Here is a 56,276-nt window from a genome sequence, read left to right as displayed (position 1 = left end):
TTCTCCTCGGCGATCAATCTCGACGTGATCCCGAGCGGCGGTACGGTCCACCGCACCATCCCGATGTCGAGTCGTCGATCGAGCAGCATCAACAACGCCTCGTTCGCGAAAGCAGAACTGTCGAGCACGAATTCGATACCGGGATTGGTCTTTCTCACCAATTTCGCCCACCGCCCGACGAGCAGATGCGAAGAAGTCCCCGCGAAACCCAGGCGAACGCGACCTGTCGTTCCCTTGCCTGCCGCAGACACCGCGATCTCGGCCATCCGGCACGCGTCCAGAATCTCGCGCGCCGGAAGCAGCAGCGCTTCACCGGCAGCAGTGAGCCGCACAGTTCGAGTGCTCCGATCGAACAACGGCGAACCGAGCTGTTTCTCGAATTGCCTGATCGTTCGACTCAGCGGCGGTTGCGCAATCCGAAGCCGCTGCGCCGCACGGCCGAAATGTAGCTCCTCAGCCACCGCGAGAAATGCGTTGATCTGATGAATTTCCACCCGACATTGTTGCGCCACACCGGCCGAACATGTCAAGTTCCGAAACCGACCGAGTGCGCGAAAGAACAAGAAGAGGTACAGACGTGGACAAGACCCTCTCGATGAAAGAGGCCGTCGGCCGATACGTCGAAGACGAGATGACCGTTGCGCTGGAGGGATTTTCGCATCTCATTCCTTTTGCCGCGGCACACGAGATCATCCGGCAGGGCAGAAAGGACCTCACCCTCTGCCGGATGACGCCGGACATCGTTTCCGATCAACTCGTCGCCGCCGGCTGCGTCCGAAAGCTGGTTGCCTCGTTCTTCGCCAGTGGCTCCGCAGGTTCTCTGTACGAGTTACGCAGACGCATCGAGAACCAGGACCCGCTCCCCCTCGAAGTCGAGGAATACAGCCATTACGGCATGGTGTGCCGGTATCAGGCGGGAGCGGCCAGACTTCCCTTCTTCCCGCTGCGGTCGTACGCCGGTAGTGATCTACCCGCACTCAACCCACAACTGAGACTCGTCGAGGATCCGTACGGAGGCGGGAGCGTCTACGTTGTGCCGCCGTTGAATCCGGATGTGACGATCATCGGCGCACAGCGAGCGGACACGTCCGGGAACGCACAGATCTGGGGCATCGCCGGGGTGCAGCAAGAAGCCGTTTACGCCGCGAAGAAGGCGATCGTCGTTGTGGAAGAGCTTGTCGACGACGAGGTCATCAGGTCAGATCCGAGCCGAACTCTGATTCCCTCGCACGCCGTCGACGCGGTTGTCGTCTGCCCGCGCGGCGCGCACCCGTCGTACGCACAGGGATACTACGACCGCGATTGCGGCTTCTACCGACGCTGGACCGAGATTTCCAAAGACCCTTCGTTGCTGAGAAATTGGCTCGACGAATGGGTGTACACACTCGGCGATCACGACGAATATCTCGCCAAGCTCGGAGCCGACTACTGGTCGGATCTCGAGGTCGGATCAAAACTCTCCACACCTGTCGACTACGGGAGCAGACTGTGACCACCACGATTGTCAGCGGTAACACCACCTCCACCGAAACGATCGTCGCCGTCGCGGCACGCGAGTTGGCGGGTAAGCGCCGGGTCTTCGCCGGAGTCGGGCTCCCCACGCTCGCAGTCGATCTCGCGCGCCACACGTCGAATCCGGACGTAGAACTGATCTACGAATCCGGAGTGTGCGGCGCGCATCCGTCGGCGATGGCCGAAGGTATTGCCGACTCCGTCGTGGTCTCCGGCGCCGAATCCGTGCTCAGTATGGCCGCACTCTTCGGTTATGTCCTGCAAGGTGGCAACGTCGACGTCGGTTTTCTCGGGGCCGCTCAAATCGATCGAACGGGAAGCCTGAACACAAGTTTCATCGGTGACTGGAAGAACCCGACGGTCAGACTGCCCGGAGCAGGCGGGGCCGTCGAGATCATCGCGAACGCGGCCGAGATCTTCGTAGTGATGCGTCGCCACGACCTCAGTTCCTTTCCGGCCGCGCTCGACTTCTGCACCTCACCCAGCCCCGCCCGCGCCCACGCCAGCGGAAAGGGCATCATGCCGGCAGGTGCAGGAGTGACAAAGGTGTTCACCAACCTCGGTGTCCTGACACACCAGGGCCCCGGCGGCGAGTTGGAGCTGACCAGTGTCCACGAAGGCATCTCGGTCGATCAGGTGCGAGAGGCGACGGGATGGGATCTGGCCGTCGCCGACCACGTCACCGTCACCACCCCACCGTCCGGTACGGAGATCGATCTGCTCCGCAACACTATCGACAAAGTCAGGCTGTACCTGCGGTGACACTGTCCCGGAGCCTGCCGACGGCGTCGACCAGCACGGCTTCGGGATACGTCGCGAAACACAGTCGAGCGCTTCGACCGAGGCCAGCTTCGACCGCGAAGGCCGAACCTGGGACAAATGCCACGCCATGCTCGAGCGCGGCACCCAGGAGTTCGGTGGTGTCGACATCGTCGACGAAATCCATCCAACAGAACATCCCGCCGCGGACCTCGGAAAAGCGTGCACGCCCACTCAATTCCGTCTCGGCGGCCGTGACCAACGCCTTCGCCCTCGCGCCGTACCCCGCTCGAAGCACGTCGAGATGCGCGTCGAACCATTCGACGTCGGAGAAGAGGTCTGCGGCGATCTGCTGGGTGAGCGAAGACCCGCACAGGTCAGCGCCTTGCTTGATCAGTTCGACCGCCTCGCAGACCTTTCGGTCGCCGTGCAGCCAGCCGACGCGCAGCGCCGGTGCCAACACTTTGGAAGCACTGGACAGCCGAATCACCCTGTCCGACAACGCCGCCAGCGGTGCGGGCGATTTCTCGCCGAAGTACAGTTCGCCGTACGGGTCGTCCTCGAGCACCCAGAACCCGTATCGGTCCGCCAGTGCCGCCAAGTGCGCTCGCCGCTGCGCCGAAAGCACCGCGCCGCGCGGGTTGTGGAAATTGCTCACGGTGTGAACAACTTTGGGCCGAAGACCGGCGGCAAGTTTCGTCTCGAGCGCGTCGGTATCCATTCCGTCCTCGTCCAGCTGGACGGGAACGAGACGGGCCTGCGCCGTTCGAAAGACCTGCAGCGCACCGGTATATGCCGGTTCCTCCACGACCACGACGTCACCGGCGTCGAGGAGGACCTGCGCGAGCAAGCTCAAACCTTGCTGAGAACCGTGGGTGATCACGACTTCGGACACGTCGAGTGTCCGCCCGATCTTGGATGATTCGCGCCCGGCGATCACCTCACGGAGGCGCCGCAGGCCTGACGTCTCGCCGTATTGAACGGACGAGGGGTCACCGAGTGCGTCGTGGGCTGCCTTCGAGATTCGCTCCCGCGGAATGAAATCGGGATCGGGCAGTCCGCCGGCCAAGCTGATGACGTCGGGCCGGGCAGTCAGGGTGAGCAGATCGCGAATTGCAGAACTACGGAGTCCGTCCATACGAGCAGACAGCGCGGCGTGTGTCATATGAAGCTCCCAGGCACGCAGAATGAAGGTCAGAGGAAAAACACCCTGAGCCGTCCTGGGTCAACGGGGCGGGAGAGCGCCGAGATACCGACCCTTGATTCGGTCGGTATCTCGACTATCCCACCAATACTTCAGTATGTGAAACAGAGTTCCCACACTGTAAGAAGGCTCTGGTCGGTTGTCAGTCCAGGTCGTCGTGACGCATGAGCTGACGAGCAGCCTCGGTGATCGATCCGGTCAGCGACGGGTACACCGAGAACGTCTGCGCCAGGTCGTTGACCGTCAGGTTGTTCTGTACGGCGATCGCGATCGGCAGGATCAATTCCGAAGCAGTGGGTGCGACCACAACACCGCCGATGACCACGCCGGTAGCCGGGCGGCAGAAAATCTTCACGAATCCGCGACGCAAACCGGACATCTTGGCGCGCGGGTTGGTGTTGAGCGGCAACATGACGGTGCGCGCAGGCACCTCTCCGTTGTCGATCGCCGCCTGCGAAACACCCACCGTTGCAATTTCGGGACGTGTGAAGACGGCCGACGCGACGGTCTTCAACTTGATCGGGCTGACGCCTTCACCCAGTGCGTGGTACATCGCGATACGTCCCTGCATCGCAGCCACCGACGCGAGCGGGAGCAGTCCGGTGCAGTCACCGGCGGCGTAGATACCGGAAACCGTGGTGCGCGAGACCCGGTCGACACGCAGGTATCCACCCTTGTCCAACTCGATGCCGACCCGCTCCAGGCCGAGACCGTTGGTGTTGGGGACGGAACCGACGGTCATCAGAGCGTGGCTTCCTTCGACCGTGCGGCCGTCGGAGAGCTTGACGACGATGCCCTTCTCGGTGCGCTCGACGGCGTCCGCGCGGGCGTGCTTGACGAGGGTGACACCGCGCTCGGCGAGGGCGTCCTCGAGCACGAGCGCCGCATCGGCATCCTCGCCGGGCAGAACACGGTCGCGACTGGACACGAGCGTGACCTTGACGCCCATCTCGGTGTACGCGGAGACGAACTCGGCACCGGTGACACCGGAACCGACCACGACCAGGTGCTCGGGAAGCTCATCCAAGTCGTAGAGCTGGCGCCACGTCATGATTCGCTCACCGTCGGGCTCGGCTCCCGGGATGATGCGGGGGCTGGCGCCGGTGGCGATCAACACGACGTCTGCGTCGATGGTCTTCTGCTCGCCGCTTCCGAGCGTCGCGCGAACCTGGTGTGCTGCCATACCGAGGAGTGGATCGGTCAGTTCGGCGGTGCCGGAGAGAACCTCGACGCCTACCGTCTGCAACCGTGCGCGAATGTCCGAGGACTGGGACAACGCGAGACTCTTGACTCGGGAGTGGATCTTCGGCAGTGACACCGAAGCCTGCTCCGGATCCAGAGTGATGCCGAGGTCGGATGCACGACGCATGTCGGTGCGGATTCCGGTGGACGCGATGAACGTCTTCGACGGGACACAGTCGAACAGCACACACGCACCGCCGACGCCGTCCGAATCGACCAGGGTGACCGTGGCCCCGTGCTGCGCGGCTACCAGTGCCGCCTCGTAGCCGGCGGGTCCGCCACCGATGATCACGATCCGGGTCATGTGTCCTCCAAGTCCTCGCGTGGCCGGCAGGGGTCTCCCGTCGACCAGTGTCACGCTATTCGAGCACCACGTGTCGCGCAGTGCTTGTACCAGATTACTTGCGTCCGGTGGTCCGCTTCGCCACACCCTCGGACCACGGTTTAGGCTTGCGCCCGTGTCGATTTATGCCGCCTACGGTTCCAACATGCATCCCGAGCAGATGTTGTTGCGCTGCCCACACTCCCCCATGTCCGGGACAGGGTGGCTGCGAGGCTGGCGCCTGACCTTCAGCGGCGAGGACCTCGGCTGGGAGGGTGCTCTCGCCACCGTGGTCGAAGATCCCGATTCCAGTGTTTTCGTGGTGCTCTACGACGTCCCGGAAGAGGACGAAGTGAGTCTGGACCGCTGGGAAGGTGCCGAACTGGGTCTGCACCGCAAGATCCGCGTGCGGGTCGACACCGCCGGCGACGCGGTACTTGCGTGGCTCTACGTCATGGATGCGTACGAAGGCGGGCTGCCGTCGGCCCGCTACATCGGTGTGATGGCCGACGCTGCCGAGATTGCCGGAGCGCCGGCCGAGTACGTACGAGAGTTGCGGACGAGAAACAGCCGCAATGTCGGTCCGGGTAACGGTGTTACCGATTAGATAGCTGTCCTGCTCAAAGCAGCAGGAAATACGCGAGCACTGCCAGTGCTGCGAGCACCACCACAACCGTCACGCCGATGAGCACACGCTTGGAACCGCGCGACTCCGATTCGCCTGCGACAACTGCAGTTTCCGGCTCGGCGGTCGCCACCCCGGCAGCGGTTTCTGCCGCCACCTTCTCGCGTCCCAGGGTGTCGAACACCTCGGTCACGTCGTGTGAAGGCGGCAATCCGATCGGCACGATAGTGTGCGACGTCGAGGTGAATCCGGCAGCCAGAATTGCGGCTCCCAGCGCAGCCGACTGCTCAGGTCCGGGACCGAGTTCACATCTGACACCGAGCTTTTCGGCAATCCCGGCCGCTATGGACATCATGGCCGCTTTGTCTGTCGCCGGTTCGCCGTCACCGGTGACGACTACGGCGTCCAGGTTCTCCGGCATCCAACCGAACGCACCCAGAGCCGTCGCGAGGCGTGAACTCGGCGAACTCCCGTCGCCGGCAAAGCCGAATGCACGGCCGGCCGCGACACCAGAACGCACGAGGGTGACCGCTGCCCCGGTGTCGTCCACGTGATAGATGCCGATGAGCGTGCCGGCGAGTGCCGCGATTTCCGACTCGAACCACGCCGACACGGCCTCGGCATCCGAGACGAGTGTGACTCGTTCGAGGCCCGCGTAGACCAGCGAATCCTGCATGAGGGCCGCTGTCGACGAGTCCCAGCGTGACGGGTAGGTCGCGACGATGTCGGGCGCTCCCCCGCTTCGACCACCACGATCGGGCAGCGGCTCGCATTCCTGCAACAGACAGCGAATCGAGGTCGCCACCAAATCCTCGGCGCGGTAACGAGTATCGGCAGTTCCCGCGACGCCACTCGGGTCCCCGACGCGACCGACAAAGCCCGACCAGCTCTCGGCGAACTCACGGCCGGCACCCAGTTGCTCGGTGCCACCGAGCACCGTCGTTCCGTCCTTGCGTTGATTGAGGATCGTGTCCCGAACCAATACCACCGGATCGGCCGAACCCGGATCGTTCGACGCAACGACAGCCGTCGACACCAATGTGCCGATTCGCACTCCCACACCTATGGACATGCCCGTACCTTCACTCGAACGACACGAAAAACGGTACCCCCGACGGGAACCGGAACTATCCCAGAACCAGGCTCGTCAGAACCTTCACACCGACGCCGAGTGCTCGCTCGTCGAGATCGAAAGTGGGTTGGTGGATGTCGAGCTGATCGCCTTCACCCGACCACACGCCGAGCCGCGCCATGGCCCCCGGCACCGTTTCGAGGTACCACGAAAAGTCTTCGCCACCACCGGATTGCGGGGTGTCCGCCAAAGCATCTTGTCCGACGGTCGCGATGGCGTCCTCGAACATCCGAGTGGACACCTCGTCGTTGACGACCGGAGGCACTCCGCGACGATAGTTGAGTTGGTAGCGAACTCCGGTGGGTGCGAGCAGTCCGTGGACGATTTCTTCCACGAGCGGTTCGAGCAACTCCCAGGTGTCGTGATCGCCGGTACGTACCGTGCCCGTCATCATGCCGGTCTGCGGAATCGCGTTGGGCGCCTGACCTGCGCTGACCGCGCCCCACACCATGACGGTTCCGGTACGCGGATCGATACGACGGCTGAGCATTCCCGGCAGCCCGGTCACGACGGTGCCGAGCGCGTAGATCAGATCCGTGGTCAAATGCGGCCGCGACGTGTGCCCACCCGGAGAGTCGAGGACGACCTCGATCGTGTCTGCAGCTGAGGTGATCGCGCCCAGGCGCATTCCCACCTGGCCTGCCTCGAGTCGCGGATCGCAGTGCAGAGCAAAGATTCTGGACACACCGTCGAGCGCGCCCGCGGCGATGACGTCGAGTGCTCCGCCAGGCATGACTTCCTCGGCGGGCTGGAATATCAGCCGAACCCCGACGGGAAGTTCGGGCAGCGTGGCCAGAGCCAGTCCGGCGCCGAGCAAGATGGTGGTGTGGGCGTCGTGGCCGCACGCATGGGACACACCGGGGACCGTGGACGAGTACGTCGCTCCGGTCGCCTCCTGCATCGGCAAAGCGTCCATGTCGGCGCGCAGTGCGATTCGTGGACCCTCCGGTCCGATATCGCACGTGAGACCGGTGCCACCGGGAAGGATCTTCGGCGACAATCCAGCGGCAGTGAGGCGGGTGGCGACGAATTCGGTGGTCGCGTATTCGCGGCGAGCCAACTCCGGGTTGGCATGGATGTGTCGACGCCACGCGACGAGGTCGTCGGTGTGCGCGTGAATCCACGTGTCGATTGCCGCGTTCACCGGCGATCTACCCCTTCCAACAGACGGGCGCGTTGTTCTGGATCGGACGCTACCCGGACAGCAGTGCGGGCCAACGCAATTGCACCGTCGACTACCGCTCGATCTGCGGAGGTGGTGATACACGCAGCCGCGAACTCCGGCTGATGTGTCACTGCCCCCGATGAATCCAAGCCTATGACCGGGTGAATTCCCGGAATCACATTGGTCACATTACCCATATCCGTACTACCCAGTGGACGGGAGCGCTCCCATTCCGCTGCCAGTGGCACCCGTCCGAGATCGACGATCTGTTCACGGTACGCCGCCGCCAGCCACGGATCGGGGGTCAGCTCGGTGTAAGTAGGCGATACCGTGCGGATTTCGTGGGTGCACCCGGTGCCGAGTGCTCCCGAGGCGAAGCAGGCCTCGGCACGCTCGGACAGATTGGCCAACGACGCGGCTGTTTCGGCACGCAGGTAGTAGAGCAATTCGGACCGAGCCGGAACGATGTTGGGAGCCGTGCCGCCGTCACTGACGATTCCGTGAATCTGCTGACCTGGCTGCAGGTGCTGACGCAAGAGTCCGACCGCCACCTGCGCGAGCGTCGCTGCGTCGGCGGCGTTACGACCGAATTCCGGCGCAGCAGACGCATGCGCCTCGCGACCGTGATAACTCACGGCGATGTCCGCCAAGGCCAGCGAGGTCGCACCGATGATGTCGATCGGCCCTGGATGAACCATCATGGCCGCGCCGACGCCGTCGAAGGCACCACGCTCGAGCATCAGGACCTTGCCGCCACCGGTTTCCTCCGCCGGAGTACCGATCACTCGGACGGTGATCCCCAGTTCGTCGGCCACGGTAGCCAACGCGATGCCGGCCCCGACCGCTGCGGCGGCAATGATGTTGTGCCCACAGGCATGACCGATCTCGGGCAGCGCGTCGTACTCGGCGCAGATCGCGATGACCAACTCTCCGCTGCCGTAGGTGGCATCGAAAGCCGTCGGCAGATCGACGATCCCGTGAGTGACCGCGAAACCGTGCTGCGCCAGCAGGTCCGACACTTTGGCAGCGCTGCGGAACTCCTCGAAGGCGAGTTCCGGGTCGCTGTGAATCGAATGCGACAGCGCAATCAGATCGGCCTCTACGGACCTGACTGCGCTGTCGACATTCTGGTTCACGCGATCATTGTCTCACCCGAAGGAGAAGTTGCTCTTGTCAGTCACCTGAGCGAGGTCTGCAAGAGCATCGCGGTGGATGCCTGCCTTGATTCCCGCCAAGTTCTTGCCGTGAGTCGACGTCAGTGCCGACGCCTTGGCCACAGCAGCGGCGAGCACTCCGTCGCCGTCGACCGTTTCCTGCACGATGCCGGCAGCGAGTGCGTCGGCGCCGCCGAAGCGACGCCCCGTCGTCATGGCATCGACTGCCGTCTGCTTGGGCAGACGACTGTTCAGCAGTGCAGACATCCCGACAGTGAACGGCATGTTCAGTCCCACCTCGGGCAGGCAGTAGAAGCCGCGGTCCGCGCGCATGATCTGGAAATCGTGCGAGGACGCGAGCATGGCGCCGGCGCCGAACGCGTGCCCCTGCACGGCCGCGACCGTGGCCATCGGGAAGGTCAGCAAACGGCTGTAGATGGTGTGGACCTTGTCCAGGTAGCCGGGGAGACCGTCGAGATTGCCGAAGATCCACGTCGTGTCCAGGCCGTTCGTGTAGAACTTGCCCGTCGCCGTCGTCACCAGGGCTGCGGGCCCCTCGTGCGCTTCGACCTCGTCCAACTTGCTGTGAACAGCGTCGATCCACTCAGGGCCGAAGCGGTTCTCGTTGTCCGTTTCGCCCTCGTTGCCGAGGTACAGGATGAATACGTCGCCGTCGCGTTCGAGATAAGGCATGGATGGGAGAGTAACGCCCGCCAACTCACCCGGCGAACCGACCCGACTCCTCAGTAGGGTTGCTCACATGGGAACGATCGCCGAGGCCGCCGCCGCTGCTCTGTCCGCCATGACTGGCTCTTCGTCACCGTCAGTCGCCATCGTGCTCGGGTCGGGGTGGACCGATGCCGCAGACGTGTTCGGCGACGCCGGTGCGGACGTGACAGCCGAAGTCTCGATGGCGGATCTTCCTGGCTTCGCCCCACCGTCCGCCCTCGGCCATGCGGGCACCATTCGTTCGGTGCGCGTCGGAAACACCGAAGTCCTGCTGCTGCTCGGGCGCGCGCACGCATACGAGGGCCACGATCTCGGTACCGTCGTCCACCCGGTCCGGACAGCCATTGCTGCCGGCGCCGACACCGTCATCCTCACCAATGCGGCCGGCGGTATCCGCGAGGACTACGCAGTGGGACAACCAGTGCTGATCAGTGACCACCTGAACCTGACGGCCCGCTCTCCCCTCGTCGGCGCAGAGTTCGTCGACCTGGTCGACGCCTACTCGCCGGAACTGCGTGCGCTGGCTCGCTCGATCGACCCGGACCTTGCCGAGGGTGTTTACGCCGGGCTTCCCGGTCCGCATTACGAGACTCCGGCCGAGATTCGAATGCTTCGTACACTCGGCGCCGATCTGGTCGGCATGTCGACGGTTCACGAGACCATCGCGGCCCGCGCGCTCGGCGCCCGCGTTCTCGGCATCTCCATGGTCACCAATCTGGCCGCCGGAATCACGGGCGCCCCACTGGACCATCAGGAGGTGCTGGCGGCAGGCAAAGCCTCGGCGGCCCGGATGGGAGTGCTGCTGCGTCAACTGGTCGAGCAGCTGTGACACCACTGAACGTCACCGAGTGGATCGACGCCGATCCGGACCCAGTTACCCGCGCAGAGTTAGCAGCCCTTTCGGAACATGAACTGACCGAACGCTTTTCCGCACCACTGACGTTCGGCACTGCTGGGCTTCGCGGGCCGGTGCGCGGCGGACCCAACGGAATGAACCTCGCGGTCGTCATCCGGACCACGGCCGGTCTGGCGGCCTGGCTGACAGCTCGCTGCCAGGGCGGGTCCCGCGTTGTGGTCGGCCGCGACGCCCGGCTCGGTTCAGAGGCATTTGCTCTGGCCGCCGCCGAGGTCATGGCAGCCGCCGGGTTCGAAGTGACCCTGCTCCCCCGCCCACTGCCGACACCGCTGGTGGCGTTCGCGGTGCGCAGGCTCGGGGCAGCGGCAGGGATCCAGATCACCGCCTCCCACAATCCTGCCGCCGACAACGGTTACAAGGTGTATCTCTCGGGCGGAGCGCAACTCGTCTCCCCCGCCGATCGTGAAATCGAGAGCGAGATCGCTCGCATCGGTAGTGCCGCCGACGTCGCGCGGGCATCGGTGATTCCGGCCGACAACTCTCTGGTCGAGGAGTACATCGCCCGCATCGCGACCCTCCCGCACGGCGACGCACGCTCGATCCGGATTGCGCTCACGGCAATGCACGGCGTCGGCGGCGAGACTGCGGCCGCGACTCTGCGAGCAGCAGGATTCGAGGACCTGCACGTCGTGGCGGAGCAGTTCGATCCCGACCCCACGTTTCCGACCGTCGAGTTCCCCAATCCCGAAGAGCCCGGCGCCGCAGACCGCCTGCTCGCCCTTGCCCGAAGTGTCGACGCGGATCTGGCGATCGCACTCGACCCGGATGCCGACCGCTGCGCCGTCGGAATTCGCGACGGTGATCAGTGGCGCATGTTGCGCGGCGACGAAACCGGGGTGCTCCTGGCCGACCACGTACTGAGCACGGCGCCCGAAGATTCGTTGGTGGCGACGACGATCGTCTCCTCGACCCTGCTCTCGAAGTTGGCGAAAGCCCGCGGAGCCAGGTTTGCGCAGACACTCACCGGATTCAAGTGGCTCACGCGCGCCGGCGACGGACTCGTCTACGCCTACGAGGAAGCGATCGGGCACTGCGTCGATCCGGATGTGGTGCGGGACAAGGACGGAATCTCAGCTGCCGTTCTGGTGGCCGACTTGGCTGCCACCCTCGCGGGCAGCAACAGAACCCTGTTGGACGTTCTAGGCGACTATGCCGTCGAATTCGGACTGCATTGCGGGGACCAAGTATCCCGCCGCGTCGAGGACTCGAGTGACATCGCGGAAATGATGAAACGGCTACGCGCCGATCCGCCTGGCCAACTCGCGGGTGAGCCGGTCACGACCGAGGACTTGTCCCTGGTTCGCGGTGGTATGCGCACCGACGCAGTGATATTCGACGGGCCGTCGATCCGCGTGGTTGTTCGACCGTCCGGAACCGAGCCCAAGCTCAAGTGCTATCTCGAAGTTGTCGTCCCGGTGGCGAACCGCGCCGACCTCGCGAACGCAGTAGAGCAGGCGAAGGCCCGGCTGGCCGAACTCCGAACCTTCGCCTTTTCGCTCTAGCGGGGTCCGAACTGCCGATCGCCGGCGTCACCGAGACCGGGGACGATGAAAGCGTTCTCGTCGAGTCCGTCGTCGATGCTCGCGATGACCAGACGAACCGGGTGGCCGGACGCCGCCAGCGCGTCGACGCCGGCCGGAGCGGCCACGACGCACACTGCCGTGACATCCGTCGCGCCACGCGCAACCAGCAAGTCGATGGTGTGCACCATCGAACCACCGGTGGCGAGCATCGGATCGAGCACGAACACCGGGATCCCGGACAGATCCGCCGGCAGGGATTCGAGGTACGGAACCGGCTGATGTGTCTCTTCGTCACGTGCCATTCCGACAAAGCCGACGCCGGCCGACGGAATCAGCGCACTCGCCTGTTCGACCATGCCCAGACCGGCCCGCAGCACCGGTACCAACAACGGCGGCTTCGCGAGCCGGATGCCCGTCGTCGCTGCTACCGGGGTGTCGACCGGGAACTCCTCGACCTCCGCGTCACGCATGGCCTCGTAGACCAGCATGTGCGTGAGCCTGCGAAGTGCGGAACGAAAAGTCGCGTTCTCACTGCGTGCGTCACGCATTGTCGTCAAGAGGGCCGCCGCGAGCGGATGGTCGACTACGTGCGTTTGCATGACCATCAGAATAGTTCCTCGGGAACCGGAGCACCCCGCGCGGCGTCCAAGAAGGAGTAAGCGCAACGGGGGGAAGACAAGTTGACAAATCTGGATCTGGACACTGAAAGCATCGCGGAGTTCGCCAGGCGGTTGGGCACTGTTGCCGACAACGTCGCGCAAGCTCGACAGGACGCAGCGGGTGGCGATCACATGGCTCTGTCCGCTGTGCTCGGGCTGATCGGCGGCGACTTCGTCGGCGTCGCGGGCCGGGCACAACAAGCGCACATCGACGACATCGATCGACTGTCCACTGTAATTTCCAGTGTCCGGTCGGCCGCCCTCGACGCTCATGCCGTCTATCTCGACTCCGAGGAATCGGTACGAAGGACTCTCGCTGAAGCCGCACGCTCATGATCGACGTCGACGCACTCGCACGACCGATCATCGATCTGGTCGACACTGTCGGGACTGGTGCCCCCAGCGCAAGTGGACCCGACGTCGGCATCCGAATCGCCACGGACGCCCTCGAGATCGCATACCAATTGGGAAGCGCTGTTCTGAGCGAACTGGCGTCCTCTCAGAGCTCGTCCACGGCACTCACCGCTGCGGTGACCAAAACCGAGCAGACGCAGACGTCGACGCGAAACCTCGCCGATCGTGGGACCGACATCGCCGGCGTCGTGGACGAAGCGACAACGTCCGTGTACGCGGGAATGACCGAACTCGGTGAGATTCTCCAGTCCTTTCTGACACTCGCGATCAAGGCCGGGCCGACGCTGATGACACCGACGGGCCAATTGATGTTGTTGTCGGCCGCGTTGGAGCACCTCGGAAGCGCGGTATCGGTTATCGAGCGGGTACGCGGTGAGTTGGCCGGGTCGACCGACAAGATGTCCGCACTCGTCCCGTCCGTCCCGATACCCGATCCCGCACCTGGAGTCTCCGGTTCGGCGGGTGGTTCCGGCGATTCTGTCGATTCACTCCTCGCGATACCGCGCTCCGGAGCAACCGGCGCCAGCAGTTCAGGTGGCGTTGAGGTCGAACTTCCCGACGGCTCGATTGCCACCGCACCGAACGCCGAGGCCGCTGCTGCCGTACGCAACGCGCTCACTCAACAGGGTGTCCCGTACGCCTGGGGAGGCACTACGCCGGGAGTCGGTCTGGACTGCAGCGGGCTGACTCAATGGGCGTACGGCCAGGCCGGAGTCGACATTCCGAGGTTGGCTCAGGAACAGGGAATCGGGAACCAGGTCGATCAGAACAATCTGATGCCGGGCGACCTCGCGGTCTGGGACGGCCACGTCGCGATGGTGATCGGCGGCGGCCAGATGATCGAAGCCGGCGACCCAGTCGAAATCAGCGCCATCCGAACCACGAACAGCGGCATGGGCTTTCACGGCTTCTACCGTCCGACGGAATGACAGGGAATCATGCCCGAGAACAAGCGCGAATCACCGCCGATCACCACAGCCGTAGCCGTCAACCGCAACGGAACCATCGCGGTCCGCGCCACGGAGCACGCCGTGCCCGTGGACCTGAGGATCAGCCAGGACGAACTGCGGTACGGCGGGCAGCGGTTAGCGCAGCAGATACTCACGCTGTGCTCAAATGCAGCAATCGAAGCCGGCGCCCGCCATCGTGTGGAGCTCGAGGAGACCGGAGTCCCGGCAGCGATCCTCGATCGGCTCGGTCTACCGACCCGAGACGAACTGGCCGATGTCGACGCCGCCGAGGGCCAGAACCTTCCGTCGAGCTGGATGCGTTCGATATGAGCGAGATTGATCGAATCATGGAGCTGGCGAAACACCGGACCGGACTCTTGCAGGAAGCCGTCGACGGGGTCGGCGCTCTGCGGGCAGTCGTCTCGAGCGAGGGCGGGATAGTCACGGCGACTGTCGACGGGCTGGGCGCTCTGGTCGACCTACGGATTACCGACGCAATCACCGCGATGAATTCTCGCACGGTGGCCGCATTGACGGTGGCAACAATTCACCAGGCAGTTCAACAGTCCAACGACGAACGAGAGCGACTGGTCAGTGAGCTCCGAGTGGCACTGAAACAAACGTGACGAACCCCCGCTATGCCTTTCGCTCTGCGGTGGATAGGCTTCCGCCCATGGCTGGAGACATCGTCCCTATCGAAATCGGACTCACCGACGGAGACCTCGTCACTTTGTGGGCACCCCGCTGGCGCGAGGGCGACGACGAGTGGGAAGCGTTCCTCGGCCATGAGGAAGACCTGTACGGGTTCTCCTCCGTCGCGGAACTCGCGGCCTTCATCCGAACGGACTCCGACAACGACCTGGTCGAGCATCCGGCGTGGGCCGTCGTCTCCGGACTGTCGGCAGCCGAGTTGGAACCGGAAGAGAACTTCACGTTCGACTTCGTCGGCGTGCCGGAACTGGCCGCAGGTGACCCTGAGGCACTGGTGGTCTCGGAACTCGAAGACACCCTGAACATGGCTCGCAACATCGGTGAGGTGTGCGAACTCGACGCGGTCATCCGCTTCTTCAGCGGCCATCCGGTACTCGGCGCGCTTGCCACCGGCGCCGGCACCTTCGAAGGCCGCGAAGGCCTGGAGCTGTGGGACCAGGTCGGCGCTGCGATCGTCAAGGACTGGGACGCCGTTCTCGACGCCATCGACAAGGTGGTCACCTCCCCGAAGGTCGATGCAGCCGCCGTCGCGGTCGCCGAAGCTGAACTGCTCGCTGCCGCCGAGAACACCGTCGACGCCGACGATGTCGCCGAGGAGGGCGAGGACGAGGAATTCGACGAAGACGACCTCGAAGAGGACGAAGACGAGGTCGAGACCTTCTGGGGCGAGGTCGGTGTCGACCCGATCCGCATCATCACCTCGGCCGAGACGTTCTACACTCTGCGCTGCTACATGGGAGATCAGGCGATCTTCCTCGGCAAGGACGGACTGATCACCGTCTTCCGTAGCGAGCGCGCACTCGCTCGCTACCTCGCCGACAACCACGAACACGATCTCTCGCAGGTCAGTACGTACGGCGAAATTCAGAATGCGGCCGTCGACGGTTCACTCGAAATCGAGGTCACGGACGAGAACGTCTACGTTCTGCCCGGTATCGCCGACGACCTCGCCCAGGGCCCGGACGTCGTAGATGCCGAGCAGCTGGAACTCGCAGTCGAATTGTTCACCGATGCAGCAGATTTCGCCGACGACGACTCCACCGATGAGGCTCTGTCCGCGTCGACCGAGCTGGGTTGGTACGTCTCGTACCTCCTCAACCCCGATCCGTCGCGGATGGCTCCGAGTGCGCCGTTCACCAAGGAATCCGAGGCCTGGCGCGAACTCGAGCGCGAGTTCGAGGCCCGGCTTCGATCTGAATAGTCGGGCGCACGTCATCTAGCCGATGAGCACGGCGTAGCCCGGCTTGATGACGTCGTCGATCAACGCGAGGCGCTCGTCGAACGGGATGAAGGCCGACTTCATCGCGTTGATGGTGAAGCGTTCGAGATCGGTCCATCCGTAACCGAAGGTCTCGACCAACGCGGCCATTTCCCGGCTCATGGTGGTGTCGCTCATCAGCCTGTTGTCGGTGTTGACGGTCACTCGGAAGCGCAAGTCCGCCAAGAGTCCGAACGGATGGTCCGCCAGGGCGGCTACCGCTCCGGTCTGCACGTTCGAACTCGGGCACAGTTCCAGGGGAATGCGCATGTCACGGACGTAGTTCGCGAGCCGACCCAACTCTGCCCCACCTTGCACTCCTACGTCGATGTCGTCCACGATCCGCACGCCGTGGCCCAACCGATCCGCTCCGCAGAAGGCGATGGCTTCGTGGATCGACGGCAACCCGAAAGCCTCACCCGCGTGAATCGTGAAGTGGGCGTTCGCGTCACGCATGTACTCGAAAGCGTCGAGGTGCCGGCTCGGTGGGTTACCGGCCTCGGCACCGGCGATGTCGAAACCGACAACCCCGCGGTCCCGGAATCGCACAGCGAGTTCGGCGATCTCCCGCGACCGCGCGGCATGCCTCATCGCCGTGAGAAGACAGCCGATGCGGATCTCCCGTCCCGCGACCCTGGCAGCGGATTCGCCGGCCCGGAAACCTTCGAGAACGTGCTCGACGACCTCGTCCAAACTCAGGCCTTGTTCCAGGTGCTGCTCGGGCGCAAAACGGACCTCGGCATAGACGACGTTGTCGTCGGCCAGATCCTCGGCACACTCACGTGCCACCCGTGCGAGCCCTTCGGGGGTCTGCATCACGGCGACTGTGTGCGCGAACGTTTCGAGGTAGAGCTCGAGCGATCCACTGTCAGCGGCAGTTCGGAACCATTGCGCCAGTTCGGATGCCGTATTCGCCGGCAGCTCGTCGTAGCCACATTGCTCGGCCAGTTCGAGAACGGTCTCGGGTCGGAGTCCTCCGTCGAGATGATCGTGGAGAAGAACTTTGGGTGCGCTGCGGATCGTGGTCAACTCCGGTGCGTTCATTCGCCAACGCTAACGCGAATCACCCACAATTCGCTCGATGAGCAACGGTCGCGAAACGGTGTCGGAATCGGCCCCGATCGACCATCCACCGCCGAGGCTTCGTCGCGCTGCATCAAATCTCTCGGGAGTGTCGGTGTGCAGTGTCATCAGCGTCTGCCCGGCACGGACCACGTCGCCAGGCTTTGCATGCATCTCGATGCCGGCACCGGCCTGGACGGCTTCGCCCTGCCGTTCGCGTCCGGCTCCCAGTTTCCAGGCCGCGATGCCCACCGCCATGGCGTCGAGTCGGGTCAGTACGCCGTCTCGGTCCGCGGTGACGACGTCGCTGTGCCGTGCCACCGGCAGCGTCGCGTGTGGGTCCCCGCCTTGGGCGGCGATCATCGCGCGCCACCGGTCCATGGCTGTGCCGTCGGACAGTTTGTCTGCGGGGTCGATACCGTCGATCCCAGCCGCGGACAGCATCTCCCGAGCCAGGACCAGGGTCAGCTCGACGACGTCCGACGGCCCGCCTCCTGCCAGCACCTCGACGGATTCACGTACCTCGAGGGCGTTGCCCGCCGTCAATCCGAGCGGGGTGTCCATCCCGGTGATGAGAGCGCTAGTACGCACGCCGGCGTCGTTGCCAAGCTCGACCATCGTGCGTGCCAACTCTCGCGCGTCGCCGAGGTCCTTCATGAACGCTCCGGAACCGACTTTGACGTCGAGCACCAGGGCGCCGGTTCCCTCGGCAATCTTCTTGCTCATGATCGAACTTGCGATCAGCGGAATGGATTCCACCGTTCCGGTCACGTCGCGCAGCGCGTAGAGCTTCTTGTCCGCGGGGGCCAGATTCGCTCCGGCAGCGCAGATCACCGCGCCGATTTTCGGATCCGAGAGAATGTCGACCATCTCCGTCGCCGTGAGCTCGGCTCGCCAACCTGGAATGGCCTCGAGCTTGTCGAGAGTTCCACCGGTGTGGCCGAGTCCGCGGCCCGACAACTGCGGGACTGCAAGACCACAGGCAGCGACGAGGGGTGCAAGCGGAAGGGTGATCTTGTCCCCCACTCCACCGGTCGAATGCTTGTCGACGGTGGGCAGCGGCAAGTCCGAAAAGTCCATCCTCCCGCCGGATTCGATCATCGCCTCGGTCCATCGGCCGGTCTCTGCTCGTGACATTCCTCGGAAATAGATCGCCATCGCGAGCGCCGACATCTGCTCGTCGCCGACGATCCCCTGTGTGAACGCCTGAACTATCCAGTCGATCTCGGTTCCCGACAACTCGCGGCCGTCACGCTTGGCGCCGATGATGGAAACTGCGTCAAACATGGCGGAGCCCCTCTGCTTGTTCCGGCCCGAAAGCATCAGGCAACAGCTCGCTCAGCGGCTTGAACCCACTGCTCGTGTCGACAAGCATCTCACCCCCGCCGTGCTCGAGAAGAAGCTGTCTGCACCTGCCGCATGGCATCAGAATCGAGCCCTTCGCGTCGCAGCACGTGAAGGCAACCAGCCGCCCGCCCCCGGTGGCGGCTAAGTTACCGACGAGTCCGCATTCGGCACACAGGCTCAAACCGTATGAGACATTTTCCACATTGCATCCTGAGACGATCCGACCATCGTCTACCAGGGCAGCTGCACCCACTGCATAGCCCGAGTACGGTGCATAAGCCTGCCGCATCACCACTTGCGCGTTGTGCCGCAACAACTTCCAGTCGATGTCACCCATGGTTCGTTATCCAATCACGCCGACTGAATGGATGCAGAAACCACGCCGAAACCGGCTAGGTGAGATTGGAAAGGCAAACCTTACAAAGAGTTTGGTACGCGTACGAATCCCGCATCTGATTAGTTCCCGGTTTCACATAGGTTTAGAGTCTGAGTCAAGTCGGTTCAGGATCCCGTCGAGCCCGGGCTGAGGTACATCGAAGCTCTCTGCAGGCTCGACGCGTCCACCAATGACGTTGGAGGCACAGCACTCGATGAGTACTACGACTGAAGCCGCTCCTCAGAAGGAGCGCACGAGGTCGCTTTACCGGGGCGACCCCGGAATGTGGTCCTGGGTTCTACACCGGATCACAGGCGTCGCTACTTTCTTCTTCCTATTCGTACACGTTCTCGATACGGCACTCGTTCGGGTCAATCCCGATACGTACGACGCCGTCATCGATACGTACAAGAACCCCCTCGTCGGCCTCATGGAGATCGGCCTCGTCGGCGTAGTCCTCTACCACGCCCTCAACGGCGTGCGCGTGATGTTGGTGGACTTCTGGTCGAAGGGCCCGAAGTACCAGCGCGTCATGCTCTGGACCATTCTGACGATCTGGTTCCTGGTGATGATCCCAGGCGCCGGACGCATCCTCATCAACATGTTTGCGGAGCACTGACATGGCGACTACTCACGGACCCGAAGCCAAGAGCCTGGGCACCTCATACGACCGTCCCGCAAGCCTGGACAACCCGCGGTCCCCGCGCGCGAAGGCTCGGAACAACTTCGAGTTGTACGCATGGCTCTTCATGCGCTTCTCCGGCGTCGCCCTGATCGTTCTGGTCCTGGGCCACATGTTCATCATGCTGATGCTCGACGGTGGCGTTCACCGTTTGAACTTCGCGTTCGTCGCAGGTCGCTGGTCCAGCCCGTTCTGGCAGTTCTGGGATCTGACGATGTTGTGGCTGGCACAGCTGCACGGCGGTAACGGTCTGCGCACGGTCATCGCGGACTACTCCCGCAAGGACTCCACGCGCTTCTGGCTGACCACGATCCTCGTTCTCTCGATGATCCTGATCATGGGCCTGGGCACGTACGTCATCTTCACCTTCGACCCCAATATCTCGGCGAGCTAGGGGAGCACAGACTTCATGCAGGAACATCGTTATGACGTGGTCATCGTCGGCGCCGGTGGCGCAGGCATGCGTGCGGCAATCGAAGCTGGCCCCCGTGCCCGCACGGCCGTACTGACCAAGCTCTACCCCACCCGCAGCCACACCGGCGCGGCCCAGGGCGGCATGTGTGCCGCACTGGCGAACGTGGAGGAAGACAACTGGGAGTGGCACACCTTCGACACCGTCAAGGGCGGCGACTACCTCGCCGACCAGGACGCCGTCGAGATCATGGCCAAGGAGGCCATCGACGCGGTGCTCGACCTCGAGAAGATGGGTCTGCCGTTCAACCGCACGCCCGAAGGCAAGATCGACCAGCGTCGATTCGGTGGCCACACACGCGACCACGGCAAGGCACCCGTCCGCCGTGCGTGTTACGCCGCCGACCGCACCGGTCACATGATCCTGCAGACGCTCTACCAGAACTGCGTCAAGCACGACGTCGAGTTCTTCAACGAGTTCTACGCGCTCGACATCGCCATCACCGAGACCGAGGACGGCCCGGTCGCCACCGGTGTCATCTGCTACGAGCTCTCGACCGGCGAGCTGCACATCTTCCACGCCAAGTCGATCGTCTTCGCGACCGGCGGCTCGGGACGCATGTACAAGACGACGTCCAACGCGCACACCCTCACCGGTGACGGCATGGGCATCATCTTCCGCAAGGGCCTGCCCCTCGAGGACATGGAGTTCCACCAGTTCCACCCGACAGGACTCGCCGGTCTCGGCATCCTGATCTCGGAAGCCGTCCGCGGTGAAGGTGGCATTCTCCGTAATGCCGACGGTGAACGCTTCATGGAGCGTTACGCACCCACCATCAAGGACCTCGCTCCTCGTGACATCGTGGCGCGTTCGATGGTCCTCGAGGTTCTCGAAGGCCGCGGCGCCGGCCCGAACAAGGACTACGTCTACATCGACGTGACGCACATCCCCGAGGAAGTTCTCGACGAGAAGCTCCCCGACATCATGGAGTTCTCGCGCACCTACCTCGGCGTGGACCCCGTCAAGGAGCCCGTGCCCGTCTACCCGACGTGCCACTACGTCATGGGCGGTATCCCCACCAAGATCAACGGTGAGGTGCTGCGCAACAACGACGAGATCGTCAAGGGTCTGTACGCGGCCGGCGAATGCGCCTGTGTCTCCGTACACGGTGCAAACCGTCTCGGTACCAACTCGCTCCTCGACATCAACGTGTTCGGCCGTCGCGCCGGCATCGCTGCCGCCGAGTACGCGAACTCCACCGAGTTCGTCGACATGCCGGAAACCCCGGCCGCGATGGTCGAAGACTGGGTCGGCGTCATCCTGTCCGATCACGGCCACGAGCGCGTTGCGGACATCCGCACCGAGCTGCAGCAGTCGATGGACAACAACGCCTCCGTCTTCCGCACCGAAGAGCGCCTCACCCAGGCTCTCAAGGATGTGCGTGCTCTCAAGGAGCGCTACAACCACATCACGGTCCAGGACAAGGGCAAGCGCTACAACAGCGACCTGCTCGAGGCCATCGAGCTGGGCTTCCTCCTCGAAATGGCAGAGGTCACCGTCGTCGGCGCCCTCAACCGCAAGGAATCGCGCGGCGGCCACGCTCGCGAGGACTTCCCGGACCGCAACGACGCCGAGTACATGAAGCACACGATGGCGTACAAGGAGGGTGACGGCCTGCTCTCCGACATCCGTCTGGACTACAAGCCGGTGATCCAGACCCGCTACGAGCCGATGGAGCGTAAGTACTGATGTCTGCGCCTGCTGTAGATGCACCCAAACTCCCCGCTGTTCCCGAGGGGGCCGTCATGGTCACTCTCAAGATCGCGCGGATGAATCCCGAATCGGGCGAGGGCCAGCACTGGGACAGTTTCCAGGTCCCGGCACTGCCCACCGACCGTCTGCTCAACCTGCTGCTGTACGTGAAGGGTTACCTCGACGGCACCCTCACGTTCCGTCGCAGCTGCGCACACGGTGTCTGTGGATCGGACGCCATGCGGATCAACGGTGTGAACCGTCTGGCCTGCAAGCTGCTGATGAAGGACATGCTGCCCAAGGACGGCAAGCCGGTCACCATCACGGTCGAGCCCATCAAGGGCCTGCCCGTCGAGAAGGACCTGGTTGTCGACATGGAGCCCTTCTTCGACGCATTCCGCGCCGTGAAGCCGTTCCTCATCACCAGTGGCAACGAGCCCACTCGTGAGCGCATCCAGAGCCAGCACGACCGTGCTCGTTTCGACGACACCACCAAGTGCATCCTCTGCGCATGCTGCACCACGTCGTGCCCCGTGTACTGGAGCGACGGCAGCTACTTCGGTCCCGCTGCCATCGTCAACGCACACCGGTTCATCTTCGACAGCCGTGACGAGGCCGCTTCCGAGCGTCTCGACATCCTGAACGACAAGGACGGCGTGTGGCGTTGCCGCACCACGTTCAACTGCACCGACGCATGCCCCCGCGGCATCCAGGTGACAAAGGCAATTCAGGAAGTCAAGCGAGCTCTGCTCTTCGCTCGATAGTCAGGCCTTCGGCCCTGTGCGCGGTTAGGGAGTCTCCGGACTCCTTGACCGCGCACAGCTATGTCGGGGGCATGTTGAGCGGTGTCACGACTTGAACCGGTGACGTCGTAAAGCCGAAGTGAGCGCCCATGGCGCCGTGTTCTTTCATGACCACCTGACAGGCAGTGCGAACATCCGCCCGCAGATCGTGGTGGAGCACCGCTGATATTCGCCTCTCCCCCAGCAACTTTCGATTGTCACCGTCGAGATCGTGAGCGATGAAGACACTGCACTCCCGGTTCAGTTCTTCGAACGCGTCGACAGTGGCCAGGTTGCCACCACCGATCGAATACACGGCACGGATCTGCGGATCGGATTCGAGTGCCGCTCGCACCAATTTCCTACTCGTCTGATCCAGACCGTCACTGTTCGGAATGTCGATCAAACGGCGATGCGGAGCCGAGACGCGCATAGCGGAGCGAAATCCCATCTCCCGTTCTTCCTCCCCACGGAAGAAGCCGCTACTCATGCTGACCAGCACGTTGCCGTCCCGATCCCCCAGCCACTGATCTATCAAGTACGCGGCGGTGGCTCCGGCGGCTCGGTTGTCGATGCCGATGTAGGCGGCTCGCCTGCTACCGGGAACATCGGTCACCAACGTGACGACCGGAATCTTGGCCGCCACCAACCGGTCGATCGCCGCCACGACTTCCGGAGTGTCGGGAGCCTTGACGATGACTCCGTGGGATCCGCGTCGGCGAATCTTGTCGAGCGTCGACGTCATCGCTTCGACCGAACCGGTTTCACGAAAGTGGAACCGAGAACGAACAACAGCAGGCGCAAGGGTCGGCAGTTCGGCCTCGAGCGCGTCACGGACTGCGTCGGAAAACCTTGCGGGAGTTTGCAACACGACGTCGACGATGAACGTGCGCCCGACCAGTTTCAGTTGCGAGCGTTGACGTTCCAGGTCCGTGATCGCCTGGCGAACCTCCGATCGTGTGCCCTCCCGAACTCCAGGACGGTCGTTGAGCACCCGGTCGACGGTGGCCTCACTCAGGCCCGACTGCTGAGCGATCTCCCGTACTTTGAATCGATGCGCCACAACTACCTCACGATGATGGATATTTGATGGTTTTTCGCTGTTGCTCGAGGTCTTCGTCACAGCCAGACTAAACCCATGACTTCTCCGCCGGGCGTAACCAGGCCCGCACTCCTAGCCGACACCGTCGTACTGGTCAGTGGCGGCTCGCAAGGCGTCGGCGCCGGCGTCGTTCGCGCCGCAGTCCGTGAGGGCGCTCAGGTGGCTTTCACCGGCCGACGCCCGGACGTCGGAAAGGCTCTCGAGGCAGAACTTCCGGGAACCCACTTCATCGAAGCCGATGTGGCGCAGACCGATTCCGCGCTCGCCAGCGTGGCCGAGACGATCTCTCACTTCGGCCGCGTGGATGCCCTCGTCAATTCTGCCGGACTCACCTCGCGCGGCACGCTGCTCGACACCACCGAGGAACTCTTCGACCAGCACATCGCGGTGAACCTCCGCGGTCCGTTCTTCACGATGCAGGCAGCCGTCAAGGACATGCGCGAGCGTGCGGTCCCCGGGTCCATCGTCAACATCATCTCCACGTCCGAACTCGGCGGGCAACCGTATCTCGCGCCGTACGTGGCAGCGAAGGCCGGGCTGGCGGGGCTGACCCGCAACGCCGCCCATGCGCATCGCTGGGATCGCATCCGGATCAACGGTCTCGACATCGGGTGGACACAGACCGAGGGAGAAGACCTCACGCAGAGAGCTTTTCACGACGCCGGTGACGACTGGCAGGAACGTGCGGGCAGCACCCTCCCCATGGGCAAGCTCGGACAGGTCGACGAAATCGCCGAATTCGTCGTCTTCCTGCTCTCCGATCGCAGCGGAGTCGTGACAGGTTCGATTATCGACTGGGACCAGAACGTCTTCGGAGGGCTGGACTGATGGGCGCTCAAATCGGAGTCATCGGGCTCGGACGAATCGGTAGCTACCACGCCCGAAACCTGCTGACGATGGACGGCGTCGACGCACTGATTGTCACCGACGTCGACGCACGTCGAACCTCGGACGTGGCAAGCGAACTCGACGTGGAGTCCGCTGCCGATCCCGACGCGCTTTTAGCGTCAGGCATCGACGGCGTTCTGATCGCCGCGTCGTCGAGTTCGCACGCCGACCTGATCGAAGCCGCTGTCCGCCGAGACATCCCGACGTTCTGCGAAAAGCCGGTAGCCGACTCGATCGAATCCTCGGTTCGTGTCCTCGCGACTGCCGAGCAGACGTCGGTACCAGTCGAGATCGGATTTCAGCGCCGATTCGACCCGTCATTTGTGGCGGCGTACGACGCAGTTCGATCCGGAGAACTCGGTTGGATCCACACTCTCCGATCGACCACCCTCGACCCCGCTCCCCCGCCGATCTCGTACATCGCACACTCCGGCGGCATCTTCCGCGACTGCTCGATCCACGATTTCGACATCGTCAGGTGGGTCAGCGGCCGCGAAGTCACCACGGTTTTTGCCACCGGCTCGAATCAGGGTGATCGCGGGATCGCCGATGCCGGTGACGTCGACACCGCCGCAACGGTTCTCACTTTCGAAGGCGGAACCATCGCGGTCGTGTCAAATACCCGCTACAACGGCCGCGGCTACGACTGCCGACTCGAGGTACTCGGCTCGGCGGACTCCGTCGTTGCCGGGCTGGACGACCGCTTGCCACTCCGCTCTCTCGACCCCGAAACATCGTTCCCCTCGAAGGAGCCGTACACGTTCTTCATGGACCGCTTCACGTCCGCCTACCGTGCGGAACTCGAAGCATTCCTCGGCGTTGTCGCCGGGCGTCGGGAATCACCGTGCACGCCCACAGATGCGGTCGAGTCGGCGTGGATCTCCGAAGCTGCAACGCACTCTCTGCGCGAGGGTCGGCCCGTCACGATCACCGAAGTCAAAGATCTGTTCCTTCACGACAAGAATGAGGCACACACATGAGCACTCCTCGCATCGCCGGCGCACCGATCTCCTGGGGCGTGTGCGAAGTCCCGGGCTGGGGCTACCAACTCGACCCTGCGCAAGTCCTCCGGGAAATGCGCGAAGTCGGTCTGGCGGCAACGGAAATCGGACCGGAGGGCTTTCTGCCGACAGCACCCGCCGAAATGGCCAAGGTGCTCGCGGATCACGACCTAAGCGCAGTCGGCGGGTTTGCACCAGTACTGCTGCACGATGACGATCATGATCCGGTACCCGGCATCTCCCCCATCCTCGACGGTTTTGTCGCCTCGGGTGCCGAGGTTTTGGTTCTGGCCGCCGCGACGGGTTCCGACGGCTACGATTCACGCCCAGAACTGGACGAGCAGAGTTGGAAAACCCTGCTACACAATCTCGATCGCCTCACCGACGCCGCGGCCGAGCGTGGAATCAGGGCAGTTGTCCACCCTCACGTCGGAACGATGATCGAGCAGCGCGACGAGGTCCTGCGAGTGCTCGACGGCTCGGCCATCCCACTGTGCCTGGACACCGGCCACCTGTTGATCGGCGGCACCGATCCGGTCGACCTGGCGCGTCAAGCTCCCGAGCGCATCACCCACGTGCATCTCAAGGACGTCGACGATGCCCTCGCATCACGCGTTCGCAGTGGTGAGCTCACCTACACCGACGGCGTGAAGGCGGGAATGTACCGTCCGCTCGGTGGCGGCGACGTCGACATCGCCGGTGTCACAGCCATATTGCAGCGCCACGGTTTCGACGGGTGGTACGTGCTCGAGCAGGACACCATTCTGGCCGAGGCTCCGTCGGACGAGGGACCGGTGCGCGATGTGCGAGCGAGCGTCGAGTATCTGCGGTCGGTTCTGTGACACCTCCGACCCCGCTGCGGATAGGCATTCTGGGAGCCTCACGCATCGCCGAGAACGCGATGATCAAACCTGCAACGGCCACCGGGCACCGCCTGGTGGCCGTTGCCGCACGCGACCCCGAGCGGGCCAGAGCCTATGCGGCCCAGCATGGGATCGAACGGGTGGTCGGTTCGTACGCCGAGCTGATCTCGGATCCGGAGGTGGACGTCGTCTACAACGCGCTACCCAACAGCCTGCACGGACCGTGGAATCTCGCCGCCGTTCGGGCCGGCAAGCACGTGCTGACGGAGAAACCGTTTTCGAGCAACGCGGTGGAAGCGCGTGCTGTAGCCGAGGCAGCGCGCGTGAGCGGAGTGACGCTGCTCGAGGGGTTCCACTACCTCTTTCATCCGGTGAACCGGCGCCTGCTGGATGTGGTTCGGAGCGGCGCCGTCGGCGCGGTCACTCGGGTGGAAACCGTACTGCGGATGCCCACACCATCCGAGAACGACCCGCGGTGGGAGCTCGCATTGGCAGGCGGGTCACTGATGGACCTGGGCTGCTACGGGTTACATGCTTCCCGGACGCTGAGTGACGTCTGTGGCGGTGCGCCAGTGGTGACCGGGACCCGCCACGAGGAATACGCTCCGGGGGTCGATTCGTGGTTCGACATCGAACTCGAATACCCCAGCGGCGCCACGGCATCCGTGGTGACCACGATGTTGGACGAGCGGTACCACTTCACCTTCCGAGTATTCGGCACTGAAGGAGACGTCCTGGTGCACAACTTCCTGCAGCCGGACATCGACGACCGTGTCTCCGTCACGGCCGGTGGGCGCACGAGCGTCGAGCATCTGGGCACGAAGTCGTCGTACACCTATCAACTCGAAGCGTTCGCCGATCATCTGTCCGGGGTCTCGGCGCTGCCGATCGGGCCGGGCGACGCGGTAGCCAACATGACGATGATCGACGAGGCGTACATGCATTCCGGCCTCGGGGTTCGGCCGACGACCATCCTGTGACGAAACGACTACAGCCTCGGTTCGATTCGAACCGAGGCTGTAGTCGCGAGGTTTTGATCTAGCGGCGAAGCTCGTGGGTCAGCGTCTCGAGCTCGTCACCGCCCGCCATCTCCTTGGTCAGTTCTTCGAGTGAGATGTCGTCGTACTTGGCGTCAAGCTTCTGCCTGCCTCGGTTGAGGAGCACGAAGTGATCGCCGACCATGTACGCGTGGTGCGGATTGTGCGTGATGAAGATGACGCCGAATCCCTGTTCCTTGGCAGCGGTGATGTAGCGCAATACCATTCCCGACTGCTTGACGCCGAGCGCTGCTGTCGGCTCGTCGAGAATCAGCACGCGCGCGCCGAAGAAGATGGCGCGGGCGATGGCAACACACTGACGCTGACCGCCCGAGAGACTACCGATCGGTGCGTCGACGTCAGGTAGTTCGATGCCCATCTTCGACAGTTCCGAAAGAGTCGTCGCGCGCATGGCGTTGGCGTCGAGCGACTTGATCAGACCACCCTTGCGCAGTTCCTGCCCGAGGAAGAAGTTGCGCCACACCGGCATCAACGCAACGACGGCGAGGTCCTGATAGACCGTCGCGATGCCTTTGCCGAGAGCTTCTTTCGGCGAGTGGAACGTTGTCGGTTCACCGTCGACGAGTAATTCACCTTCGCTCTGTTGGTGCAGACCGGCGATGATCTTGATCAGCGTGGACTTGCCTGCGCCGTTGTCACCGAGCACGCCTGTTACTTCACCCGCACCGACGCGCAGGTTGATTCCCTTGAGCGCGATGATGTTTCCGTATTGCTTACCGACGTCCTTGAGCTCGATCAGTGGCACGTTGCCGCCCGAGTTCGAGAGAGCGGGAACTTCAGCTGTGGTACTCATGTGTCACCTTTTCGCAGCGTAGTTGCGGAATGCGTTGTTGGCGATGACCGCGAAGAGCAGCATGGCGCCGAGGAAGAACTTGAACCAGTCCGGGTTCCAGCCTGCGTAGACGATGCCCTGGTTGGTCATACCGAAGATGAATGCACCGATCGCAGCGCCGATCGCGGTTCCGTAACCACCGGTGAGCAGGCAACCGCCGATGACTGCGGCGATGATGTACAGGAACTCGTTACCAACACCCTGACCGGACTGAACGGTGTTGAACGAGAACAGCAGATGCATGCCCACGAACCAGGCAGCAAAGCCGACGGTCATGAACAAGCCGATCTTGACTGCGGTCACCGGCACACCGATCGCGCGGGCACTGTCCTGATTGCCGCCGACCGCGAAGATCCAGTTGCCGATCTTGGTCTTGAACAAAACAAATGTTGCAATCGCGGTGAACAGCAGCCACCACACGACCGTGATCTTGACGGACACCCCGAAGACCGAGAACGACGACGCGAATACCTTTTTGGCGGAATCGAATCCAGCCATGTCGGAGACGCTGGGTGTGGCCACCTGACCACTCACGAGCTTGGTGACGGCCAGGTTGATACCGGTCAACATGAGGAAAGAACTCAAGGTGATGAGGAAGCTGGGAATCTTCGTCTTCATGACGAGGTAGCCGTTGAAGAATCCGACGGCGAGCGAGACGACCAGCGCCAGAATCGCGCCCACCCACAGGTTGAGGTGCAGGTTGTAGGCGATCATCGACGCGGCGAGCGAGGACGTGGTGACTGCGACGCCGGCGGAGAGGTCGAACTCGCCGCCGATCATGAGCAGGGCGACCGCGCAAGCCATGATGCCGATCGTGGAGCTGGAGTAGAGCACTGTCGCAAGCGCTTCCGGCGTACGGAACGGTGCCGCGACGATACAGAAGAAGATGAAGATGGCGATGGCGCCGACAAGTGAACCCATCTCCGGGCGGAGCAGCAGACGCTGAATGCGCTTTTGCTCCTTCACCCGTTCATCGGTCACGACTTTATGGGCGGCAAGGTCGAGATCTGCCTGAGTGGACATGATTTCCCTTCCGTGCTGGACAGGCGCACGGAGGGCGGACTCTCAGCCCTCCGTGCGCCCGGATCAGCGAGTTCCGTTCTTGGCGTACTCGGCGACCGAGTCGATGTTGGTGTTGTCGATGAACGCGGGTCCGGTCAGGGTGGGCAAGCCACCACCGATCACGTTGCCGTTGTTGAGGTAAAGCCACAGCGAATCGATGGCGAGGTAGCCCTGCAGGAAGGGTTGCTGGTCCACTGCCCACTGCACGTCACCGGATTTGATAGCGTCGACGAGCGCCGCGTTGGTGTCGAAGGTGACGACCTTCGCCTTGCTGCCCGCATTGCCGACCGACGTCACGGACGTCAATGCGAACGGCGCACCGAGCGCGAGAACTCGATCGATTGCCGGGTCCTGTTGAAGTTTCGCGGTGATGGTCGACTCCACCGACGGCATGTCCTTGCCGTTGACGTTGAGAATCTCCGTCGTTCCCTTGAACGACTTCTTCACACCGGCGCACCGTGATTCGAGGCTCACGTTGCCCTGCTCCTGAATCACGCACAGCACCTTGGTGGCACCTTCGGTGTTGAGTCGCTCGCCGGCAGCTTCACCGGCAATCGACTCGTCCTGACCGAAGTACTCCTTGACGCCCATGTCCTTCCAGGTTTCGAGGCCCGAGTTGAGGGCGACCACCGGAATGCCCGCGGCGGTGGCACTTTGGACCGCGGCAACCATGGCGTCGGGCTTCGCGAGCGTGACGGCGATCCCGTCGACCTTGCTGTCGATCGCACTCTGAACCAAGTTGGCCTGGTTCGGTGCCTCGGGATCGGCGGAGTACCGAAGTTCGATGTTGTCCTTGGCCGCTGCGGTTTCGGCGCCCTTGCGCACCAGATCCCAGAACGTGTCACCGGGAACTTCATGGGTGATCATCGCAATGGTGGCGCGGGGCGTGTCCGCCGTACCCGCGCCCATTCCGGATCCGGAAGAATCCGGCTTACCGCCGGTGCTGGAACAGGCGGCCAGACCCAAGACCACGACTGAGGCTCCGGCCAGTACGGCAACGCTCTTGCGTCCCGTGAGAAACGACATGTGAACTCCCTCTCGACATCAACCAACGGCCCGCGAACGGATGGTGCTCGGTTGTATGTGAAAGATGTAATACCCGTCACAGTCGAATGTCAATAGTTTGTTCTGACATTAGGACTGCTTATCAAAGACCGGACAACCTAGTTTAGGTCGAAACGCCAGGTCAAAGCCCTACGAGTCCAGTTGAACCTCGAACTACAAGTTGTGGTTGCGCGACTATGTCCCTGCCCAAGAGTCCACTTCCGGCGTCGAGACGTTCGGAGATTCGCTCCACCGCGGCGCCACCCAGAAACGCCGTGTCCTGCCCGACACTGGTCAGATCGATGTGCGCCAAACCTGCCAATGCACTGTTGTCGAATCCGATCACGGAGACGTCGCCGGGCACCGAGACTCCCGCACGCAAGAAGACGTCCAGGACTCCTAGCGCGCAACGATCGTTGAAAGCGAAGACCGCACCGGGAATCCCTTGTTCGACCATCGACCGCGCGGCGTCCGCGCCGAACTCCTCCGTGAGGCCGCCGGGAAGTATCCGCGATTCCAGTCCGGCCGCCCGCATGGCCTTCCGGTAGCCCTGACGCCTCTCCTGGGCGCCCGGACCGCGTCCGCCGTCGACATGGACAATCGAGCGGTGCCCGAGTCCGACGAGATGATTCACGGCCATCACGGCGCCCGCCTCGTCGTCCGTGCGGACAACGTCCACATGTGCTGAGGGCATCTTCCGGGCGAGCACGACGACGGGAACCTTGGCCGCCAGGTCGACGATCTCCGATTCCGGCGCCTGCGAACCCAACAGCAAGATCGCCTCGCATCGGTCGTCGAGCAGGGTGCGCACGGCGCGCGAGCCAGGCCTGCGGTCCGAGACGGCGCTGAGAACGACGTCGTAGCGCAAGCGTTCGGCTGCGTCGTAGATCTCGTCGAGCAACTCCGCGTGAAAGGTTTGCGCGGCAACATAACTGACACCGATCAGGCGGCTGCGATGCTGGCGCAGCAGTCGCGCCGCGTTGTCGGGTCGATAGCCGAGTTCGTCCGCGGCCGCCTTGACCCGTACCCGCGTCGCATCGCTGGCACCCGGGACATCGCGAATGACGATGGACACCAGTGCGCGTGACACACCGGCCAGGTCTGCTACGTCTTGCAAGGTGGGGCGTCGACTGTTCACCTCCACAGACTAGATCGTTCCAGCGAATACACGCCGAAACGTTGACGCACGAGGCAACCAGCGCTTTACTGACACGACTAGAACGATCTAGTTCCTCATCCTCACTCCGAACGGAGCCCCCATGTCTGCCTCTGTTGCAGTCGGTCTGATCGGCGCTGGATGGATCGGCCGTTTCCACGGCGAGTCCGTCGCGCTGCGTATCCCCGGCACCCGTCTCGTCGCCGTCGCCGATCCTGCGCCCGGCGCTGCGGCGTCGTTGATCGAACGTGTCAGTCCCGACGCCCGCGCGTACACCGACGCCCTTGAGTTGATTGCCGATCCGACCGTCGAAGCGGTGCTCATCAGTACGCCCGCATCAACTCACACCGATCTCGTGGTAGCAGCAGCGGAGGCCGGCAAGCATGTCTTCTGCGAAAAGCCGATGGCTTTGACACTCGAGGACGCCGATCGCGCAATCAGCGCATGCGCCGCGAACAATGTTGCGCTGCAGGTCGGTTTCAACCGGCGCTTCGCCGCCGACTTCGCCGCGGCACACGACGTGATCACCTCCGGTGGGATCGGGACCCCGCAGCTACTTCGCTCTCTGACTCGCGATCCGGGAATCACCGCCGACGTCGCCTCTCGAGTCAAGCCGTGGACGATCTTCAACGAGACACTGATTCACGACTTCGACGCCCTGCTCTGGCTCAACCCGGGGGCACGCGTCGTCGAGGTGTTCGCGCAGGCCGATGCTCTCGTCCATCCGCAGTACAAGGAGCAGGGGTACCTCGATACGTCGATGGTTCAGTTGCGGTTCGACAACGGCGCCTTCGCGTCGGCCGAGGCCAACTTCCAGGCCACCTACGGTTACGACGTTCGCGGCGAGGTTTTCGGTTCCGGTGGAATGGTGAGTGCAGGCGAGGTCACGCGGACCGCGATGCGTCATTACAGCTCACCGGGCGTTCGGGCCGACACACCTCGGGTGAACATCGAACTGTTTCACGACGCCTATGTTGCCCAGCTAGCGCACTTCGCAGACTGCATCCGCTCCGGCAGCGCGCCGTCGGTCGACGGTCTCGATGCTCGCAACGCCCTGGAAATCGCACTGGCTGCAAAAGAATCCGTGGAAACCGGACTGCCCGTATCGCTGCTGTCGGTGCCGCAGTGAGCCCCTTCGATTTGGCGGTCTCTGCCGAGATGACGTTCACCGAACTCCCTGTCGTCGAACGCATTCGGCGGATCTCGGAGGCGGGGTTCGCAGCCGAGATCTGGAGTTGGCAAGACAAGGACCTCGATGCTCTGGTCGCCACCGGGGCTCGGTTCTCCTCGATGACCGGCTATCTTCACGGCGATTTGTTCGACGAAGCGGGCAGCGCCGAACTCGTACGTACAGCGGCGCTATGCCTCACGCCGGCAGCGAAACTCGGCGTTCCTCGGCTGAACTTCCATACCGGCGAGCTGATCGACGGACAGGCCGCGCGCCCGCAGTATCGAACTACGGGAGCGATGTGGCTGACGGCCCAACGCGCTCTCGAGAAGATCGCGCGACTGGGTGAAGACGCCGGAGTCGTCTTCTGCCTCGAGAATCTCAATACGATCGTCGATCACCCTGGCGTACCGATGGCCAGAGCCAAAGACACTCTGGCACTGGTGGAATCCGTCTCACACCCCAACCTCAAGATGATGCTCGACCTCTACCACGCACAGATCGGCGAAGGAAACCTCATCGAACTCGTGCGGCGTTGTGGTGACAACATCGGCGAGATTCAGGTGGCCGACGTACCCGGCCGATGCGAACCCGGAACCGGCGAGATCAACTACCCAGCCATCGCACGCGTTCTCGCCGAGCAGGGTTACACCGGCACGATCGGATTGGAGGGCTGGGCATCCGGAGACAGTGACACCGCACTCACTGCTTTCCGGAACGCCTTCACTCTCTAACTCTCACCCAGGAACGTGATCCCGTCGTAGCGCGCAGATCTTCCGTCACCGGTCGAGTCCACGGGGAGCGCTTCCTGAGGTCTTTTTGATGGATTTCAGGGGTAGTTTCGATGGCTTTTCCTTGGCAGTCTTTGAGTCACAGCACATCGTGAACTCCGCAGGAAGGCCCCCGAATGACTCCAGCACTGACCGACCACACCGTGCCGTTCGCGGGTAGATTGCACCGAGAAGATTGCAACATCGAAGACTTCGCCGCTCTGGTCGCACACGAGACAGACCCCGTCGATTACCCGTACGCCCATTCGGTGGCCGACGGCGTTCTTCTCTACCGCTCGGATGCTCTGGTCGACAAATTGTCGAATCCTGAAATCCGGGCGGAGATTCAGGACGAGATCGCCCGGGCGTTACTCACCGGTCCAGGCATCACGGTCTTCCAAGGCGCGTTCGACGCGGAGGTATTGGATCGCGCCAGTGCGGTCTTCCGTGAACTCATTGCGCGCCAACACGAAGCCGGCGCGGTGTCCGGAGATCACTTCGCCAAACCCGGAGCCAATGACCGGATCTGGGGAGCGCAACTGAAGTTGGCGCTCGAAGATCCCAAGGCTTACGTCGACTACTACGCAAACAGCATTGTCGCTTTAGCTTCGGAAGCCTGGCTCGGCCCCATGTATCAGGTGACGTCGGACGTCAACGTCGTCAATCCCGGTGGCGCCGCACAGAATCCACATCGCGACTACCACCTCGGTTTCATGTCGAGCGACGTCGCTGCGAAGTTCCGAGCGCACGTTCATCGCTTGACCCCCGCCCTCACCTTGCAAGGTGCAGTCGCCCATGTGGACATGCCGGTCGAGACGGGCCCGACGAAATATCTGCCGTACTCCCAACAATTCGAATCCGGATACCTCGCGTTCGAGCGTCCCGAGTTCAAGGAGTTCTTCGAGGCCAATTACGTCCAATTACCTTTGGAGAAGGGAGATGCCGTCTTCTTCAACCCTGCACTGTTCCACGCCGCCGGCCACAACAAATCCGCCGACGTCCTGCGCATGCCAAATCTTCTTCAGGTGTCGTCAGCCTTCGGTCGCGCCCTCGGAACCATTGACCGGGACGCGCTCGTCAACGCGATCTATCCGGCACTGCTCGCTCTCAGCGAAGCAGGTTCCGACGAGGCAGTTCGGTGTGCCGTCGCCGCCTCGGCCGAGGGCTACGCCTTCCCGACCAATCTGGACCGAGACCAACCGATCGACGGCCTCACGCCTCAGACGCAGGCCGAACTTGTGACGGAGGCAGTTCGTGAGCGGATTTCACCTGATCGACTGGCCGATCTACTGAAGGCACAGTCCGAGAGACGAATGGCCTGAGGGACGGCACCGCTGACGAGACTTTTACCGCTCAATGCCGATCGGTCGGTACGATCGTGGGCATGGGGTGGGACTTGTTAGTGCTGTTCGCCATGATCGGCCCGTTGGCCGTGTTCGGGTGGGCCGCCGTTCGGGCGAAGCGCCGCGGACTCGGCGGATCGTTCGTCGGGCCGTTTCAGGAGATGTTCGATCCCGGTGCTGCGCGAGCCCAGACCGTCATCGAACAGATCGCGGAACTTCCGGATCCTGCGGACTCCGGCGACCCGGACAACGACGACGATGTGCCGTACACAGTCGCCTACGAGGGTGTTCGGCTCCACATCAACCCCGGTAAGGCTCGACAGCGCGGAGGCGACGGGACCACCAAGCGAGCTCAGTGAAAGTCGGACCGGATACAACGCGAGGGAGAACTGGTTCAGTCAGGGCCGGCGAAGTTGAAAGGTGACACCGTTCTCCAACTCATCTGAGCTGAAGGACTCCGGAGAGAAGTGGCCCAAGCTCACCTCATAGTTTCTCTGGTTTGCGGGGACGGCATCAAAATGTGCGGTGTAGGAGCAGGTGCTCATTCCGTCGGGAAGTTGATCGATTGCCTCGACCTCGAGTGCCGACCTTGTGGATGCAGCGCCGCTGCCCCCGAAAATCTGAATCTGGTCGTTCGGAGCAACACGAATCATGTCGATCACGCACTCTCCAGAGACCGTCTCGGCCTGCTCTGCCTGACCGGTCACCGTTATCGTGGCGGCAAAGGTTTTCGGCACATCGACATTGGTCGTGCAGCTTGTCAGCATCAGCGCTCCCACAGAGCCCGCTGCCGCAGCCGCAACCTGTGCTGACCTTCGCCTCATAGTCGTCAACGGTAGTGCGTCCGAGTCGCCACGGTGCTCGGTTGCCGAATCCGAAGAGTCACACGGGGCCCGTCGCCGGCCGGCCGAACCACGTGGACAGCTGAGTATCCAACTCCGCCTGCGAATCCCCCACCCATGCCACGTGACCGTCCGGTCGAAGCAGGACAGCCGGTGAGTCCAATTCGGTGCTGGTGTCGACTACGTGGTCGACTCGATCGCTCCAACCATCTACCGCCAGTTGGCTACCCTGGTCGAGAAGAAGTCCGCGGCCGGATCGCATCAGGTCGTACAGGTTGCCGCGGGTCAACGCGATGTTCCGCAGCCGCCGACCGAGTAGGTCGTCGCCTTCGCCGAAATCGTAGCGAATCGAGATCGCAGTGATCTTCTCGGTCAGATAGCGCTTGACGTCTTCGAATTCCATCAGCTCGGAGATCAAGCGCCGCAAGGCTTGTGGACCGGCAGCGGTGGAGATCAGCTCCGCCTGCGCGCGCGTGTTGTCGAGAACGTCGGCAGCCACCGGACGCCGTTCCGATTCGTACGTGTCGAGCAGGACGTCCGGTGCCCAGCCGTTGATCTCGGCGGCGAGCTTCCAGCCGAGGTTGAAGGCATCTTGCACACCGAGATTGAGACCTTGACCGCCCATCGGTGGGTGGATGTGTGCGGCATCGCCGGCGAGGAACACCCGGTCGCGCCGGTAGTGCTCCGCTAGACGGGTGGCGTCGCCGAAGCGCGAGAGCCACCGCGGCGAGTTCACACCGAAGTCGGTACCCGCAATGGCCAGTAGCTGTTGTTTGATGTCGTCGAGGGTGGTCGGTGTTGCGCGACCGTCGGCAACTTCGGCCGCAGGGACCACGACACGAAAAGCGCCGTTACCGGCGGGACCGACTCCGAATCGTTTGTGCGTTTCCCGGATTTCAGCGACAACGGCGGCCAGTTCATCAGCCGGCATGGTCACGTCCATTTCGCCGATCAGCGTGTCGGCGCTCGACGGCTCGCCGGGAAACCCGACGTCGATCAGCTTCCGAACAGTGCTGCGGCCGCCGTCGCAGCCCACGAGATAACGCGCGTGAAGTGTTGTGCCGTCGGACAATTCCGCTGTGACGCTATCGGTATCTTGACGGATCGCGACGACGCGCTTCCCTCGCTGAATGTCCGCACCGACTTCGGTGGCATGTTCGGCAAGAATCCTGTCGATCTCGGGCTGAGGAATGCCCAGTACGTACCCGTGCGCAGTATCGAGGTGCGCCGGTGCCGGTTTGCTGATCCCCGCGAAGAATCCACCGAGCGGATACTTGCGGCCGTGCGCGAGGAACTTGTCCAGCAACCCGCGCTGCTCCATGATTTCGATGCTGCGCACATGGATGCCGAGGGCACGGACGAACTGAGTCGGCTCCTCGTCCTTGTCCACGACGACGACATCGACGCCCTGCAGCCGGAGCTCACCTGCCAGCATCAATCCAGTTGGTCCAGCACCGACAATGATGACGTCACTCATGCGATCCCCTCCTTCGGGCAAGGCTTTTGCTTGCTCGCAGCAGACGAGTGTGCACCATCACCGGGGCCTTGCCGCAAGCCCCGGGTCCCGCGTTATGATGAAGGTGGCGGAAGACGCTTCATCAGCGCACCAACACCACAGCACCCGTATCGCGTGGGAGCCGCCAACTCTCGATCACCGTCGGCACCAGCATGGCCCCGAGAACACCCAGCGTCAGAGAAAACGGCACTCCGCCGCTCAGATCCTCCGACTCCGCCAACGGTGTACAGAGCGTGATCACCAAAGCGGACAGTGCAATACCCAGACCGGACGCCAACTCTTGCAGCGTTGCATGCAGAGTATTGGCATCGGTCAGCTCACCCGAGTCGACGTCGGCGAACGCCAAGCTGTTGTACGCGGTGAACCCGATGGATCGCAACGCGCCACTGACAAACAGTGCGACAGCGATTACGACGTCCGGTGTCGTCGACGAGATCAGTACCAGCGCACCGAAGCACACCACCGACAGAACTCCGTTTCCCACCAGAACTAGTCTGATCCCGAATCTGCGCATGAGCGGAGTGGTGAGCGGTTTGATCGCGATATTCCCCGCGAACAGGGCCATCACCAGCAGACCGGCCTTGAACGCCGACATTTCGAATCCCACTTGGAACAACAACGGCAGCACAAACGGCACGCCCATGATCACGAGCCGGTACAGCGAGCCGCTCGACGCGACGAGCCGAAACGATCGAAGTCGGAGGACGCCGAGCGCGATGAGCGGATGATCCGACCGGACGAGGTGAATGACGGCCAAGCTCAACAAGATCAGAGCCGCAACGATCCCGAGGCCCACTCGTAGCCAGTCGGTTCCGGCACTGTGCACGTTATCGAGCGCCACGACAAGCACTGCGACGCCTGCTCCGATCACCACCAATCCCAGCCAGTCGAGGCTCCGTTTCTGCGCCTCCCGAATGTCGGGCACCATGCGCAATGCCAGCAGAAACCCGACGATCCCGATCGGAACGTTGATCAGAAAGATCCAGCGCCACGAAGCGATCGACACGATGGCTCCACCCACAGCGGGCGCAAGAACCGGCGCTGTGAGCGCCGGCCACGTCAAGTAGGCGATAGCCCGTACGAGTTCCGCCTTCGACGTCACCCGCAATACTGCGAGCCGCCCCACCGGCACCATCATGGCGCCGCCTACCCCTTGTAAAGCACGCATTCCCACCAGCATCGGGAGGGAGGTGCTCAGTGCACATCCCACCGACGCCACCGTGAAAACGGCTATGGCAGAGATGAAGACACGTCGCGTTCCGAATCTGTCGGCCATCCATCCGCTCGCCGGGATCAGGACGGCCAACACCAGGAGGTACGAAGAAACGGCGACATTGACGTCGACGGCATCAACTCCGAAAGATTGGGCGATCGACGGCAGTGCCGTTGCGAGAATCGTCGCGTCCAGCATCTCCATGAACAGCGCTGCTGCCACGAGCAGCGCCAGTCCGCGGGGAAATGTCACTGCACCAGAGCCTTTCGGAGGAGCTGTCGATCAGCCGAGAGAAATCCAGCTGCCGGAGGTCACCGAGGCGACCATCGCGTCCAGAGCCTGTGCGGACGCGACTGCATCAGCGATGGTCGCGCCCTGCGGCGCTCCGTCCACGATCGAGGCGATGAAATTGCGAGCCTCGATCACTTTCAGGTCGTCGTAGCCCATCGCGTTGGCCGCGCCAGGCTGGAAGCGGCCGAACTCACCGGACTCGGGGCCGACCAGAACCGTCGTGACGGATTGGTCCTGGTACTTCGAGCCGAGGCTGGTGCCCAGTTCACCCATCCGGCGGTAGTCCCAGAACACGGCACCTTTCGTGCCGTGAATCTCGAATCCGTAATTGTTCTGCTCTCCCACGGCGACGCGGCATGCTTCGAGGGTGCACCGGCCACCCGACCCGAGGCGCAGCAGTGCGCTGACGAAGTCTTCGTTCTCGACAGCCCCCATCTCCCCACCGCTGGCCCGCGCATGTCCACTGGTAGCGGCGGACGGACGCGCACGCTCCGGGATGAAGATCGCAGTATCCGCAACGAGAGCGTCGACGTCACCGAGAAGATGACGAATCAGATCGATGCCGTGCGAGGCCAAGTCGCCCAGGACGCCGGCGCCGCCGCGCTCACGCTCGTATCGCCAACTCAAAGCACCTTCAGGGTGGGCCGCATAGTCGCTGAGGAAACGAAAACGCGAGTGCGTGATCGTGCCCAACTCCCCTGAGTCGATCAGGCTCTTTGCCAGGGCCACAGCCGGCGCGTTTCGGTAGTTGAAGCCGACGGTCGACTGCACACCGGCCTTCGAGACTGCTACGGCAACAGCTTTGGCGTCTTCCGTGGACAAGCCGACGGGCTTCTCGATCCAGATGTGTTTGCCGGCCTCTGCCATTGCGACGCCGATTTCACGGTGCAAGAAGTTCGGGGCCGTGATGCTCACCGCGTCGATGGCCGGATCGGCTGCGATATCGCGCCAATCCTGGGTGAAAGCTTCGAAACCGAATTGGTCCGCTGCTTCCTCCCCTCTGCCAGGCACCTCGTCGGCGACGGCGGCCAGGCGGATCACGGGAAGCTGCGGATAGTGCTGCCGCAGACGCAGATACGCCTGCGCGTGGACGCGGCCCATCCATCCGAATCCGGCAACTGCTACTGAAATGCCTGTCATGAGGCTCCGTTCGGGTCAAATGATCGAAGGATCGCAGAAATGCTGGGATCACAAATCACCCCCACTGACTCGGTCAGGCGGGTACTCGTGTCACCGGGATCGAGATCTAGCGGTCGACCACGGTGGTGTCGAAGTAGTAACGCGACGCTCGGTAGCAGTGGCTGCCGTACTCGACGGCGCTACCTGAATCGTCAAATGCAGTGCGGCTCATGGTCAAGAGGGCAGCACCCACTTTCTCGTCGAGCAATCCTGCTTCTTCGCGAGTCGCCGCCCGAGCGCCGATTCGCTGCCGCGCCACACGGATGTGAACGCCGCGAGTTCGCAAGGTTTGGTACAGCCCCTGCGTCTCCAACTCCTCGGGATCGGGTGCGATGTCCACCGGAATGTAGTTGGTCATCACGGCAAGCGGTTCGCCGTTGGTGCTTCGCAGACGCCTGATGGTGGCCACTTCGGCGTCAGGTTCGAGGTTGAGTTCCGCGGCAACGTCCTCGGCGGGAACTCCCACCGTGAACTCGAGCAGCTTGGTCGTCGGCGCCTGGCCGGCCCTCACAAGGTCGTCGAACAGGCTGGTGAGCTCGACCGGGCGGTGCACCGGACTTTGCACCACCTGAGTTCCGACTCCCCGCTTACGAACAAGTAGTCCCTTGTCCACCAGTTCCTGGATCGCGCGTCGAGTGGTCGGACGTGAGAGATTGAGCCGTTTGGCCAACGCCAGTTCGTTCTCGAAGCGATCACCTGGGGCAAGTTCGCCACCGAGAATAGCGCCCTCGATTGCCTGTGCCAGCTGAAAATACAGCGGCACCGGGCTCGAGCGGTCCAACTCGACGGCGAGTGCTGCGACCACGGCCAACTCCGATCTGTCTTGGGAAGGCGCCGTATCGACGCTACTTCTCTCGGCAGTGTATGCGAACACTAACATTCACTTGACCGCAAGTCATAATGTCCAGACAAACTATTGACAATCGCTGTGTCGCGGCGCACAGTTTCAGTCATACATCGGTGCCCTGCGTGGGCAACCCACCACGAACTCTCGGGAGTCAGTTTTGACAAGCATCAACACTCACCAGAGCGGGTCACACATCCCTGACGCACCCTTCGACGTGCTTGCCATCGGCCGATCGGGTGTGGACATCTACCCACTTCAGACCGGTGTCGGACTCGAGGACGTCGAGACGTTCGGCAAGTTCCTCGGCGGCAGCGCAGCCAATGTCTCGGTGGCGGCTGCACGCCTCGGCCGGCGAGCAGCACTGATCTCCGGCGTAGGCAGCGATCCTTTCGGGAAGTTCGTCACACGCGAGTTGGCACGTCTGGGCGTCGACAACAGGTTTGTCGTCACCAATTCCGAGTACCCGACACCGGTGACGTTCTGCGAGATCTTCCCTCCTGACGACTTTCCGCTGTACTTCTACCGCAAGCCGCATGCGCCCGATCTTCGGATCACCCCGGAAGACATCGACCTCGACGCCGTTCGAACAGCGTCCCTCTACTGGTCGACTGTGACGGGGCTGTCCGAAGAACCGAGTCGCAGTGCACACTTCGCGGCCTGGGAAGCCCGCGAACGACGCCCGCTGACGGTCCTCGATCTGGACTACCGCCCGATGTTCTGGTCGACGCCCCAAGAAGCAACCAATCAGGTGCAGCGCGCTCTGGCGCACGTGACAGTAGCCGTCGGAAACCGCGAAGAGTGCGAGATCGCGGTCGGTGAGACCAATCCGAACAAGGCCGCCGACGCGCTTCTCGACCTCGGCGTCGAACTGGCCATCGTGAAGCAGGGCCCGAAGGGCGTACTCGGCAAAACGCGAAAGCAGTCGATCACCGTGCCGCCCAACGCCGTCGACGTGGTCAACGGGCTGGGAGCAGGCGACAGCTTCGGCGGATCACTGTGCCACGGACTGTTGGCCGGGTGGCCGCTGGAGAAGGTACTGCGCTACGCCAACGCGGCCGGCGCGATAGTCGCATCTCGGCTCGAATGCTCCACTGCGATGCCGACCGCCGAAGAAGTCCACGATCTCGCCGAAGCCACAGCCACGGAGGCAGTCAATGTCTGACAAGCTCGCCGCCCGCCCCCTCGCCACCACCTACGCCGAAGTGACGGAACTGCGTGCGAGCGATCCGCAGATCATCGAAAAGGCCTGGGCAGCGCGAACTCCTCGCGCCACTGTTCGAGGCAATGGCCGGCTCATGATCGTCGCGGCCGATCATCCGGCGCGTGGGGCGCTGTCTGTCGGCGGCAAGCCGACAGCGATGAACAGTCGTACCGATCTGCTGGACCGGTTGCGCACTGCTCTCGACAATCCTGGAGTCGACGGCGTTCTCGGTACTGCGGACATTCTCGACGATCTGCTCCTCCTCGGCGCCCTCGACGACAAGGTCGTCTTCTCGTCGATGAACCGCGGCGGCCTGGCAGGCGCCAGCTTCGAACTCGACGACCGCATGACGGGTTACACCGCGGCCGGTACCGCAAAGTTCGGTATGAACGGCGGAAAGATGCTGCTGCGCATCGCACTCGACGACGCGGGCACTCTGCCCACCATGACGGCATGTGCGGAAGCCGTGGACGAACTGGCCGCGGCCGGACTGATCGCGATGCTCGAGCCGTTCCTCTCCAGTCGCGTAAACGGCAAGGTGGTCAACGATCTCAGCCCCGACGCCGTCATCAAGTCCATCCATATCTCCCAGGGCCTCGGCTCCACCTCGGCGTACACGTGGATGAAACTGCCGGTCGTCGACGAGATGGAACGCGTCATGGATGCGACCACCCTCCCGACGCTCCTCCTGGGGGGAGATCCGCAGATCGCGCCGGAAGAAACGTACGCAAAGTGGGACGCTGCACTTCAGCTGCCGTCCGTGCGCGGACTGATCGTCGGACGCGCGCTGCTATACCCACCCGACGGCGACGTCACCGTGGCCGTCGACACCGCAGTCAAGCTCGTCCACTAGAACCGACCTGGCAGGAGCAAGATGTTCAGCAAGTACTACGTCCCCGCCGGATCGTCCGCCGACGGTGATTTCACGACAGTGGTCACGCCGGAGTCCGCCGGGTGGACCGAATCCAGCTTGTGGACACTCGAACTCGCCCCTGGCGCTGACGTCCACCTGCAGTCCGGCGAGAACGAGATCATCGTCGTTCCACTGGCGGGTTCGGCCGTGGTTGTTGCCGAGGGGACGGAGATTCCCCTGACCGGCCGCGCATCGGTTTTCGACGGTCCGAGCGATTTCGCGTACGTCGGTCGCGACGCCGACTACTCGGTCAGCAGCACGGGCGGAGGCCGCTTCGCCCTGTGCGGAGCGCGCGCCGGCGCCAAGCTCCCCCATCGCTACGGTCCGGCTTCAGGAGTTGCGGTCGAGCTCCGCGGCGCCGGGAACTGCAGCCGACAGGTTCACAACTTCGCCACTGCAGACACCTTCGAGGCCGACTCCATCATCGCGTGTGAGGTCATCACCCCCGGCGGGAACTGGTCGTCGTATCCCAGCCACAAACACGACGAGAACAGCGACGTCGAATCGGCCCTGGAAGAGATCTACTACTTCGAGATCGACAGAAGCCCCACCGGGACCGAAGGTTTCGGCTACCACCGCGTGTACGGAACCGCCGAGAGACCTATCGAGGTGCTCGAGGAAGTCCGCTCGGGCGACGTCGTCCTCGTGCCGCACGGCTATCACGGCCCGTCCATCGCAGCGCCGGGCCACCACATGTACTACCTCAATGTCATGGCAGGTTCGGGCGAGATCCGGGCGTGGAACATCTGTGACGATCCGCAACACACCTGGCTACGTGGAAGCTGGGATCACCAGGACATCGACCCTCGACTGCCGTTGCAGTCCCACAACTGACGGAAGTGAAAGCTGTGGCACCCACCAACAACGCAACCGGCAATCGTCCACCTCGCGACGAGCCGACCGTATACCTGACCGTTTCTCAAGCTGTCGTCCGCTTCCTCGCCAACCAGTACACCGAACGCGACGGCCAGCGCACCAAGCTGTTTGCCGGCTGCTTCGGAATCTTCGGGCACGGCAACGTCGCCGGACTGGGGCAAGCACTCTTGCAGGCCGAGATCCAGGATCTCGACGCCGGCCGTGAGCCGACACTCCCCTACGTGCTCGGCCGCAATGAACAGGCGATGGTGCACTCGGCTGTCGCCCACGCCCGCATGAAGGACCGCCTGCAGACGTGGGCGGTCTCGTCCAGCGTCGGCCCCGGTGCCACCAACATGATCACCGGCGCGGCACTGGCCACCATCAACCGTCTACCTGTATTACTCCTTCCCGCAGACACTTTCGCGACCCGCGCCAGTGCCCCCGTCTTACAGGAACTCGAACTCCCGTCGAGCGGCGACGTCACGGTCAACGACGCTTTCAAACCGGTCTCACGATACTTCGATCGGGTATGGCGCCCGGAGCAGTTGCCGAGCGCTCTGCTCGCCGGGATGCGCGTTCTCACTGATCCCGTCGAGACCGGCGCAGTCACCATCGCCATCCCGCAGGACGTGCAGGCCGAGGCTTTCGACTGGCCAGAGTCGTTCTTCGCCGAACGGGTGTGGCACGTGGCCCGCCCGCTCCCCGAGCGATCGGTGATCGAACGCGCCGCCGCGATCATCCGCTCGGCTCGCAAGCCACTGATCGTGGCCGGCGGCGGCGTGATCTACAGCCAGGCCACCGACTCTCTGGCAGCGTTCTGCGCGCAGACCGGAATCCCCGTGGGGCAGAGCCAGGCCGGCAAGGGTTCATTGGTCTACGACCATCCACAATCCGTCGGGGCGGTGGGGTCCACCGGCACTACGGCTGCAAACGCACTGGCTACCGAGGCGGACGTCGTCATCGGAATCGGTACGCGGTACAGCGATTTCACGAGCGCGTCCCGCACCGCGTTCACCAATCCCGACGTTCGCTTCGTCAACATCAACGTCGCTTCACTGGACTCCGTGAAGCAGGGCGGAGTCAGCGTGGTCGCCGACGCACGTGAGGCACTCGACGCGCTGGCGATCACACTGAACGACTACCGGGTGGACGACGAATATGCGTCCAGGATCGGTGACCTCGCTCGCGATTGGGATGCGATCGTCGAATCCGTCTACAACCCAGCCGAACCCGCTGCCGACGGGTCACTGAATCAGAATCAGGTGATCGGCCTGGTCAACACACTGTCCGATCCACGTGACGTCGTGGTGTGCGCTGCCGGGTCCATGCCAGGTGACCTCCACAAGCTGTGGCGAACCCGTGATTCCAAGGGGTATCACGTCGAATACGGGTACTCGTGCATGGGATACGAAGTTGCCGGCGGTCTAGGCGTCCGCATGGCGTGCCCCGATCGCGACGTGTTCGTGATGGTCGGAGACGGTTCCTATCTGATGATGGCCACCGAATTGGTCACCGCCGTACAGGAACGCCTCAAGGTCATCGTCGTCCTGGTGCAGAATCACGGATTTGCCTCCATCGGTTCACTGTCCGAGTCGCTGGGTTCCCAGCGCTTCGGCACGCAGTACCGCTACCGCTCGAATGACGGACGTCTCGACGGAGGGGTTCTCCCGGTCGATCTGGCCGCGAACGCCGCCAGCCTCGGTGTCGACGTCATCCGCGCCAACACCGCTGCAGAGTTCGCCGACGCGATCAAGGTTGCCAAAGCAAGCGACACCAGCACCGTCATCCACGTCGAAACCGACCCGCTGATCGGCGCCCCGGACAGCGAATCCTGGTGGGATGTACCGGTATCGGCCACCTCCGAACTGGAGTCCACCAAGAAAGCACGGACAACTTACGAGTCCTGGAAGAAGATCCAGCGACCGTACCTCCGTCCATCCGAATGAAAATTCCGCACAACCACACCCCATAAAGCTTGCCCGCGAAAGGAATCTAGACATGAGCGCGATTCACGTCGGATCAGCCCCCGACTCCTGGGGCGTGTGGTTTCCGGACGATCCACAGCAGACCCCTTACGCACGATTCCTCGACGAGGTATCCGCGTCGGGATACGAATGGATCGAACTCGGCCCGTTCGGATACCTTCCGACCGATCCAGCCAAGCTGACTGACGAACTCGGAGCACGCGGCCTGAAGCTTTCGGCCGGTACCGTTTTCGAACACCTGCACCAGGACGATTCCTGGGATGCCGTCTGGAATCAGATCAAGGACGTCGCCAAGTTGACCGCAGCCGTCGGCGGCAAGCACGTGGTGGTCATCCCTGAGATGTGGCGCGACCCTTCCACCGGAGCGGTACTCGAAGACCGCAATCTGACGCCCGAGCAGTGGCGTAAGAAAACCGACGGCATGAACGCTCTCGGGAAGGCAATGCTCGAGGAGTACGGCGTCATGGCGCAGTACCATCCTCATGCCGACAGTCACGTCGACATCGAAGACAACGTCTACAAGTTCCTCGAAGGGACCGACGAGCGTTTCGTGAATCTGTGTCTCGACACCGGCCACATCAGCTACTGCGGCGGCGACAATCTCGCAATTATCAACAAACATCCGGAGCGCATCGGGTACCTACACCTCAAACAGGTGGATCCGGCGATAGTCGCCCAGGTTGAGGCGGAGGACCTGCCGTTCGGTGAGGCCGTCAAACTCGGTGCCATGATCGAACCGCCGCGCGGAATCCCCGACATGCCGCCGCTTCTGGAGGCCATCGAGAAGCTCGGCATCGACGTGTTCGCGATCGTCGAGCAGGACATGTATCCCTGCCATCCCGACACACCGCTGCCCATCGCAGCGCGCACTCAGAAATACCTGTCCACCTGTGGCGTCCCCGCCGTCCGTTTCAACTGAGCAACACAATCGAGGAGTACCACCGCATGTCTGACAACCAGGATCTCCGGATCGCAGTGCTCGGCGTCGGCATCATGGGGGCCGATCACGTCGACCGCATCACCAACAAAATCGGCGGTGCCCGCGTCACCGTCGTCAACGACTACTCTCTCGCCCGCGCCGAGGAAATCGCAGCACTGACGCCAGGGGCGCGCGTCGTCGTCGATCCGTTCGATGCCATCGCAGCCGAGGACGTCGACGCCGTTGTTCTCGCAACCCCGGGCCCGACCCATGAGAAGCAGGTTCTTGCCTGCCTCGAAGCGGGCAAGCCTGTTCTCTGCGAAAAGCCGCTGACCACCGACGCGGACAGTTCGCTCACGATCGTCAAAGCCGAAGCAGCGCTGGGCAAGAAGCTGATCCAGGTCGGCTTCATGCGGCGATTCGACCACGAATACACCCAGCTCAAGGATTTGATCGACAGCGGCGATCTCGGTCGCCCGCTCGTGCTGCACTGTGCGCATCGTAATCCTGCGGTTCCGAAGGGTTTCGACAGCGCGATGATCGTCAAGGACTCACTCGTCCACGAGGTCGACGTGACACGATTCCTGCTCGACGAAGAGATCACCTCAGTGCAGATCATCCGACCGGCCGCGAATTCGCTTGCTCCCGAGGGCATTCAAGACCCACAGATCGCGATATTCGAGACCGAGTCCGGCAGACACGTCGACGCCGAGGTGTTTGTCACCACCGGAGTTGCCTACGAGGTGCGCACCGAAGTTGTCGGCGAACTCGGAAGCGCGATGATCGGACTCGACGTGGGACTGATCCGAAAGACCAAGCCCGGCAACTGGGGTGGGCAGATCACCCCAGGATTCCGCGAACGCTTCGGGCAGGCCTACGACACCGAGTTCGCCCGGTGGATCAAGGCAGTGAAGACGGGCGCCGGCACCGGCAACTACATCGACGGACCAGGTGCTTGGGACGGGTACGCCGCGGCCGCTGTCTGCGCCGCCGGTGTGAAGTCTCTGGAGACGGGTCAGCGCGTCGTCGTGGACATGGTTGCGCGCGACTCTGTGGCCGGAGCTTAGCGATGAAGGTCGCACTCGACCCCACACCTTTCCATCACGATTACTCACTACTCGAGCTACCTCAGGTTGTTGCCGATCTCGGGTACGAGTACCTGCAGCTCACACCGCACGTCGACATGATCCCGTTCTTCAATCACCCGAAAGCCGACGACGCGCTCGTCGCCAAATTTCGGAAAGCTTGCGCGAGTGCTGGGGTCGGCATCGCGTCGGTACTCCCGGTCCTTCGCTGGTCCGGCCCGGACGAGGACGCCCGCGAAGCAGCCGTGCGTTACTGGAAGCGGGCCATCCAGATCACGGTCGATCTCGGTGTCAACGTCATGAACACCGAATTCTCCGGCCGCCCCGAAAAGGCCGAAGAGTCCGAGCGTGCGTTCTATCGTTCGATGGAGGAACTGGTTCCGATCATCGAACGCGAGGGAATCGACGTCCTGATCGACCCCCACCCGGACGATTTTGTCGAAGACGGACTAGCCGCGATCCGCACGATCCGTGGTGTGAACTCCAAGAACCTCGGCATGGTGATCGTGGCGTGCCACCAATTCCACATGGGTGGGGACCTTCCCGCCATCATGGAGGCCGCCGGCGACATGGTCCGACTCGTTCACGTGGCGGACACCATGGATCATCACCGTTCCCACGGACTGCGCTACATCACCAACCCGCCAGGCAATGCCGTTCGAGTGCATCAGCATCTCAAAATCGGTGACGGAGACGTCAACTGGGACGAATTCTTCGGCGGTCTCGGCAAACTCGGCTTCTACGAACGTGAGAACACCGTGATGGTGTCGAGTGTCTTCGCCGAGAACGAAAACGCGCACGAGGTTTCCCGGTACCAGCGCGAGACGATGAACGACTACGTCGCCAAGTACACCTCCCCGAACTCCTGAGTCACCAGACCACTAGGAAATACCATGACCAGCACTGATACTCGTGTCATCGCGCACTGGCTGGACGGCAAGCCGTTCGCCGGAACGTCCGAGGACACCGCCACCGTCACCAACCCCGCCACCGGACAGATCATCGGCCGACTGGCCCTGGCGAACCTCGAGGACGCCCGCGCTGTCATCGACGCGGCTGCGGCGGCCTTCCCCGCCTGGCGTGACACCTCACTGGCCCGGCGCACACAGGTACTGTTCAGCTTCCGCGAACTCCTCAACGCTCGCAAAGGTGAACTCGCCGAGATCATCACAGCCGAGCACGGCAAGGTTCTCTCCGACGCCCTCGGCGAAATCAGCCGCGGGCAGGAAGTTGTCGAATTCGCTTGCGGAATACCGCATCTCCTCAAGGGCGGATACACCGAGAATGCATCGACCAAGGTCGACGTCTACTCCATCCGCCAACCCCTCGGCCCCGTCGGCATCATCTCGCCCTTCAACTTTCCCGCGATGGTCCCCATGTGGTTCTTCCCGGTCGCCATTGCCGCCGGGAACACCGTGATTCTCAAGCCCTCGGAGAAGGACCCCACCGCGGCGATCTGGCTCGCCGAACTCTGGGCCGAAGCCGGTCTGCCCCCCGGCGTCTTCAACGTCCTCCAAGGTGACAAGCTCGCCGTCGACGAACTTCTGGAAAACAAAGCAGTCAAAGCGATTTCGTTTGTCGGATCCACCCCCATCGCCCAGTACGTCTATGCCACCGGCACCGCCAACGGCAAACGCGTGCAAGCACTCGGCGGCGCCAAGAACCACGCCATCGTTCTGCCGGACGCCGACCTCGACCTCGCCGCCGACGCAATGGTCAACGCGGGATTCGGCTCCGCGGGCGAACGATGCATGGCGATCTCCGCCCTGGTCGCAGTCGGCGACATCGCCGACGAACTGGTTGCCAAGATCGGCGAACGCACCACTCCCCTCGTCACCGGTGACGGCACCAAGAACTCCGACATGGGTCCGCTCGTCACTAAGGCCCATCGCGACAAGGTCGCGTCCTATGTCGATGCCGGCGAGAAGGACGGTGCCACGATCGTGGTCGACGGACGCACAGTTCAGGCCGATGGTGGACCGGACGGCTTCTGGCTCGGGCCCACCCTCATCGACCACGTCACCACCGACATGTCGATCTACACCGACGAAATCTTCGGACCTGTCCTGTCCGTCGTGCGTGTCGATACCTACGACCAAGCCCTCGAACTGATCAACAACAACCCGTACGGAAACGGCACCGCCATCTTCACCAACGACGGCGGCGCTGCCCGACGCTTCCAGAACGAGGTGGAGGTCGGAATGATCGGCATCAACGTCCCCATCCCGGTTCCCATGGCCTACTACAGCTTCGGCGGCTGGAAGAACAGCCTCTTCGGTGACACCCACGCTCACGGGACAGAAGGTGTTCATTTCTTCACGCGAGGTAAAGCCGTCACCAGTCGCTGGCTCGACCCCAGCCACGGCGGAATCAACCTCGGCTTCCCCGAGAACAGTTAGCCGGCAAGACATCTGTGGCCGAGACTCTCGAAGAGGCTCGGCCACAGATGTTTTCGAAAGGTCTACGTGACCGTGGGGTGGTACGTCAGTACTTGAACTCCGGATTCGTACCGACGATCGTCCTTCAACTCGAGGACGATCTTGTCGGCCGATTCGGGGAACACTCTCCCGCCGGACCCGAGAATGACCGGGAAGACCATCAGGCGCAACTCGTCGACCAGACCGGCCAGCAACAACGCGTGGACGAGCGTCCGACTTCCCGCGACCAGGATCTCGCCGTCGATCTGCTCCTTGAGCTTCGGGACAGATTCCTCGATGGGACCGTCGAGCGCCGTCGAGTTGTTCCATTCGAGCGGTTCGGTCGAACTCGTGACGACGTACTTGGGCATCTCGTTCATCTTGTCCGCAAAGCCTTGGTCGTCCTCGCGCTCGGGCCAGGCACCGGCGAAGCTCTCGTAGGTCCGCCGCCCGAGCAGAAGGACGTCCGCGGCGAGGGTTTCGTCGAGTTTGAACTTCATCTGATCGCCCTCCTGGTACGGAAAGACCCATCCAGTGTGCGCGTAACCCGGTTCGCCACCGGGAGCTTCCATCACCATGTCCAAGGACACGAATTCTGTCACCACGATCTTGCCCATACCGATCCCCTGTCGTCAGTGCGTGTGCGCCATTCGAGTAGCCGACTACCCCACTGTTACAGACTCTGCGTGGTGGTGGAACTCATCGGCGGCGATCTCCGATTGTCACCACATAAAGACGTCAGCACACAACCCAGGCACCGTTCTCCTTGATCAACGTGATGTCTTCGCGCATCATCTCGGACGGATCCTCGGTGCTGTAATGGCGGGTGTTGGCTGTCGCCGAATCCCCGTTCACGACGATGTTCTCCACTCCGTCCAGCCTCAGACTGGCAAGTGCGTCGTCGAACGGCGACTCTTCGACTCGCGGACTCTCCCTGCGCATCGAACTGCATTGAGTGCTGTCCACTGCCTCCCAGTCCCTTTCGGCCATGAATTCGAAACTCTGACCGACGACCGCAGAGATTTGGCTCTCGGCCGACGGATCCGAATCGCCGGAACATCCGACGACAGCGGTCAATGCTCCAACGAGCGTCATTGCCGCGAGCGTCTGGCGTCCACGCGTGCCTGCGAAGTTCATCCATCCACTATGACCGATGTACAAACCGAATCGCCTGTTTTCGATCCCTCTGCTTGCGTGGCGATTCGGACGTTCCCTCACGTTCGCATACCCTCGTATATCGATGATGTGGCGTCGAAAGTGTGCAGTGGCAGTTGCCGGAACAGTGCTCTCAGGGAGCATTGCGTTTACCGGTGTCGTCGGGACCTCGGGAGTGGCCGGCGCCCAACCGGCCCCGCCGCCGCCCACCACCACCACCGAAGCGCCGTTCACAACACCCAACACCGACAGCTGCCCGTTCACGAGTAGCCCGGCACCGGCGATCGATCTCTCCGAAGCACCCGCGCCCGGATCTACGGCCCCGACTGCTGTCCCGATTCCGGAAAGCCCTGTCGGTGGAGACAAGCTCGGCGAGTGCGGTGTTGTACTCCCTGACGGCGCTCCCCCGCTCCCGGCGGATATCGCGGCATCCGGATGGGTACTCGCGGACGCCGAAACCGGCGAGGTCCTCGCCGCCAAAGATCCGCACGGTCGCTACCGCCCCGCCAGCACCATCAAGATGCTCTTGGCTCTTGTCGCGCTCGACGAACTCGATCTCGACACCGAAATCACCGCAACGGCCGAAGACGCGGACGCTGAAGGTAGCGCTGTCGGCATCGGCAAGGGCGGCAAGTACACCAACCGGCAACTGATGCAGGGTCTGGTCATGGCGTCGGGAAACGATGCCGCGCATGCTCTTGCCCGCCAACTCGGCGGTGACGCTGCAGCCGTGTCGAAAATGAACGCGCTCGCGGCCGAACTCGGCGCCCTCGACACTCGCACGGCAACTCCATCCGGACTCGACGGCCCGGGGATGAGCAGCTCGCCGTACGACCTGGCCGTGATTTTCCATACCGCCCTGCAGAATCCGACGTTTGCCGGTCTGATCCATACCGAGACCGTCGAATTTCCCGGCTTCCCCAAGGATCCGACGATTCCCGACGATCAGGACCGCCCCGGATTCACTCTCGCCAACGACAATCAGCTGCTCTACAACTACGACGGCGCATTGGGCGGCAAGACCGGCTTCACCGACGACGCCCGCCACACGTATGTGGGTGGCGCGGAGCGTAACGGCCGGAAACTACTGGTGACATTGATGGGCGGCGAAGCCAAGCCGATCCGTCCGTGGGAACAAGCTGCCCGTCTACTCGACTACGGATATGCACTCCCCGCGAGCACAACCGTCGGCTCGTTGACGGACCGATCCACCGACGATTCCAGTCCCGATGTCACTCGCACACCGTCTGCCGCTGCACCAGGCTCGATCTCGGCAGCACCCACCGCTACCGACGCCGAATCCGACACCACTGACCGCATCCTCATCGGTGCTGTCGGTGGAGTAGTGGTGATCGCGCTGGTGGCGGGAGCCGTTGCCCTCAACCGTCGGAGGCGCTAGCGCGGCCGACGACGCATGAAGCCCGAAAGACCCAGGCCGGCAACCGCACCCGTGGCGATCAGCGCAGCCACGCGAGACGGTGAAGCACCGTCACTGACAACGATTCGCGGCGAGATCACGGCGGGATCCGGCGGCGGAACGAACGCCAGGGCCATACTTTCCTTGGTCGTCGCCGCCCACGCCGTGCAGAACAGCAGCATCCGTGACGCCGTGAACACGAACACGAGCAAACCGATGATCGGACCGAATGCCACGCCCGCTGGTCCGTTGGTGACGGCAGCGAGGTAGATCGCACCCACCTGCTTGAAGATCTCGAACACAATCGCGGCGATAACCGCTGCCTGCGCAGCGCTACGCAGCGTGACAGGCTCGCGCGGCAGCCGGGCGATCACCCACAGGAACACCGCCCACGTCGCCAGGAGTGAGAGCAACAGTGAAACAACTCTGAGCCCCACGCCGACACCGGTGATGTTCTCGAGGTTGAGCCATTTCACGATCTGAGTCGCAACCGGCCCACTGCTCAGCGCCGACATTCCCAGTGAGACGACCATGGCGACAGCCAGACCGACGAGGGCCCCTGCGTCACCAAGTTTGGTACGTACGAACCCCTTGGGCTCGCGCTTGCTCTCCCACATCGCCGTCAGCGCGTCGCGAACATTTGCCATCCAACCGAGACCCGCGTACGCAGCACCCAGGAGGCCGAAGATTCCGACGCTCGCGCGCGAGTCGATGGCCGAATCGATCAGCGTGTTGATGGTGTCACCCAAGCTGCCCGGAATGCTCTTGGTGATCTGCTCCTGAATCGACTCCAGGTACTCGGGATGCCCGGCCAATACGAAACCGGCCACTGCAAACGCGACCATCATGATCGGAATCAACGCGAGAACGCTGAAGTACGTGATACCAGCAGCGTAATAGTCGCCTTTTTGCTCTTGAAACCGTCCGGCCGCGCGAACCAGATGATCGAGCCAGGGTCGCGCTGCCCGTTGCTTCTCGAGAAAGCTCGGTGCGTCGTCGTCCGTGTCAGCCATTGCCGTCCCCCTCATGTTCGGTCAGGCGTCGTGAGTCCGAATTCGCGTAAGTCAGCCCTTCGGTGCCAGGAATCCGACCTTGTCATAGACAGCGGCGAGAGTGCGTGAAGACACCTCACGGGCGCGGTGCGCTCCGGCCGCGATGATGCGATCCAGCTCTGCCTCGTCGGCAAGGTAACCGTCGACCTTCGCCTTGAGTGGGGTGACGAACTCGGTCAGCACGTCAGCGGTATCGGTCTTGAGGTCGCCGTACCCCTTGCCCTCGTAACCGGCCACCAGAGTCTCGATCGGTACTCCCGAGAGAGCCGACTGAATGGTGAGCAGGTTGCTGACGCCCGGCTTGGCCTGCGGGTCGAAACGAATCTCGCGCTCGTTGTCGGTGACGGCCGACTTGATCTTCTTCGCCGACACCTTCGGGTCGTCGAGCAGATTGATCAGTCCGGCCGCACTGGCAGCGGACTTGCTCATCTTCGCGGTTGGATCCTGCAGGTCGTAGATCTTTGCCGTGCCCTTGATGATCTGCGGCTCGGGAACGACGAACGCCTTGCCGTAGCGGGTGTTGAACCGGCCGGCCAGATCGCGTGCGAGTTCGAGGTGCTGACGCTGATCCTCACCCACGGGGACTCGCTGCGGGCGGTACAGAAGGATGTCCGCGGCCATCAGAACCGGATACGTGAACAAGCCGACACTGGCGTTGTCGCTGCCTTGCTTGGCGGACTTGTCCTTGAACTGCGTCATACGGCTGGCTTCACCGAAACCGGTGATGCAGTTCAGGACCCACGCCAACTGTGCGTGCTCGGGAACCTGACTCTGCACGAACAGCGTCGCCCGATCCGGATCGATCCCCACCGCAAGGAGCTGAGCGACCGCAACCTTGGTGCGACGACGCAATTCCTTCGGGTCCTGCGTCACCGTGATGGCGTGAAGATCCGGAATGAAGTAGAAAGCGTCGAAATCGTCCTGCAACGGAACCCACTGCTGCAGCGCACCCAGGTAGTTGCCGAGGTGGAAAGAATCCGACGTCGGCTGGATTCCGGAAAGCACGCGAGGCTTTGCGGTGGGCTTCTGTTCTGCAGGGGTCGACATGGTTCCGATCTTTTCACGAGTGGAAATCAGTGCAGTGGCGTGGTGCCCGGGTAGTCGAGTTCGACGAGGTCTTCACCGTGGGCGGCGAGGTCCTCCGCACCGAACTGGTAGACGGTCCGGAAAACGACGGGTTCCCATTCTTCGGCGTAGAAGTCCATCGTTTCGCAGAACCACTCCAACTGATCCTGTTGCTCGGACAGTAGAGAACCCGCGCCTCGGACCACAACTACATATCCGGCGCCGAGTCCGAGGACGTCGTCGAGATCGCGCATGACATCGTCGAAAGCGTCTTTGTTTCGTCCGAAGTGGGACGGAAACTGGAAGGCTGCCGCGAACTCGTCGAAGACCTGCGCCGTTGTCCGCATGTTCTCTCCGCGAACCACCCGAACGACAAAATTCTCGGCACGGAGTTGACGTGCAAGATCATCTGCAACGGCCGGGTCGCTCTGCAGCGCCACCGAAGCCACATCCGAAGACGGATCCAGCCACTGCGCCACGCTGACCGTAGACGAATCGGACATCAGCGAATCCTCACAAACGTGTCGTAGTGATCGAGGGTGTACCACGCCGAACCGTCGTTGCCGGTGACGATTCGCTCGGCGTCGCGTCCTTGGCCGTTCTTCTTCGGGTTCACGTCCCATTCCTGATAGACGACACGTCCGCCACCGGCACCGACAGCGGGTAGGCGGCCTTCGCTGTTGCGGAAGGTGATGCCGCCCTTGGTGCCCGGCGCATTGGCGGAATCCGGCCACCTCCCGGCGTCGATCTCGACCAGCGTGGCGAGCACTCGCGCCGGCGCATCGGTGCTTGTCTGCTGCGTTGGCTTGGCAGCGGAATTCGAGGGCGCGGAACTCGACGGCGCAGCCTTGGTGGTGGCGCCAGGCTTGGCTTGAACACTCGAGGACTGAACGCTCGAGGACTTCGTACCCGACGACGCCGAACTGTCGGAGTCACGTGAAGAAAGGGTGACCGCCAGTACGAGCGCAACCACCGCCACCACGACGGTGATGATGGCGTTGCGCGTCTTTGCGCTCGGCATTTTCAGACCTTCAGACATACGCGTCTCTATCGGTACGAGACGGTGACAGGCGCATGATCCGACCAACGGAGGTCGTAGGACTCAGCGCGTTCCACGAGCGCGACCTTGGCCCGCTCGGCGTATCCGCGAGTGGCAACCTGGTAATCGATACGCCAACCCGAATCGTTGTCGAATGCCTTTCCGCGGTACGACCACCACGAGTACGGGCCCTCGACACCCGGGTGGAGGGTGCGGAAGACGTCCACCCACGCGGAATCTTCGGCGAACAGCAGATCCATCCAGGCGCGCTCCTCGGGGAGGAATCCCGAAGACTTCTTGTTGGTCT

59 protein-coding genes (2 of these 59 running past the window's edge) are annotated in these 56,276 nt (G+C 63.0%); 31 read left to right on the top strand and 28 right to left on the bottom strand.

Translation table 11 applies throughout. The features are described 5' to 3' along the window. On the bottom strand, positions 1-494 hold the 5' portion of the coding sequence (locus YH3_RS12185) for a LysR substrate-binding domain-containing protein (protein WP_030535055.1). Its footprint begins 403 nt before the window's first position; 494 of the gene's 897 nt are visible here — the first part of the coding sequence; its start codon is at positions 492-494; its stop codon lies beyond the left edge, outside the window. Between the two features lie 83 nt (positions 495-577). On the opposite strand from YH3_RS12185, the gene YH3_RS12180 reads away from it, so the two are divergent. Together YH3_RS12180 and YH3_RS12175 are read left to right on the top strand one after the other, a co-directional pair. Further along, the gene (locus tag YH3_RS12180) at positions 578-1,492 is read left to right on the top strand and encodes a CoA transferase subunit A (protein ID WP_238592560.1); all 915 of its coding nucleotides are present in this window, start codon (positions 578-580) and stop codon (positions 1,490-1,492) included. Beyond that, positions 1,489-2,274 (top strand): 3-oxoadipate--succinyl-CoA transferase subunit B, encoded by a 786-nt coding sequence (locus tag YH3_RS12175; protein WP_003940707.1) that lies wholly within the window; start codon positions 1,489-1,491, stop codon positions 2,272-2,274. The genes YH3_RS12180 and YH3_RS12175 overlap by 4 nt, the downstream gene beginning before the upstream one ends. Here YH3_RS12175 and YH3_RS12170 read toward each other — a convergent pair. Together YH3_RS12170 and YH3_RS12165 are read right to left on the bottom strand one after the other, a co-directional pair. Further along, a complete protein-coding gene (locus tag YH3_RS12170) occupies positions 2,255-3,436 on the bottom strand; it encodes a PLP-dependent aminotransferase family protein (protein WP_064443407.1) in 1,182 nt (393 codons plus the stop codon). The two genes, YH3_RS12175 and YH3_RS12170, sit on opposite strands and share 20 nt — an antisense overlap. 181 nt (positions 3,437-3,617) lie before the next feature. Then, entirely contained in the window at positions 3,618-5,021 is a 1,404-nt protein-coding gene (locus YH3_RS12165; protein ID WP_003940987.1) for an NAD(P)H-quinone dehydrogenase, read from the bottom strand. Between the two features lie 154 nt (positions 5,022-5,175). Here YH3_RS12165 and YH3_RS12160 point away from each other — a divergent pair, with 154 nt between their 5' ends. Next, positions 5,176-5,646 (top strand): gamma-glutamylcyclotransferase, encoded by a 471-nt coding sequence (locus tag YH3_RS12160; RefSeq protein WP_003940753.1) that lies wholly within the window; start codon positions 5,176-5,178, stop codon positions 5,644-5,646. Between the two features lie 13 nt (positions 5,647-5,659). Here YH3_RS12160 and YH3_RS12155 read toward each other — a convergent pair whose 3' ends face one another. The 4 genes from YH3_RS12155 to YH3_RS12140 are packed head-to-tail and all read right to left on the bottom strand — an operon-like array spanning position 5,660 to position 9,808. Beyond that, the gene (locus tag YH3_RS12155) at positions 5,660-6,736 is read right to left on the bottom strand and encodes a hypothetical protein (protein ID WP_030535059.1); all 1,077 of its coding nucleotides are present in this window, start codon (positions 6,734-6,736) and stop codon (positions 5,660-5,662) included. Positions 6,737-6,791: 55 nt separating this feature from the next. Continuing rightward, positions 6,792-7,940 (bottom strand): M20 family metallopeptidase, encoded by a 1,149-nt coding sequence (locus YH3_RS12150; RefSeq protein ID WP_003940741.1) that lies wholly within the window; start codon positions 7,938-7,940, stop codon positions 6,792-6,794. Then, positions 7,937-9,097, bottom strand: coding sequence for a M20 family metallopeptidase (locus YH3_RS12145; RefSeq protein WP_047271752.1), 1,161 nt, complete (start codon positions 9,095-9,097; stop codon positions 7,937-7,939). The genes YH3_RS12150 and YH3_RS12145 overlap by 4 nt, the downstream gene beginning before the upstream one ends. 12 nt (positions 9,098-9,109) lie before the next feature. Beyond that, complete coding sequence (locus YH3_RS12140) at positions 9,110-9,808, bottom strand: enoyl-CoA hydratase-related protein (protein ID WP_003940710.1); 699 nt, start codon at positions 9,806-9,808, stop codon at positions 9,110-9,112. 67 nt (positions 9,809-9,875) lie between these two features. Between YH3_RS12140 and YH3_RS12135 the strand changes: the two genes are divergently transcribed. Next, positions 9,876-10,673: a purine-nucleoside phosphorylase gene (locus YH3_RS12135; protein WP_007727315.1), complete on the top strand. Its 798-nt coding sequence runs from the start codon at positions 9,876-9,878 to the stop codon at positions 10,671-10,673. Then, positions 10,670-12,262: a phospho-sugar mutase gene (locus tag YH3_RS12130; RefSeq protein ID WP_064443406.1), complete on the top strand. Its 1,593-nt coding sequence runs from the start codon at positions 10,670-10,672 to the stop codon at positions 12,260-12,262. The genes YH3_RS12135 and YH3_RS12130 overlap by 4 nt, the downstream gene beginning before the upstream one ends. Here the strand turns inward: YH3_RS12130 and upp are convergent. Beyond that, positions 12,259-12,882: a uracil phosphoribosyltransferase gene (gene upp, locus YH3_RS12125; RefSeq protein WP_007727319.1), complete on the bottom strand. Its 624-nt coding sequence runs from the start codon at positions 12,880-12,882 to the stop codon at positions 12,259-12,261. The genes YH3_RS12130 and upp overlap by 4 nt on opposite strands. A gap of 81 nt (positions 12,883-12,963) precedes the next feature. Between upp and YH3_RS12120 the strand changes: the two genes are divergently transcribed. The 5 genes from YH3_RS12120 to YH3_RS12100 are packed head-to-tail and all read left to right on the top strand — an operon-like array spanning position 12,964 to position 16,218. Further along, on the top strand, positions 12,964-13,278 hold the full coding sequence (locus tag YH3_RS12120) for a type VII secretion target (protein ID WP_003940812.1): 315 nt from the start codon (positions 12,964-12,966) through the stop codon (positions 13,276-13,278). Then, entirely contained in the window at positions 13,275-14,285 is a 1,011-nt protein-coding gene (locus YH3_RS12115; RefSeq protein ID WP_064443405.1) for a C40 family peptidase, read from the top strand. Before YH3_RS12120 ends, YH3_RS12115 begins: the two co-directional genes overlap by 4 nt. 9 nt (positions 14,286-14,294) lie before the next feature. After that, positions 14,295-14,636, top strand: a complete 342-nt coding sequence (locus YH3_RS12110) for a hypothetical protein (RefSeq protein ID WP_007727323.1) — start codon at positions 14,295-14,297, stop codon at positions 14,634-14,636. Then, positions 14,633-14,932 (top strand): YbaB/EbfC family nucleoid-associated protein, encoded by a 300-nt coding sequence (locus YH3_RS12105; RefSeq protein ID WP_037129075.1) that lies wholly within the window; start codon positions 14,633-14,635, stop codon positions 14,930-14,932. Before YH3_RS12110 ends, YH3_RS12105 begins: the two co-directional genes overlap by 4 nt. 47 nt (positions 14,933-14,979) lie before the next feature. Continuing rightward, on the top strand, positions 14,980-16,218 hold the full coding sequence (locus tag YH3_RS12100) for a hypothetical protein (protein WP_064443404.1): 1,239 nt from the start codon (positions 14,980-14,982) through the stop codon (positions 16,216-16,218). A 15-nt stretch (positions 16,219-16,233) separates the two neighbouring features. Here the strand turns inward: YH3_RS12100 and YH3_RS12095 are convergent, their stop codons facing one another. The 3 genes from YH3_RS12095 to YH3_RS12085 are packed head-to-tail and all read right to left on the bottom strand — an operon-like array spanning position 16,234 to position 19,021. Further along, on the bottom strand, positions 16,234-17,319 hold the full coding sequence (locus YH3_RS12095) for an adenosine deaminase (protein WP_050654872.1): 1,086 nt from the start codon (positions 17,317-17,319) through the stop codon (positions 16,234-16,236). A gap of 9 nt (positions 17,320-17,328) precedes the next feature. Beyond that, positions 17,329-18,624 (bottom strand): thymidine phosphorylase, encoded by a 1,296-nt coding sequence (locus YH3_RS12090; RefSeq protein ID WP_064443403.1) that lies wholly within the window; start codon positions 18,622-18,624, stop codon positions 17,329-17,331. Beyond that, positions 18,617-19,021 (bottom strand): cytidine deaminase, encoded by a 405-nt coding sequence (locus tag YH3_RS12085; protein ID WP_019747693.1) that lies wholly within the window; start codon positions 19,019-19,021, stop codon positions 18,617-18,619. The genes YH3_RS12090 and YH3_RS12085 overlap by 8 nt, the downstream gene beginning before the upstream one ends. Before the next feature lie 253 nt (positions 19,022-19,274). Here YH3_RS12085 and sdhC point away from each other — a divergent pair, with 253 nt between their 5' ends. The 4 genes from sdhC to YH3_RS12065 are packed head-to-tail and all read left to right on the top strand — an operon-like array spanning position 19,275 to position 22,670. Then, positions 19,275-19,679 (top strand): succinate dehydrogenase, cytochrome b556 subunit, encoded by a 405-nt coding sequence (sdhC, locus tag YH3_RS12080; protein WP_020969155.1) that lies wholly within the window; start codon positions 19,275-19,277, stop codon positions 19,677-19,679. A gap of 1 nt (position 19,680) precedes the next feature. After that, positions 19,681-20,136 (top strand): succinate dehydrogenase hydrophobic membrane anchor subunit, encoded by a 456-nt coding sequence (locus YH3_RS12075; protein WP_003940699.1) that lies wholly within the window; start codon positions 19,681-19,683, stop codon positions 20,134-20,136. Between the two features lie 15 nt (positions 20,137-20,151). Beyond that, a complete protein-coding gene (sdhA, locus tag YH3_RS12070; RefSeq protein ID WP_003941011.1) occupies positions 20,152-21,903 on the top strand; it encodes a succinate dehydrogenase flavoprotein subunit in 1,752 nt (583 codons plus the stop codon). After that, complete coding sequence (locus tag YH3_RS12065) at positions 21,903-22,670, top strand: succinate dehydrogenase iron-sulfur subunit (RefSeq protein ID WP_003940925.1); 768 nt, start codon at positions 21,903-21,905, stop codon at positions 22,668-22,670. The genes sdhA and YH3_RS12065 overlap by 1 nt, the downstream gene beginning before the upstream one ends. Before the next feature lie 58 nt (positions 22,671-22,728). Here YH3_RS12065 and YH3_RS12060 read toward each other — a convergent pair whose 3' ends face one another. Continuing rightward, positions 22,729-23,751 carry a LacI family DNA-binding transcriptional regulator gene (locus tag YH3_RS12060; RefSeq protein ID WP_064443402.1) on the bottom strand — a complete coding sequence of 341 codons (1,023 nt, stop codon included), beginning with the start codon at positions 23,749-23,751 and terminating at the stop codon, positions 22,729-22,731. Positions 23,752-23,826: 75 nt separating this feature from the next. Between YH3_RS12060 and YH3_RS12055 the strand changes: the two genes are divergently transcribed. From YH3_RS12055 to YH3_RS12040, 4 genes are read left to right on the top strand one after another with little or no spacing between them, the layout of a single operon-like run. Then, positions 23,827-24,618, top strand: coding sequence for an SDR family oxidoreductase (locus YH3_RS12055; protein ID WP_064443401.1), 792 nt, complete (start codon positions 23,827-23,829; stop codon positions 24,616-24,618). Further along, the gene (locus YH3_RS12050; protein WP_064443400.1) at positions 24,618-25,658 is read left to right on the top strand and encodes a Gfo/Idh/MocA family oxidoreductase; all 1,041 of its coding nucleotides are present in this window, start codon (positions 24,618-24,620) and stop codon (positions 25,656-25,658) included. The genes YH3_RS12055 and YH3_RS12050 overlap by 1 nt, the downstream gene beginning before the upstream one ends. Next, the gene (locus YH3_RS12045; RefSeq protein WP_020969151.1) at positions 25,655-26,521 is read left to right on the top strand and encodes a TIM barrel protein; all 867 of its coding nucleotides are present in this window, start codon (positions 25,655-25,657) and stop codon (positions 26,519-26,521) included. The genes YH3_RS12050 and YH3_RS12045 overlap by 4 nt, the downstream gene beginning before the upstream one ends. Continuing rightward, entirely contained in the window at positions 26,518-27,522 is a 1,005-nt protein-coding gene (locus tag YH3_RS12040; protein ID WP_080961238.1) for a Gfo/Idh/MocA family protein, read from the top strand. The genes YH3_RS12045 and YH3_RS12040 overlap by 4 nt, the downstream gene beginning before the upstream one ends. Positions 27,523-27,580: 58 nt before the next feature. Here the strand turns inward: YH3_RS12040 and YH3_RS12035 are convergent, their stop codons facing one another. The 4 genes from YH3_RS12035 to YH3_RS12020 form a co-directional block, all read right to left on the bottom strand. Further along, positions 27,581-28,393, bottom strand: a complete 813-nt coding sequence (locus YH3_RS12035; protein WP_007727336.1) for an ATP-binding cassette domain-containing protein — start codon at positions 28,391-28,393, stop codon at positions 27,581-27,583. A gap of 3 nt (positions 28,394-28,396) precedes the next feature. Continuing rightward, the gene (locus tag YH3_RS12030; protein ID WP_003940759.1) at positions 28,397-29,455 is read right to left on the bottom strand and encodes an ABC transporter permease; all 1,059 of its coding nucleotides are present in this window, start codon (positions 29,453-29,455) and stop codon (positions 28,397-28,399) included. A gap of 63 nt (positions 29,456-29,518) precedes the next feature. After that, a complete protein-coding gene (locus YH3_RS12025; protein ID WP_007727338.1) occupies positions 29,519-30,520 on the bottom strand; it encodes a substrate-binding domain-containing protein in 1,002 nt (333 codons plus the stop codon). Between the two features lie 160 nt (positions 30,521-30,680). Further along, positions 30,681-31,682 (bottom strand): LacI family DNA-binding transcriptional regulator, encoded by a 1,002-nt coding sequence (locus YH3_RS12020; RefSeq protein ID WP_064443399.1) that lies wholly within the window; start codon positions 31,680-31,682, stop codon positions 30,681-30,683. A gap of 115 nt (positions 31,683-31,797) precedes the next feature. Here YH3_RS12020 and YH3_RS12015 point away from each other — a divergent pair, with 115 nt between their 5' ends. The 4 genes from YH3_RS12015 (at position 31,798) to YH3_RS12000 (ending at position 35,334) form a co-directional block, all read left to right on the top strand. Continuing rightward, the gene (locus YH3_RS12015) at positions 31,798-32,823 is read left to right on the top strand and encodes a Gfo/Idh/MocA family oxidoreductase (RefSeq protein ID WP_064443398.1); all 1,026 of its coding nucleotides are present in this window, start codon (positions 31,798-31,800) and stop codon (positions 32,821-32,823) included. After that, entirely contained in the window at positions 32,820-33,596 is a 777-nt protein-coding gene (locus YH3_RS12010) for a TIM barrel protein (protein ID WP_080726629.1), read from the top strand. Before YH3_RS12015 ends, YH3_RS12010 begins: the two co-directional genes overlap by 4 nt. Before the next feature lie 173 nt (positions 33,597-33,769). After that, positions 33,770-34,954, top strand: a complete 1,185-nt coding sequence (locus YH3_RS12005) for a phytanoyl-CoA dioxygenase family protein (protein WP_064443397.1) — start codon at positions 33,770-33,772, stop codon at positions 34,952-34,954. Positions 34,955-35,016: 62 nt separating this feature from the next. Then, entirely contained in the window at positions 35,017-35,334 is a 318-nt protein-coding gene (locus YH3_RS12000) for a hypothetical protein (RefSeq protein WP_235808399.1), read from the top strand. A gap of 39 nt (positions 35,335-35,373) precedes the next feature. Here YH3_RS12000 and YH3_RS11995 read toward each other — a convergent pair whose 3' ends face one another. The 5 genes from YH3_RS11995 to YH3_RS11975 form a co-directional block, all read right to left on the bottom strand. Beyond that, on the bottom strand, positions 35,374-35,799 hold the full coding sequence (locus YH3_RS11995) for a hypothetical protein (protein ID WP_238592559.1): 426 nt from the start codon (positions 35,797-35,799) through the stop codon (positions 35,374-35,376). 58 nt (positions 35,800-35,857) lie between these two features. After that, positions 35,858-37,294: a rifampin monooxygenase Iri gene (iri, locus tag YH3_RS11990; protein WP_064443396.1), complete on the bottom strand. Its 1,437-nt coding sequence runs from the start codon at positions 37,292-37,294 to the stop codon at positions 35,858-35,860. A gap of 121 nt (positions 37,295-37,415) precedes the next feature. Next, the gene (locus tag YH3_RS11985) at positions 37,416-38,798 is read right to left on the bottom strand and encodes an MFS transporter (RefSeq protein ID WP_081305327.1); all 1,383 of its coding nucleotides are present in this window, start codon (positions 38,796-38,798) and stop codon (positions 37,416-37,418) included. A gap of 30 nt (positions 38,799-38,828) precedes the next feature. Then, positions 38,829-39,977 carry a Gfo/Idh/MocA family protein gene (locus tag YH3_RS11980; protein ID WP_064443395.1) on the bottom strand — a complete coding sequence of 383 codons (1,149 nt, stop codon included), beginning with the start codon at positions 39,975-39,977 and terminating at the stop codon, positions 38,829-38,831. Positions 39,978-40,083: 106 nt separating this feature from the next. After that, positions 40,084-40,821 carry a GntR family transcriptional regulator gene (locus YH3_RS11975; protein WP_064443394.1) on the bottom strand — a complete coding sequence of 246 codons (738 nt, stop codon included), beginning with the start codon at positions 40,819-40,821 and terminating at the stop codon, positions 40,084-40,086. A 199-nt stretch (positions 40,822-41,020) separates the two neighbouring features. Here YH3_RS11975 and iolC point away from each other — a divergent pair, with 199 nt between their 5' ends. Genes iolC through YH3_RS11935 form a run of 8 tightly spaced genes read left to right on the top strand, consistent with a single transcriptional unit; the run spans position 41,021 to position 50,223 of the window. Beyond that, a complete protein-coding gene (gene iolC, locus YH3_RS11970) occupies positions 41,021-42,025 on the top strand; it encodes a 5-dehydro-2-deoxygluconokinase (RefSeq protein ID WP_193604587.1) in 1,005 nt (334 codons plus the stop codon). Then, on the top strand, positions 42,018-42,917 hold the full coding sequence (locus YH3_RS11965; protein WP_064443393.1) for a hypothetical protein: 900 nt from the start codon (positions 42,018-42,020) through the stop codon (positions 42,915-42,917). The genes iolC and YH3_RS11965 overlap by 8 nt, the downstream gene beginning before the upstream one ends. A gap of 21 nt (positions 42,918-42,938) precedes the next feature. Next, positions 42,939-43,811: a 5-deoxy-glucuronate isomerase gene (gene iolB, locus YH3_RS11960; protein ID WP_007727367.1), complete on the top strand. Its 873-nt coding sequence runs from the start codon at positions 42,939-42,941 to the stop codon at positions 43,809-43,811. A 14-nt stretch (positions 43,812-43,825) separates the two neighbouring features. Next, complete coding sequence (gene iolD / locus YH3_RS11955) at positions 43,826-45,781, top strand: 3D-(3,5/4)-trihydroxycyclohexane-1,2-dione acylhydrolase (decyclizing) (RefSeq protein WP_064443514.1); 1,956 nt, start codon at positions 43,826-43,828, stop codon at positions 45,779-45,781. A 52-nt stretch (positions 45,782-45,833) separates the two neighbouring features. Beyond that, positions 45,834-46,739 (top strand): sugar phosphate isomerase/epimerase, encoded by a 906-nt coding sequence (locus YH3_RS11950; protein ID WP_042923495.1) that lies wholly within the window; start codon positions 45,834-45,836, stop codon positions 46,737-46,739. Positions 46,740-46,765: 26 nt separating this feature from the next. Continuing rightward, a complete protein-coding gene (locus tag YH3_RS11945; protein WP_054188147.1) occupies positions 46,766-47,806 on the top strand; it encodes a Gfo/Idh/MocA family protein in 1,041 nt (346 codons plus the stop codon). Between the two features lie 2 nt (positions 47,807-47,808). Next, complete coding sequence (locus tag YH3_RS11940; protein WP_063316670.1) at positions 47,809-48,693, top strand: sugar phosphate isomerase/epimerase family protein; 885 nt, start codon at positions 47,809-47,811, stop codon at positions 48,691-48,693. Positions 48,694-48,717: 24 nt separating this feature from the next. Beyond that, on the top strand, positions 48,718-50,223 hold the full coding sequence (locus YH3_RS11935; protein ID WP_064443392.1) for a CoA-acylating methylmalonate-semialdehyde dehydrogenase: 1,506 nt from the start codon (positions 48,718-48,720) through the stop codon (positions 50,221-50,223). Positions 50,224-50,285: 62 nt separating this feature from the next. Here YH3_RS11935 and YH3_RS11930 read toward each other — a convergent pair whose 3' ends face one another. Beyond that, complete coding sequence (locus YH3_RS11930) at positions 50,286-50,858, bottom strand: dihydrofolate reductase family protein (protein ID WP_003940686.1); 573 nt, start codon at positions 50,856-50,858, stop codon at positions 50,286-50,288. Between the two features lie 121 nt (positions 50,859-50,979). Beyond that, the gene (locus tag YH3_RS11925) at positions 50,980-51,378 is read right to left on the bottom strand and encodes a hypothetical protein (RefSeq protein ID WP_064443391.1); all 399 of its coding nucleotides are present in this window, start codon (positions 51,376-51,378) and stop codon (positions 50,980-50,982) included. Between the two features lie 103 nt (positions 51,379-51,481). Here YH3_RS11925 and YH3_RS11920 point away from each other — a divergent pair, with 103 nt between their 5' ends. Next, positions 51,482-52,795: a D-alanyl-D-alanine carboxypeptidase family protein gene (locus YH3_RS11920; protein ID WP_082920581.1), complete on the top strand. Its 1,314-nt coding sequence runs from the start codon at positions 51,482-51,484 to the stop codon at positions 52,793-52,795. Here the strand turns inward: YH3_RS11920 and yhjD are convergent. The 5 genes in view from yhjD to YH3_RS11895 are tightly spaced (at most 51 nt apart) and all read right to left on the bottom strand, a layout consistent with a single transcriptional unit that may run on beyond the window. Beyond that, the gene (gene yhjD, locus YH3_RS11915; protein ID WP_064443390.1) at positions 52,792-53,826 is read right to left on the bottom strand and encodes an inner membrane protein YhjD; all 1,035 of its coding nucleotides are present in this window, start codon (positions 53,824-53,826) and stop codon (positions 52,792-52,794) included. The genes YH3_RS11920 and yhjD overlap by 4 nt on opposite strands. Positions 53,827-53,877: 51 nt before the next feature. Beyond that, positions 53,878-54,912, bottom strand: a complete 1,035-nt coding sequence (gene trpS, locus YH3_RS11910; RefSeq protein ID WP_003941025.1) for a tryptophan--tRNA ligase — start codon at positions 54,910-54,912, stop codon at positions 53,878-53,880. A 26-nt stretch (positions 54,913-54,938) separates the two neighbouring features. Continuing rightward, a complete protein-coding gene (locus YH3_RS11905; protein WP_007727381.1) occupies positions 54,939-55,433 on the bottom strand; it encodes a barstar family protein in 495 nt (164 codons plus the stop codon). After that, positions 55,433-55,951: a ribonuclease domain-containing protein gene (locus YH3_RS11900; protein ID WP_054800923.1), complete on the bottom strand. Its 519-nt coding sequence runs from the start codon at positions 55,949-55,951 to the stop codon at positions 55,433-55,435. Before YH3_RS11900 ends, YH3_RS11905 begins: the two co-directional genes overlap by 1 nt. 26 nt (positions 55,952-55,977) lie before the next feature. After that, positions 55,978-56,276: the end of an exodeoxyribonuclease III gene (locus YH3_RS11895; RefSeq protein WP_082920563.1), read on the bottom strand. It continues 547 nt past the right edge of the window; the window shows 299 of its 846 coding nt (coding positions 548-846); its start codon lies beyond the right edge, outside the window; it ends in the stop codon at positions 55,978-55,980.

It is taken from the genome of Rhodococcus sp. YH3-3 (assembly GCF_001653035.1).
Lineage (GTDB): Bacteria > Actinomycetota > Actinomycetes > Mycobacteriales > Mycobacteriaceae > Rhodococcus_F > Rhodococcus_F qingshengii.
Note: the sequence above shows the minus strand (reverse complement) of the source record. Positions and strands in the feature narration are given on the sequence as shown.

What these genes read in the sequence shown, in the direction of transcription:
- YH3_RS12100 (WP_064443404.1), top strand. Translation starts at nt 14,980, where the DNA reads ATGGCTGGAGACATCGTCCCTATCGAAATCGGACTCACCGACGGAGAC.
- YH3_RS12090 (WP_064443403.1), bottom strand. Translation starts at nt 18,624, where the DNA reads ATGTTTGACGCAGTTTCCATCATCGGCGCCAAGCGTGACGGCCGCGAG.
- YH3_RS11980 (WP_064443395.1), bottom strand. Translation starts at nt 39,977, where the DNA reads ATGACAGGCATTTCAGTAGCAGTTGCCGGATTCGGATGGATGGGCCGC.
- YH3_RS11900 (WP_054800923.1), bottom strand. Translation starts at nt 55,951, where the DNA reads ATGCCGAGCGCAAAGACGCGCAACGCCATCATCACCGTCGTGGTGGCG.
- YH3_RS12155 (WP_030535059.1), bottom strand. Translation starts at nt 6,736, where the DNA reads ATGTCCATAGGTGTGGGAGTGCGAATCGGCACATTGGTGTCGACGGCT.
- YH3_RS12045 (WP_020969151.1), top strand. Translation starts at nt 25,655, where the DNA reads ATGAGCACTCCTCGCATCGCCGGCGCACCGATCTCCTGGGGCGTGTGC.
- YH3_RS12165 (WP_003940987.1), bottom strand. Translation starts at nt 5,021, where the DNA reads ATGACCCGGATCGTGATCATCGGTGGCGGACCCGCCGGCTACGAGGCG.
- YH3_RS11965 (WP_064443393.1), top strand. Translation starts at nt 42,018, where the DNA reads ATGTCTGACAAGCTCGCCGCCCGCCCCCTCGCCACCACCTACGCCGAA.
- sdhC (WP_020969155.1), top strand. Translation starts at nt 19,275, where the DNA reads ATGAGTACTACGACTGAAGCCGCTCCTCAGAAGGAGCGCACGAGGTCG.
- YH3_RS12000 (WP_235808399.1), top strand. Translation starts at nt 35,017, where the DNA reads ATGGGGTGGGACTTGTTAGTGCTGTTCGCCATGATCGGCCCGTTGGCC.
- sdhA (WP_003941011.1), top strand. Translation starts at nt 20,152, where the DNA reads ATGCAGGAACATCGTTATGACGTGGTCATCGTCGGCGCCGGTGGCGCA.
- YH3_RS12110 (WP_007727323.1), top strand. Translation starts at nt 14,295, where the DNA reads ATGCCCGAGAACAAGCGCGAATCACCGCCGATCACCACAGCCGTAGCC.
- YH3_RS11920 (WP_082920581.1), top strand. Translation starts at nt 51,482, where the DNA reads ATGATGTGGCGTCGAAAGTGTGCAGTGGCAGTTGCCGGAACAGTGCTC.
- YH3_RS12050 (WP_064443400.1), top strand. Translation starts at nt 24,618, where the DNA reads ATGGGCGCTCAAATCGGAGTCATCGGGCTCGGACGAATCGGTAGCTAC.
- YH3_RS12015 (WP_064443398.1), top strand. Translation starts at nt 31,798, where the DNA reads ATGTCTGCCTCTGTTGCAGTCGGTCTGATCGGCGCTGGATGGATCGGC.
- YH3_RS12075 (WP_003940699.1), top strand. Translation starts at nt 19,681, where the DNA reads ATGGCGACTACTCACGGACCCGAAGCCAAGAGCCTGGGCACCTCATAC.
- YH3_RS12025 (WP_007727338.1), bottom strand. Translation starts at nt 30,520, where the DNA reads ATGTCGTTTCTCACGGGACGCAAGAGCGTTGCCGTACTGGCCGGAGCC.
- YH3_RS11950 (WP_042923495.1), top strand. Translation starts at nt 45,834, where the DNA reads ATGAGCGCGATTCACGTCGGATCAGCCCCCGACTCCTGGGGCGTGTGG.
- iolB (WP_007727367.1), top strand. Translation starts at nt 42,939, where the DNA reads ATGTTCAGCAAGTACTACGTCCCCGCCGGATCGTCCGCCGACGGTGAT.
- yhjD (WP_064443390.1), bottom strand. Translation starts at nt 53,826, where the DNA reads ATGGCTGACACGGACGACGACGCACCGAGCTTTCTCGAGAAGCAACGG.
- YH3_RS12035 (WP_007727336.1), bottom strand. Translation starts at nt 28,393, where the DNA reads ATGAGTACCACAGCTGAAGTTCCCGCTCTCTCGAACTCGGGCGGCAAC.
- YH3_RS12135 (WP_007727315.1), top strand. Translation starts at nt 9,876, where the DNA reads ATGGGAACGATCGCCGAGGCCGCCGCCGCTGCTCTGTCCGCCATGACT.
- YH3_RS12030 (WP_003940759.1), bottom strand. Translation starts at nt 29,455, where the DNA reads ATGTCCACTCAGGCAGATCTCGACCTTGCCGCCCATAAAGTCGTGACC.
- YH3_RS11940 (WP_063316670.1), top strand. Translation starts at nt 47,809, where the DNA reads ATGAAGGTCGCACTCGACCCCACACCTTTCCATCACGATTACTCACTA.
- YH3_RS12140 (WP_003940710.1), bottom strand. Translation starts at nt 9,808, where the DNA reads ATGCCTTATCTCGAACGCGACGGCGACGTATTCATCCTGTACCTCGGC.
- YH3_RS12055 (WP_064443401.1), top strand. Translation starts at nt 23,827, where the DNA reads ATGACTTCTCCGCCGGGCGTAACCAGGCCCGCACTCCTAGCCGACACC.
- trpS (WP_003941025.1), bottom strand. Translation starts at nt 54,912, where the DNA reads ATGTCGACCCCTGCAGAACAGAAGCCCACCGCAAAGCCTCGCGTGCTT.
- YH3_RS12005 (WP_064443397.1), top strand. Translation starts at nt 33,770, where the DNA reads ATGACTCCAGCACTGACCGACCACACCGTGCCGTTCGCGGGTAGATTG.
- YH3_RS12065 (WP_003940925.1), top strand. Translation starts at nt 21,903, where the DNA reads ATGTCTGCGCCTGCTGTAGATGCACCCAAACTCCCCGCTGTTCCCGAG.
- YH3_RS11905 (WP_007727381.1), bottom strand. Translation starts at nt 55,433, where the DNA reads ATGTCCGATTCGTCTACGGTCAGCGTGGCGCAGTGGCTGGATCCGTCT.
- YH3_RS11935 (WP_064443392.1), top strand. Translation starts at nt 48,718, where the DNA reads ATGACCAGCACTGATACTCGTGTCATCGCGCACTGGCTGGACGGCAAG.
- YH3_RS12170 (WP_064443407.1), bottom strand. Translation starts at nt 3,436, where the DNA reads ATGACACACGCCGCGCTGTCTGCTCGTATGGACGGACTCCGTAGTTCT.
- YH3_RS12115 (WP_064443405.1), top strand. Translation starts at nt 13,275, where the DNA reads ATGATCGACGTCGACGCACTCGCACGACCGATCATCGATCTGGTCGAC.
- YH3_RS11945 (WP_054188147.1), top strand. Translation starts at nt 46,766, where the DNA reads ATGTCTGACAACCAGGATCTCCGGATCGCAGTGCTCGGCGTCGGCATC.
- upp (WP_007727319.1), bottom strand. Translation starts at nt 12,882, where the DNA reads ATGCAAACGCACGTAGTCGACCATCCGCTCGCGGCGGCCCTCTTGACG.
- YH3_RS11930 (WP_003940686.1), bottom strand. Translation starts at nt 50,858, where the DNA reads ATGGGCAAGATCGTGGTGACAGAATTCGTGTCCTTGGACATGGTGATG.
- YH3_RS12095 (WP_050654872.1), bottom strand. Translation starts at nt 17,319, where the DNA reads ATGAACGCACCGGAGTTGACCACGATCCGCAGCGCACCCAAAGTTCTT.
- YH3_RS12085 (WP_019747693.1), bottom strand. Translation starts at nt 19,021, where the DNA reads ATGGGTGACATCGACTGGAAGTTGTTGCGGCACAACGCGCAAGTGGTG.
- YH3_RS12105 (WP_037129075.1), top strand. Translation starts at nt 14,633, where the DNA reads ATGAGCGAGATTGATCGAATCATGGAGCTGGCGAAACACCGGACCGGA.
- iri (WP_064443396.1), bottom strand. Translation starts at nt 37,294, where the DNA reads ATGAGTGACGTCATCATTGTCGGTGCTGGACCAACTGGATTGATGCTG.
- YH3_RS11925 (WP_064443391.1), bottom strand. Translation starts at nt 51,378, where the DNA reads ATGAACTTCGCAGGCACGCGTGGACGCCAGACGCTCGCGGCAATGACG.
- YH3_RS11995 (WP_238592559.1), bottom strand. Translation starts at nt 35,799, where the DNA reads ATGAGGCGAAGGTCAGCACAGGTTGCGGCTGCGGCAGCGGGCTCTGTG.